A 46,283-nucleotide genomic window follows, 5' to 3' on the forward strand; every position below is an offset into this window, starting at 1 on the left:
CATCTTTAGATGCTGAACAAAAAGCTTACATGTCAAAGAAAAAAGCAGAAGATCCTAATCATTATTTCCGTATGATGAAAGAATTAACCCTTCTAGGCTTTTTTACCTCAGAAATTGGTGCTACCAAAGTTTTAAAATATACACCGGTACCGGGCCGATATAATGGATGTGTTCCGCAAAAGGCCTGGTAAACAACATTGATGAATATGTTTTTACAGATTTATGTTTTAATGTGCAAAATGACAATTTTCACCATCATTATTTTTATGAGTGACGTTTGTAATGCACAAGAAACTGAGCAAAAAAACAAATTTGTTTCGCATAAAGATATTCACTTTACTGTAAGGATTAATTTGAAATTTCCGGATAACAATTCCAATATTTTGGAAACGGTTGATTATGATAGCACCTACTATGATCAGGCTATTTTAAAACTTCCAAATAATTATTCGGAAAATGGAACACCTATAAGATTGGTTTATATGGCACATGGCGCAGGTGGTGGAGTTACTGACAGTTCTTGGTTTCTAAATAAATTTTCATTAAAAGATAGTCTGCTAGAGAACGGCTATGCTTATTTTGATGTAAATGGAGGCCCATCTGTTGAAAATATGGGAGGGAGTTGGTCAGTGCAGTCAGCTTACAAAGCGTATGAATATATCAGGCAGCATTACAATGTGTATGATAAGATATTCGTATGTGGATTTTCTATGGGCGGCAGTTCTTCCACCAATTTTGTCTACAAACATAGTAATGTAGTATTGGCACATGCAATGTATAGCCCGGTACTTGATTTATATGGCCAAGCATGGAAAAATCCTTGGTACAAAACTACAAGGCAATCAATTGCTACTACATACAATTTTATAGACAAAACAGGAAAAACCTGGGAGGCTGATAAACTTGTTGGTTGGAATCCATTATTTATCAATAATTATAAGACTTTAAGAAATACTTTTAAAGTTTATCCTGTTCCGGTAAAAATATGGCATGGACTATATGATTCGGTTGTTAAGTTTAAAGGATCAAAAAAATTTCATGAATATATACAAAATACCGGCGGCTATAGTGAATTGCGGGAAATAGACAGCAAAGACCACGGATTGAGTGGGGGGAATGCATTTATGAATAGAGAACTGCTACTTTTTTTCAAAAGATTTGACAAATAACTTAAATTTTATGTGCGTTTAGGTAGTAATTACCCCCAATGGCAGATATATTTAGTTTCTTAGGTGTTGTTTCAAGAAATTTTAACCAGAAATACTTTAAATATAGACACAATGGTTTATTCGTTAACAGAAAGGGTAGTCGATATTGAGCAAAACATTTGTTTTCAAATAGTTGAAATTGTTATCTAAACTACTATAAATCCAAATTGGCATGAAAAATAAAGACTATATCCCAGAACGAGCCATGAACCTCAAAGCAGATCGACGCGAATTTCTCCGGCAAACTGGTCTGCTCGGATTAGGTATGGCGGCCTGGGGTAGCCCGGCAAACGGAAGTTCATCAGTAGATCGTAATCTTGAGCCAGCGTTTCCAAAACAAGCGGCTCCTAGCCAATATGCTCAGCAAATAATTAAACCAGTTGAGCATTGGAACGTATTTGATGCAACGTGTGTAATTGGACGCCACCTCAAATTGCAAGAGAATGGTCTATATTCTGCAGAAGATCTTCTTGCAGAAATGGACCACTATGGCATTGCCGAAGCATTAGTACTTGATAGTTTAAGTAGAGAAAATCATCCAGAAGACGGCAATGCACGCATTCTGGAGGTAACAGACAAGCGCCTGCACCGTGCCTGGGCAGCACTTCCAACAGGAGTCCAAGGTAGGCCAACTCAATCACAACAAACACTTGTTGCCGAAATGCGCCGCCATCACGTCAGTGCCTTATTTTTGCTTCCGAATCAATATTTTTTCAAGCTTTCGGATTGGTGTATAGATGAACTAATCGAGCCAATGGCTGCAGAAGGTGTGCCAGTATTTATCAATCCTATCGAAGTGAGTGGTCGTAGTGGTGGGCAATCAGATGCCACTGATTGGGATGCCATTGTAGCGCTTTGCCGACGCTGGCCGAAACTATCTGTTGTTGTTAGCGAATCTCGTATCCGAAGATCTCAGCGCCAGGTTTACAAAGCACTGGATGCCTGCCCCAATCTACACATCGAACTGAGCGCATACTGGCTGCATCGTGGGATAGAGTACATCACAGAACGGTGGGGTGCAGAACGTTTGATTTTCGGTTCAGGCTGGCCCACATACGGACAGCACATGACCTTGGCTACTCTGACTACTGCTGAAATTAGTGAGACCGATAAACGCTTGATTGCGGGGGATAATCTTCGTCATTTACTTAAGTGGTGCAAGCTAGAGCACCCAGCTGTTACATTGTCTCAGCCTGAAGATGAATTTGTCAAATTTGGAAGAACCGGCCTTCGTCCTAATGAAATGACGTTTTACGATGCTCATGGACATCTTGGAGAACATAATGCCCATTACCATGTTCCTAATTCTACGGAGAATGGAATTATAGCAGACATGAACAGATTGGGGGTGGTAAAAACCTGTGTTATGAGTTTCGCAGGTGTTTACAGTGATGAAGTTTACGGCAATGATATTGTTGCTAGTGCTACAAAGCATAATCCGGAAAGATTTGTAGGGTTTACTATGCTCAACCCACTCCGGGGTCGGGATGAAATGGTTCGCGAGTTGGAACGTGGTGCTGCCATGGGTATGCGAGGTGTGAAGTTGATAGCTACCTACCAGGGCTATCCCCGGGAAGGAGCACTCATTGATGTGGCATGTGAATGGGCAAACCAGCATAAGCAAATTATTATTAACCACGATTGGGGAACGGCTGAGCAAATGAAACGCTTACTAACAAAGTATCCGAATGCATGCTTCATTACAGCCCATACAACAACTGCTTATGCTGACATCATGAAGCAACATGCCAATTTATTTGTTTGTTCAGTTCCCTTACTAGTACCCAGAGCCTGTGAGGAAGTTGTGCAAGCCATAGGCGCCGACCGACTATTGTTTGGTACAGATTTAATGGACTTACCAATTGCCTGGAATCTTGGGCCAATCATCTTTGCCCGAATTAGTCCGGACGAGAAGCGTTTGATTCTAGGGGGCAATTTGCAACGGATCCTTAAGAGCTATAGCTTACCACAAGTATCTTCCAAATGACAATTTCTTATTGTTACTGGAACAAAATATACTAAACTGCCTATAAAATCATTGTCAATGCATAAAAAATAAAACAAGTGAGAATAAGATATATATAGGATGATACAAAAAATATTGGAACAGGAAATGAGAGGCATCCCTCAAAAATTTTATCAGGCAGGAGTAAAAGTATCTTTTGGTTCAATTAAAGTTGAAGGAGAAGAAATAAATTCAAACCATCACATAGCTACTCCTCTGCCTTATATTTATTCTAGTAATGCTGGGAATAATATGCCTAGTATATTCCATTTGTTTAATACAAATCGATGCGCTTTATTTTTGAAATTTGTCCATTTATTTAACTTATTGATTTTTATTCAGCCTTTATTTGCACAAAATATTTCCGAAAGTAAATCAACTTTTACTAATTCTTATGGGATTGTTTCGGAAACGAAGATGATTAAAGATAAAATTTCTGAAATGTATACTATTGAAAGCTATGAATCGATTGATGATTGTTTTCAAAAAGTAGAAAGGAAGATTAAAAATGATATTGAAATTCCTGATTCACATGCAACCAGTAAGGGTTGTATTATAGGAAATTCTACTATAGCTCCATATTTAGGTCAAAATGGAATAGACTTTTATTTGTTATCCATCCGTGATATTCAAAATGGAAACTCATGCGTAAACTTGGCAGTTCCAGGCCACACAATTAATCAGCAATTGTTATTATGGGAAAGTGATAAAAACAAGAAACTATATGATTGGATAATAATTGAAATTGGGCTGAATGATTTGGATCCCAAAGAGACAGCAAACATAGCATTGGAGCGCTATCAAAATATGGTCAACACGATTGCTTCACAAAAGAAAAGTTCTGCCCAAATTATATTGTCAGCGATGACACCTGCTCGTCAAAGATTGATAAATCTTTATGGCTCAAAAGATGGGATGATAAGTTATCAAAAATGGTTAGATATGAACTCTGCCATAATGGGCAATGGCGATAAAAGGATTACAGGATGCGATTATCGAATTGGAACACATTCAGAATTATTAAATGATGGGAACGGAAATTTATCATTAATATATGATATGGGAGATCAAGTGCATGAAAATAATTCTGGACGAAAGATAATTGCTGCAGTTTGGAAAACTATGCTTTATACGATTGGGTATTTAAGTGATTACGGTTAACTATAAATTGACCAAAAAAAATCTAACTACTTAAAAAGTATCTCGCGGGCCAAGACAAAATGTTCACTCCAATATGATGGGATGTTAATTAACAGATTAAAATATATTCAATAAATTCACATATAATCTATTTTAAAAAAAAATGATTTATTCTTTTAAACATAAAGTTAGAATTCTAAATGGATTAATAATTCTATTAATTGGCGTTATAGGATGTAATTCAAAGCCTGGAACCAATCAATTGACTTCAGCAGTAGAAGCAAAAGACGCCCTAGCTACTTTCAAAGTAGCTGATGGTTTCAAAATTGAAATGATTGCTTCAGAACCATTAATTACAGATCCAGTTGATATGGAGATTGATGAATTTGGTCGACTTTATGTTGTTGAAATGCATGGGTATCCTTTAGATACAAAAACTGGCAGTGGCAATATAATTTTACTATCCGATGAAGATGGAGATGGAAACATGGATAAAAGAACGGTATTTGCTGATGGACTAACTTTGCCAACAAGTGTAATGCGCTGGAAAAAGGGGATTATTGTAACCGATGCGCCACATGTTTTATACTTTGAAGACACGGATAATGATGGCAAGTCTAACTTGAGAGACACCTTACTTTCAGGTTTTGCTTTATCAAATCCGCAACATAATGTTAACACTCCTATTTATGGACTAGATAATTGGATTTACATAGCTCATGAGGGCTCTGTTACCACTCGTGAATATATAGAAGAATTTGGAGATGAAGGTTCAGAAATTACATTTCCTGGAGCTCCAAATAGTCCAAAATTACCCATCAATGCTAATGGACGCTCAATTAGATTTCATCCTGAACAGTTAAAACTGGAGATGAGTTCAAGTCGTACGCAATTTGGGCATACTTTTGATGAGTGGGGAAATCTTTTTGGCTGCAATAATTCCAATCAGGGCTACCATGAAGTAATTCCAAATCGATATTATGAACGAAATCCAGATTTGCTTTCTTCAGAATCTACTCAAAATATGTCGGATCATTTAAATGCGCCTGAGGTTTTTCCAACAACCAATCATCCTGATCGACAGATACTAACCAATGTAGGAGTTATGACTTCTGCGTGTGGAATTACGAGTTATTTAGGAGATTCTTTCCCAGATCCTTTTAATAAAAATGTAACATTCATTTCAGAACCGGTTAGCAATCTTGTTCACGTAGATATTTTAAAAGAAAATGGAGCAAGTTTTACTTCTAGTAGGATTCTCGAAAATGAAGAATTTCTTACTTCAACTGATGCATGGTCACGTCCTGTAAATACCTATGTTGGTCCTGATGGTTCAATTTATGTTTTAGACTATTACAGAAGAGTAATAGAATCACCAGAATGGATGTCTGAAGAGGCAATAAAAGCTGGGAATCTTTATGATGGTCATGATAAGGGACGTATTTATCGTATTTCACCTAAAGACGCAAAAAAAGCAGCATGGACTAAGGGCCTAAAACTTGGCAATGAAACCTCCGTAGGTTTGGTAAAGCAATTGGAAAATAAAAACTATTGGTGGAGAATAAATGCACAGCGGCTATTGGTAGACCGCGTTGATAAATCGGCTGTCGCTCCCTTAACTGAATTAGTAAAAAAATCAAAATCTCCATTAGGCCGTCTTCATGCATTATGGACATTAGAAGGTTTAGGAGAGCTTTCCTCCCAGCTAATACAAATTGCACTAAAAGATGAAATTGCAGGAGTACGCACAAACGCTATCAAACTTGCTGAATTACATTTATCAAAATCGCCAGAATTAGGTAAAGCTTTAATATCTCTACAAAATGATGCTGATGCCAAGGTAAGATTTCAATTATTATTAACACTTGGATTTTTAAACAGTACAGATGCTGCAACTGTTAGAAATAAACTTTTATTTAAAGATGTAAAAGATAAATGGGTTCAAATTGCTGCTTTATCAGCTCCCCCATCCCAAATAGCACCCTTATTGAAAGTTGTTTTAAGCAATTATCTTCCTGATGTTCCTGAATATGCTTCCTTGGTTCAAAAATTAACACGAATGGTTGGTACTAGTGGGAATAAAGTGGACATTGATAAACTCATCAAACAATCAACTTCATTAGTTACAAATAAACAGAATGCATGGCAAGGACCTATGCTAGATGGGCTTGCACTTGGCCTTGAATCCAGAAAGTCGAAATTGCCAGAGTCTATTTCTTCATTTGATGGAGATCAAAGTTTATTGGTAAGTACATTTTTTGACCATCCAACCATAGAAGTTAGGCAAGCTGCACTTGAAATGCTAAGGGTAATTGGTTTAAAAGATGAGTCACTCAAAAATAAATCAATTCAAAGAGTATTAAAAATTGCTACCAATCGTAGTTTATCAGATAAAAGCAGAACTGAATCTATAAATTTCATTGCTTTAACTGATCCAAGCCCACATTCAACGGTATTGAAACAGTTAATAGTTCCACAAGAGCAGCCAACTATACAATTAGCAGCATTAAAAATTTTAAACAAAATTCCAAATACTACAGTTAGTGAGTATGTTATCAAACAATGGCCAGTACTAACACCTGAAATAAGGGAGGCAGCAATTGCCACATTTCTAGGTAAAGATAAGCAGGATCGAATTGAGCTACTATTGACAGCTATTGAAACAAATAAAATTCAGACTAGTAGTGTAAGTTTTGGAAGAAGTGTTGGGCTTATGCAAAATACGGATGAAAATCTTCGCAATAGAGCCCGAAAGCTATTTACTAAAGATGATGAAGAAGGTAAAAAAGTAAATAAAGAGTATAAAAAAGCCTTGGAACTTCAAGGAGATGCTACAAATGGCAAAGCTGTCTTTCTTCAGAACTGCGCTATTTGCCATCAAGTAAGGGGGGAAATAGGTGTAGAATTCGGTCCTGACATGGGCACTATTCATAATTGGATACGCGAAGACATTATGGCTAACATTCTTGATCCAAATCTATCAATTTCGAGCGGTTATGATTTATGGGAAGTAGAATTGAAAAATGGCGAACTCGCTCAGGGTATCATATCAAGTGAAACTTCTACTGCATTGACTCTAAGAAATAATGGGAAACTTGATAAAACTATTAATCGCCAGGATATAAAGTCAATAAAAAGTCTCAATACATCAGCAATGCCATCTGGTTTTGAAAAGAAGATCAACAAGCAGGAAATGGCTGACCTTTTGGCTTTTTTACGCAAAAATTAAGATCAAAAAAAAGATTGTTAAACTATTAAAAACAAAAGACATGCAGATAAGTCAGAAATCAATAACCACTATTTTATTGACCCTACTGGTTGTTAATAGTATTTTTTATTCAGAAGGTGTAGTTGCACAATCAAACAATGCATCTAAAACGAAAATGGCAAAAGGCACTATGCTGGTTGGTGTTTCTACAATTGACATTACACCAGAAGGACCAATTCTATTAGCAGGTTATGGTGGCCGAAAGTCAGAATCTGAAGGTGTTCTTCAACCACTTAAAGCCAAAGCTCTTGCTTTTGGAAGTGATAGTGAAGGTCCATCTATCCTAATTACGGTAGACCTAATAGGTATACAATACTATATGACCAAAGAAGTTGCAAGGCGCCTTTCCGATAAAATAGGGGTTGATCCTTCACGCTTAGTTATTAGTGCTTCTCATACTCATACAGGTCCAGAAATCGGGAATTTGTTAAATCACTTCGCCCGACAATTACCTCCTGAAGAGATAGGAAGGATTAACAAATTTTTAGAAATTCTAACTGAAAAACTAGAAAAAGTAAGCATTGAGGCACTTAATGCACGTAAACCAGCTAAAGTAGCTTGGGGGCAAGGAAAAGTAGGATTCGCTATGAACCGCCGCAAGGTTGTAAACGGTAAATCAGTGGGAATGACACCCGTAAAAGAAGGTCCTGTTGACCACGATCTCCCACTTTTACGTATAACTGACCTCGATGGAAAACTTAGAGCAGTGATGGTTTCATATGCTTGTCATGGTACTACACTCGGTCCTGATATTAATAAAATTCACGGCGATTGGATTGGAGAAGCCCAAAAATTTATTGAGGCAAAAAATCCTGGTGCCATAGCCATGGTATCTCTAGGTTGCGGAGCCGATGCTAATCCTGAACCGCGGGTTACCAATCTCCAACTTGATTATGCTGCTCAACACGGCAGAGAAGTTGCTGACGAAGTGCAGAAACTTTTGGCATCTAACCTTAAACCACTAAGCTCTGCTCCTATGGGCCACTCTAAGGTAATCCAGCTTCCTTTTGAACATATTCCAACTGTTCAGGAATTTGTAGGACAAGCCAATGAAAAAGGAGCAAAAGCCTATTTTGCAAAACTTGCTCTTGATAAAATAGCCCGCGGAGAATCTATTCCAAAAAGTCTTAACTATCCTATTACTACATGGACATTTGGCAATGATTTGGCGATGGTTTTTCTAGCCGGTGAAGTGGTAGTAGATTACTCCCTGAGACTAAAAAAAGAATTAGCCCCAGGACGTTTATGGGTTAGTGCTTATTCAAATGATGTCCCATGTTATATTGCATCAAAAAGAGTCATCAAAGAGGGTGGCTATGAAGTTGAGTCTTCAATGTACTCTTACAATCAGCCAGGGCGTTTCCAAGAGAGCATTGAGGATCTGATTGTCACAACCGTTCATGATTTGTTACCATTAACCTTTAAGTTGAAAGCAAAAAAATGAAATACAAAAGAATATAAAGTTATGAAACAAGCTATGCTTCAGATAAAAAAGGAAACTCATGAGCTTCTCAAAAATTATTGCCAAGAACATGGTTATAAAATGGGGAGTTTAGTTGAAAACTTAATTAAGAAACACGTTGGTATAACTAAGCATAAAGCGGGTGTTAAAAGCTAATAAGATTAGCTATTTATACTAAATAATTCAGAAATTCTAATTTTTTTTTTACTAAAATAAATTTTCATGATTAGCAACAGATTCAATTTTATTGTCCCGATTTTAGTCCTGGTAGCTGTGCAATTAACTTATGCACAACAAAATACTGGAATAAATACAATTCAGTCAAAAGGATTCAAGGCCTCTGTAGTCAAAATAGATATAACACCTAATGAGCCGAAAATGTTATTGGGCTATGCTGCGAGGCAATCAACCGGGATCAATGACCGTATTTACCATCGGATCGTGGCAATGGATGATGGTGTAAAGCAATTTTTTTTGGTGTCAACAGATATTTGTGTCATGTCTCCTTCTGAATATGACCATGTTGCAGCTATTCTTCAGAAAGATCTGGGTATTGATCCCGAAAATTTTTGGTGGACATTAACGCACACTCACTCCGCTCCTGAGGTTGGAGTTCCAGGCTTGCCCGAAGTATTTATGGGAGATCGTTATAAGCATGATGTAGATACAGCATACACCTTGCTAGTGGAACGCTCCCTGATAAAAGGAATAACAGAAGCCAGAAATAAACTGGTCAAAGCTAAACTGGGTGTTGGCTGGGGTTTTTCGCAAGCAAATATTAACCGGCGGGCGATAGATGTAGATGGTAAGGCATCCCTTGGATTAAATCCGGAAGGCGCTGTTGACCGTAAAATTGGTTTAATACGTCTCGATAAAGAAGATGGAAGTCCGCTTGCACTGATTGCCAATTATGCAATCCATGGAACAGTGCTTGGCGCTGGTCAAACTGAGATCAGTGGAGATGCTCCCGGAATCGTATCTGAATATGTAGAACAAAAACTAGGTGTCCCACTTCTTTTTATCAATGGTGCAGCAGGTAATCTGGCTCCTATTTACAGTGTCTATCCAAATCCTAAAGCAGGACATCTGAGTCAGTTCAAAGTACTCTTAGGAGACAAGATTATATCAGCTAATAAAGAAATTGTATCCAGTCGGTCTGATATTAAGTTATTTACAGGATCTCTGATCATAGAAACCCCGAGGAAGCCCAAATTAAGCTGGCCTAAGGATTTGTCTAGATATACCCAGACCTTAGCTAATGGAGACCATATGGTGCTTCTACCTGCAAGGTTCCTGAAGATCAATGAAGATGTTGCAATATGGAGTTTGCCGGTTGAATTATTTTGTGAGATATCAAACGAGATTCGGGATCGCTCTCCTTTTCCCTTTACATTTTTCTTTGGTTATACGAATGGCTGGCTCGGATATCTGCCCACAGAAAAAGAATGGAAGCATGGAGGATATGAAATCGAAACCGTTTCACCCTATACACCTGTCGTAGAAAAACATTTAAAAGAAGCTGTCCTAGGATATCTGGAGGGAGAAATGAAGAGTACACCAGCATCCCAGCCACAATCTCTAAATAAACCAACAAAGATAAAACCAGAAACTAATGGCATGCTCAGATTGACAGCCAGAAATGGAAATGGAATTGGACCGAAAATTAAATATATGCCTGAATGGTGGGCTTTTGGATGGTTTACGAATTTAGACCGGGTTGAGTGGGATGTTGAGGTTGAGCTTGAAGGTGAATACAATGCCGAGCTGGTATGGTCAGTTTCTGATGAAACAGCCGGCAATGAGTTTCTACTCGAAGCTGGCAAACAAAAACTGATCGGAACTATTGACCGCAGCGGTTCCTGGGAAATTTTCAAATCAAAAAATATAGGAACAATCAAACTTAAACCGGGCAGGCAGAAAATTGTTTTCAAATCAAACAAGCCTTCTGTAGATGCAGGAATGTTAGACCTTCGGGAAATTAAACTAAGTCTGGTTCAAAGCAAATAAACACACATCTTCAAAATCAATATAAAATGATAACCATAAAAAATAATCTCTGGTATTTAGTATTTCTCTTTGTTTCATTAATAGGATGCGCTGAAAGCTCCAAAAAAACTCAAGACCAAAATACTGAATGGAATATAGGAGTAGCCTTATATTCTTTCAACCGCTTTTCATTTGCTGATGCTATAGATAAGGCAGACAGTGCAGGAGTAAATTATGTGGAAGGTTTTGCTTTCCATAATCTAGGTGAGGAATTCAATGACAAAACTATGGCTACAATCAAGCCTGAAGACATCATCAAAATGAAGAAAATGCTTAGTGGCAAAAATCTTAAAATGCAATCCATGTATGTTAGTGGCGCTAAAAACGAAGCTGATTGGAAGTATTATTTTGAGCTGGCTAAGGAAATGAATATGCAACACCTGGTATGTGAGCCTGAAAAGGAATCATGGGATATGCTCGACAGCCTTGCAGGTTTATACAAAATAAAAATTGCCATACACGAACATGCAAAAGGTAAAAGCTTATACTGGCATCCAGATTCAGTACTTGCAGCAATGAAAAACCATCCCAATTTTGGCGTATGTGCTGATTTGGGACATTGGGAAAGAAGCGGTTTGAATCCTGCAGAATGTCTAAAAAAACTGGAGGGAAATATTCTTGGAGTCCATCTTAAAGACATTCATCAATCTGATAACCCGGAAGCAAATGATGTAATTATTGGAAAAGGTGTAATTAATTTCCCTGCTGTTATAGATGAATTAAAACGTCAGCGTTTTAAGGGTGTGATTCAAGTTGAATGTGAGCATAAAATGGAAAATAACCTAGCTGAAGTGATCGCAGGAAAGAAATATTTCGAAGGGTTATATAATAAAGTCAATTAGATTATTAAAAATCAAAACTATTAAAAGAAATCAATCTAAACCGAACATGAAATCATTCCCCGAACTCTTAAAAAGAAATGCATTTTATCAAAGAAATAATTCATTTCTAATCATATTATTTATTCTTTTCCCTTGTAAAATACTGTTGGCGCAACCAAGCGAATCAACATTCGCCTGGCCTAAAGGGAAACAAATTGCTTTAAGTTTAAGTTTTGATGATGGACGCTTGAGTCAGGTTGATGCAGGAACACCATTTTTAGACCAATATGGAGTAAAGGCTACCTTCTATGTTGGGCCTAACGCTGTAAAGGAGCGCCTTGACGCTTGGAAAAAAGCAGTAGCGAATGGACATGAGATAGGGAATCATTCTCTAAATCATCCTTGTACAGGTAATTTCCCTTGGTCAAGGCAAAAGGCTCTTGAGGATTATACCATAGATGAAATGCGGAAAGAATTAATATCTGCAAATAAAGGAATAAAGGAATTGTTAGGTATAGAAGCCAAGGTTTTTGCTTATCCATGCGGACAAACTTTCATTGGCAGAGCACAAAGTACCAAGAGCTATGTTCCTGTAGTGTCAGAATTATTTTTAACAGGAAGGGGTTGGCTTGATGAGGGACCAAATGACCCAACATTTTGCGATTTTGCTCAACTGACAGGAATGGAGATGGATGGAAAAGATTTTAACCAAATTTTAACACTTATAAACAACGCAAAAAAGAAAGGATCTTGGTTGGTGCTGGCAGGGCATGAAATTGGTGAAACTGGAGGCCAAACTACAAGCATAACAATGCTACGAAAGTTAATAGAGTATTCAAAAGATCCTACAAATGGTATTTGGATTGCTCCGGTAGGAACAATTGCAAACTATATTCAGGAGCAAAAAAAGTAACTGATTTTGAGACAATTTAAGTATTAAAATTACAGCGATAAAATTGGTAATTCAAATCTTGATGACATCGTAAATGCAACTTTAGACGCTATAAAAAAGGATGTAGAGTAAAATCCATAGGCAATAGGAAGTAAACTGCTCTTTGGCAACAAAAAAGGCTTTTTAAAAAATGAAATTACCTTAAGAATTAAAATAAAATTCAGCCCAATGATTAGTTTTTTTTGTAAAAAAGAGTACAATCGCGATAAACTGAATTTATTAGTTACAGAGTATAATTTTTATTTCCTACGAATCCGTTTGGCACTTTCATACCGGAAAACTAATTGTGAGATTTTTACCAGCCGGTCAAATTAGTACTAATGAATCTCCACAGATGACCAAAGACTCAGCAGCCTCTACGCGACAGGCATATCTACTTATTGCATTTATGTGGGTAGCGTATTTTCTCAACTATTCCGACCGGCAAGCAATTTTTTCCATGTTTCCCTCGTTGAAAATGGACCTTGAGATGTCAGACAAGCAGCTGGGTTTAACAGGTGCTATATTCTTGTGGGTATATGCATTTGGTTGTCCAATCGCCGGACAGTTTGCCGATCGTTTTTCTAAACGAAAACTTGTGTTACTCAGCTTAATTATATGGAGCATGGTTACCATCGCTACGGGTTTGGCGGGATCTGCCGTAATGATATTGAGCCTTCGTGCTTTGATGGGAATTTCGGAATCAATGTTTATGCCAACAGCAATTGCCCTTACTGCAAATGCCCATCCTCCATCACTTCGCTCCAGAGCTATCGCCACACTAACTACAGCTCAAATAGTTGGTACAATAGCGGGCAGTTGGTTTGGAGGCTGGATGGCTGATCGGGGTGAATGGCGTAATGCCTTTTTTGTTTTAGGTGCCGTTGGATTACTCTATGCACTACCCTATTACTTATTCCTTCGTAAAGTAAATGAGAACAGCACTTCGGAATCTAATATTATCAGTAAAAGAATTGCTTTTCCGGTACTAATTAAAGTGAGAACATTTTTACTTCTATGTACTGTGTTTCCAATCTTCGTCTTTGGATTATGGCTTCTTTATGGATGGCTTCCAACCTTTCTGCATGACAAGTTCTCACTAAACCAATCAGATGCCGCCTTAAATGCAACAATTTTTGTACAAGGTACAACACTAATTGGCCTGCTTGGAGGAGGTTTGATTGCTGATTCCTTGTATCATTATACCAAAGCATCCCGTCTATGGTTGATGACAACTAGTTTAATCCTCTGTGCACCATGCCTACATGCACTCGGCAATAGCGACACCTTAAATTCAACTCGCATCGCAGCAGCAGGGTTTGGACTGTTCAGTGGCCTTATGATTGGTAACATCTTTCCTGCAGCTTTTGAAGTAGTACCAGCAGATACGCGTGCTTCTGCTGTTGGTTTCTTAAACTTCTTCGGTGCAATTATGTCTGGCTTCGCTATACTATTTGGAGGTATTTGGAAACAATCTCTCGGTATAGACCATCTGCTTTCTTTAACTGCAATTGGGTATGTATTAGCTGGAATTGCACTGATTGTGGCTATCAAAAACCTATTTCCAAATGATTATAAAAATGCAAACTAAACAAACCAAAAATTTCTATAATCCATAATGATAAAAATCCTAATCGCTGAATGTAAACAGGAAGTTTCAACCTTCAATCCTCATCTAAGTGGCTACAATGATTTTGGAGTTCGTTATGGTGACGAATTGGTAAACTATCATCGCACCGTCAGAAATGAGATAGGTGGAGCACTGAGTATATTTGACGCTGAAGCGGAGGTTGAATTAGTACCTACATATAGCGCATTTTTCATCACATCTGGTGGAACTTTAGCTAAGGAGGCATGGGAAAAAATTGCAAAAGACTTTCTCGACGGCATTCAAAATGCCCCCCCTGTTGATGGAGTTTACTTTTGCATGCATGGAGCCATGGCAACTGAAAAAGAAACAGATCCTGAAGGTTGGTTGCTGAAAGAAACACGCAAAATCCTTGGAAAAAAAATTCCTATTGTTGTATCGCTTGATCTGCATGGAATACTTACTGATCAAATGATTGAACATAGTAATGCCATTGTTGCCTATCATACCTACCCTCATGTCGATTTTTTCGAAACTGGCCAGCGTGCCGCCCGCCTGTTACTACGAATCGTTTTAGATGAGGTTAAGCCGATCACAGCTAAGGTGGCTATCCCTGCACTAGTTCGTGGCGATGAACTCATCACCACAACCGGATTATTTGGTCAGAGCATGCGCATTGCACAGGACATTGAAAACAGCCCTCGAGGACTTTCATCAGGTATTTTCATTGGCAATCCATTTACCGATGTGCCTGCACTACAGACATACAGTTTCGTTGTAACCGACAATGATCCTGAGATGGCTGAACGCGAAGCCATCCGCATCGCAGAAAGTTTCTGGACAAACCATGAGAAAATGCAGGTGGCATTGGTTAATCTCGACGAAATGGCCATGATCGCCAAAACACATTCGCAAGGCACCGTCGCACTAATTGATGCAGCAGATGCCACTAGCTCTGGTGCATCTGGCGACAGCAATGCTATTCTACGCAAACTCATTGAAACTGGATATACCGGTAAAACTTTGGTACCCATTGTCGATGAACCAACCGTAAATAAAGCTTTTGCAGCAGGAATTGGTGCAACTATTCACACAACTATTGGAGGCTCACTTGATCCGCAGCGATTTAACCCAATTCAAATTAATGCAAAAGTATTATTACTCGCCGATCATCGTTTCCGCAGCGAATCATTTGGAGAAGAATGGTATTCCGGGCCTACAGCTGTTTTAGAAGTTAATAATTTCATAATTGTGGTCAGTAGCAGGGCAGTAAACCTTTACGACCGATCCTTTTTCTTTGCACATGGTCAGAATCCAAAACAGTTTGATGCAGTGGTTATCAAATCACCGCACTGCCAGCATCAAATGTATGCCGCATGGTGCGTAGAAATGGTAAATGTTGATGCACCGGGATCAAGCAGTGCCAACCTGCAATCTCTTGGTCATTTACACTGTCCTCGTCCAATTTTTCCATTAGATCTTAACATACAATTTATACCCAAAGCAATAATTTATAATTACCATAATTAGAACTATGAAAATTCGAGAAATCCGATGCGCAGGCCTGCGTGGAGCCACACCTGAAGGGGGCTGGAGTAACGAAATAAAACCCGAAGACTGTGTTCAGACACTTATTGCAGTACATACTGATGAAGGGGCAGTTGGACTCGGCAGTGTATTCACTAATGATGCCCTAGTACGTGCTTCACTGTCAGTACTTGAGCCATTATATCTTGGCGAAAATGCACTCGAGCCAGAGCGATTGAGTGAGAAATTACATCAAAATATGTTTTGGTTAGGTCGCGGCGGCTCAATCACACATACCATCAGTGGCATTGACATAGCATTATGGGATCTGCTTGGCAAGGCAACAAACCAGCCTGTAGGACGCTTGCTCGGTGGCCGTTATCGAGAGCGAGTTCAACCCTATGCATCATTGCTAATGGATAAACCCGAGAAGATGAAGGATAATCTACTCGCAATAAAATCAAAGGGGTTTCGTGCTTTTAAAATTGGTTGGGGGCCATTCGGAAGACACAATGCAGCAACTGATGAAGCCATCGTAAAAGCAGCTCGCGAGGCGATAGGACCAGCCTCTCGTTTAATGGTCGATGCTGGCGGAAGTGATGCATTTTGGCCGAATGGATACAAATGGGCTCTTAACACAGCGAAAATGCTCGCCGACTATGACGTACATTGGTTCGAAGAAGCGCTAAATCCAGATGCATTAGAAGATTATGTAAAACTTCGTGAACACTCACCAGTTGCTATATCCGGAGGTGAAGTACTTACACGTCGTCAATCATTTCAGCCCTGGATTAATGCTCATGCGTTCGACATCGTTCAACCGGATGTTACTAAAGTTGGCGGTATCAGCGAAGAACGACGAATCGCATATATGGCACAAGATAAAGGCATCCGTTTCATACCTCATGGATGGAACACTGCAGTAGGCCTAGCAGCAGACTTACATCTGGCATCTGCCTTCCCGGACACTGATCTAGTAGAGTACCTAATAGGCTCACCATTTATTGACGATATCAAGGTTGGTGGATGGAAGCTGGATGCTGATGGAATGCTTGCTATTCCTTCAACGCCCGGTCTTGGCATAGAACTCGACCCTGATATAGTAAAAAAATATACTGGTGGGGTGAACCTACTTAACCCTTAGTTAATAAGATAAAAAAAAATGATTTTTTATTCAATAAAAATTCAATAAAATAACACTAAAAAATCAGTTATGACCTTGCTAATAAGCTATAAATATATATTGAACAATAGATCTTTATGAAAAAAAGAGTAGCACTGATTACAGGGAGTACTAGCGGTATAGGTTTAGGTATAGCAAAAGCATTTGCAAAAAAAGGTTACAAGATTGTATTTAACGGTCTGGAAAAAGAAGGACCTGAAATTGCTGCTGAAGTAGCTAAAAAATATAACATAGAATATTTCTTCTCTAATGCAAATATGCTTAATCCAGAAGATTTGCGCAACCTTATTCAACAAGTTATTTCACATTTCGGAAGTATTGATGTACTTATAAATAACGCTGGTATTCAACACGTTTCTCCTATTGACAGTTTCCCGGAAGATAAATGGAATGAAATTATAAATATAAACTTGAATGCTGTATTCCATCTAACAAAAGCAGTATGGCCACACATGAAAACTAATCGATTTGGGAGGATCATTAATATTGCATCAGTACACGGCTTATTTGCTTCTGAATATAAAAGTGCATATGTAGCAGCCAAGCATGGTGTAATTGGTTTTACCAAAACTATTGCTCTAGAAGGAGCAAATTCGAATATATCCTGCAATGCGATTTGTCCAGGATATGTAAAAACGCCATTGGTAAAAATGCAGATATCAGACCAGGCAAAATCACATAAATTATCTGAAAAGGATGTTATCAACTTGATACTTTTGCAAAAACAGGCGGTAAAGGAATTTGTACCAATCGAGATAATTGCTGAAATGGCACTTTTTCTGGCTTCGGATAATGCTGCAACAATTACTGGCGTGGCATTACCCATTGATGGAGGATGGTCGGCTCAATAAATTTAAATGAAATTACATTATGGATATTATTTTCGTCATATTACCATTATTGTTATTAATGTATGCAGCATACAAGGGTTTTAGTGTTATCCTTTTTGCACCATTAACAGCATTGCTGGCTGTATTTTTAATAAATCCAGCCTGGGTTCCTGCTTTTTTCTCAGGCATTTTTATGGAGAAAATGGCAGGGTTTGTAAAGCTATATTTTCCAGTATTTTTATTGGGTGCTATTTTCGGAAAAGTGATTGAACTATCTGGTTTTGCAAAATCCATTGCCCATTTAGTTATCAAGGTTATTGGTGAAAGCAAGTCTATGCTTGCTATCGTATTAGTTGGAGCCTTATTAACTTATGGAGGGGTATCGCTTTTTGTAGTCGCTTTTGCATTGTACCCATTTGCATCTGAGCTTTTTAAGAAAACTAATATTCCAAAGCGTCTCATTCCTGGCACTATTGCTTTAGGTGCCTTTACGTTCACAATGGATGCATTGCCAGGTTCTCCACAGATCCAAAATATTATCCCAACAACATTTTTTAATACTAATACATGGGCAGCTCCCTGGCTTGGTTTAATCGGGGGAATTTTTGTGCTATCAGCAGGAATGATTTATCTGGAATGGCGTAGAAAAAGTGCAAAATTAGCAGGTGAAGGTTATGGAGATGGACACATCAATGAACCAGAAGAAATATCCAGTGATAAGCTACCAAATGCTTTAACTGCAGTGCTTCCATTAATCCTTGTGGGTGTTTGCAATAGAGTATTCACAGAAGTAATAATCAGAAATTACGGTAAAAGTTTTGATTTTTCAGCAATTGGAATCACTGGAGTATCGCCGATAGAAATACCCAAACTTGCCGCGATCTGGGCTGTAGAAGCTGCCTTATTGATTGGTGTACTTGCAGTTATAGTCCTTGCATACAGTAAAATCAAGGTAAATTTTAATGCACGTATTAATCTATCTATTGGAGGAGCCTTGCTCGCTACTCTAAATACTGCGTCTGAATATGGTTTTGGTGGTGTAATCGCAGCCTTGCCAGGGTTTAGATCTTTGAATGAAGGCTTGGCTTCTGCAATCCATGATCCGCTTGTTAATGAAGCAGTTACGATAACTACTTTAGCAGGAGTAACAGGATCTGCCTCAGGTGGAATGAGTATTGCTCTTGCTTCGATGAGCGAAACATATATTGCTGCAGCCTCTAACTTAGGTATCCCAATGGAAGTACTTCATCGGGTAGCTTCAATGGCAAGTGGCGGAATGGATACACTACCGCATAATGGTGCCGTAATCACATTACTCGCTATAACGGGGCTTAGCCATAGGCAGTCATACATAGATATTTTTTCAATGACAATCATTAAAACCCTTGCTGTTTTTTTAATTATAGCGGTGTATTATTTAACCGGGCTTGTCTAATTTTTACTAAAGCATAAATAAGGTTCAAAATCATGCTTTAACATTGTGTGATTAAGGATTTTTTAACAACTTTAAACACTGGGTTCTGATTATAGATTTTATTTAAATATAATGTTCGGAAAGCGGGCTATTCATTCAAATTGTTGCTATTGCGATTTCTTCAATCGACCGTAGATAGGGTAAAAAAGATATAACATGAAAAATAAATTACGCAGCCAACAGTGGTTTGGTAAAAAAGGCAAAGATGGCATTATTTACCGTGCATGGATGAAAAATCAGGGTATCCCTGCTGATGAATTTGAGGGTAAGCCAGTAATTGGCATTTGCAATACTTGGTCAGAATTAACTCCCTGCAATGCACATTTCCGTGAGCTGGCTGAATCAGTAAGACGGGGTATTCTGGAAGCCGGTGGTTTTCCGGTTGAATTTCCTGTTATGTCGTTAGGTGAAACCCTAATCAAACCTACTGCGATGTTATTCAGAAACCTGGTCAGCATGGACGTAGAAGAGTCGATTAGAGCAAATCCAATAGATGGAGTGGTATTAATGTGCGGTTGTGATAAAACTACTCCTGCGCTGGTTATGGGGGCTTGTAGTGTAGATATTCCCTCTATTGTTGTATCTGGCGGACCAATGCTTACCGGTAAATATCAGGGCAATGACATCGGAACAAGTGACGTTTGGCGATTTTCAACTGATCTGAGGGCAGGCTTAATGACTCAAGATGAATTGAATGAAGCCGAGGCCGGTTTATGCCGTAGTCAAGGGCATTGCGCTGTAATGGGCACTGCATCTTCTATGGCTTGTATGGTAGAATCGCTCGGACTCACCCTACCTGGGAATGCTGCAATTCCTGCCGCTGATTCAAACCGTAAGGTTCTGGCACAGCTATCAGGGCGAAGAATTGTAGACATGGTAAAAGAAGACCTTAAACCTTCAGATATTCTGACCAAAAAAGCATTTGAAAATGCGATCAAAGTAAATGCAGCAATCGGGGGATCCACCAATTTTGTGATCCACCTAACCGCCATTGCAGGAAGGATTGGAGTGCCACTCGAACTGCAAGAGTTCGACCCACTATCTGCTCCTATCCCACTTCTGGCAAATCTGCAGCCATCTGGGAAATTTTTCATGGAAGATCTATACTATGCCGGCGGACTACCAGCCCTTTTAAAGGAACTGGATACTTTCCTACACAAAGATTGTATTACCGTCAATGGCAAAAAAATATCCGAAAATTACAAAAATGCACGTTGCTTTAACCAGGATGTTATTGCAAGCCTTAATAAGCCATTTAACACTGCAACTGCCTTAGCAGTACTTCAGGGCAATATTTGCGAGAATGGCGCAGTTATAAAACCATCGGCTGCTAGCCCGCATTTATTTAAACACACCGGGAAAGCCGTCGTATTTGAAAACATTGAAGACTTCAAAGCCCGAATCGATGACCCTAACCTGCCGGTAGATGAAACCAGCGTTCTGGTATTGAAGAATGTAGGTCCGAAAGGATATCCAGGAATGCCTGAAGTTGGAAATATGACCTTACCCTTAAAATTAATTGAAAAAGGGGTTAAAGATATGATTAGAATATCTGATGGCCGGATGAGCGGAACAGGGTTCGGAACAGTGGTTTTACACGTATCGCCCGAAGCAACTCTTGGAGGAAACTTTAGTGTTCTAGAAACAGGTGACATAATTACACTTGATTTAGAGGCCAGAAGCCTGAACGTTGATCTCAGCGATGCAGAGTTAAATGCAAGAAAAGAGAAATGGATTAAACCTAAAAACTTGGTTGACCGAGGATATACCGGGCTTTATATCAATAATGTTGAGCAGGCTCATTTGGGCGCCGATTTCCACTTCCTAAAGGGAGGATCTGGCAGCGAGGTAACAAGAGATTCTCATTAAATTGAACATTATATTATGTCGAATAAACCTTTTGAAAATAAAGTAGCTATTGTTACCGGTGCGGGCCAAGGAATAGGATATGAAATATGCAGACAGTTGGCACTACAGGGGGCTAAGGTTATTCTTAATGATCTTGACTCCAGTTTAGCCGAGAATGCCGCAAAAAATATCAGGAAAGAAAATGGCATTTGCATCGCATGGTCTGGAGATTCCAGCAATCTGGAATTTATACAGAGCATGGTTGATCTGGCGGTAAAAGAATACAAACAACTGGATATAGTTATCGCCAATGCAGGTATTACCTTATTCGGTGATTTTTTAACCTATAGCCCTGAATCATTCAATTCTGTTTTGCAGGTTAACCTGTCAGGAACTTTCTTTCTAGCACAAGCAGCATCGAAACAAATGATCAAACAGGGTTCAGGAGGTTCACTTTTATTCACGTCATCAGTAACAGGCCATCAGGCCCACAAGAATCTGGCTGCCTACGCCATGACCAAGGCGGCAATAGAAATGCTTGCAAGAAACCTGGTCATTGAACTTTCTTCCTATAAAATAAATGTAAATACCATTGCACCAGGTGCAACAATGACCGAGAGAACGCTTGACGACCCTGAATATGAAGCAACCTGGTCAAGGCTCTCTCCTACCGGCCGGCCATCTACAGCAAAAGATATTGCAGATTCAGCACTGTTCCTTGTATCTGATCAAGCAAAACAAATTACAGGGCAATGTCTTGTAATTGATGGAGGATGGTCATGTATTAGTCCTTCTCCGTATTGATCTTACCAGAATAGCTCCCCTATTATTACTTACTAATCAGATGAAAGCAACCGTATTATATCCATCACAATGCCAACTTGGAGAAGGCCCGATCTGGCATGCTGTAAAGAATTGCTGCTATTGGGTTGACATTGAAAGTGGTATGCTATTTGAATATCATTGGATTAATAAATCGACTAGATCATGGACCTTTGATTTTAAGGTAACAATGGTTGCAATAGGTCAAAACAATTCACTTATTTTAGGCTTAAACGGTGGTATCGGACGCTTTGATCCGGAGTCTGCAAAACTGGATTATATCCTTGATATTGAGACTGAAAACAAAGATATACGTTGCAATGATGCTGCATGCGACAGCAAGGGAAGATTATGGATAGGTTCCATGCATAAGGCATTTGAACAGGGAGCAGGTTCTTTATATGTAATTGACAAAGATCTAAAAATCAATACCGTATTAACTGATCTTACTATTTCAAACGGAATATGCTGGTCAGCCGATAATTCAAGACTTTACTTTATTGATAGTCCGACACGGGTAATTCAATCATTTAGTTTCAATGAAGAAACTGGAGAAATACAATTTGAAAAAAATGCGATCGAAATTCCTCCAGAACTAGGAATACCTGATGGTATGACCATTGATCAGGAAGGAATGCTATGGATTGCACACTGGGGTGGATACGGTATTTATAAATGGAACCCAAACAATGGTTCGCTATTGGATAAAATTGAAATACCAGCTCCTTACGTTACTTCCTGTACATTTGCGGGTATAAATTTGGACCATTTGGTTATTACCACAGCTAAAGGCGACCTGAATCAAGAAGATCTTGTACGATATCCAGAAAGCGGGAATACCTTTTGGCTTAAAGTAGATGCAAAAGGATTTGAATCCAATCCCTGTATATTTTAATTATACCAGTAGATTGTATCTGAATCAAAGCTATATAAACAGTTAATAATGATTATCCTTTTAAGGGACACCTACTTGTAAACCCAATTACAAAGCAAAACTCAGAACATAATTTCTATATTTGCGCCAATTGAGCGGAAAGCGGAAAGCGGAAAGCGGAAAGCTGAAAGCGGAAAGCGGAAAGCGGAAAGCTTAAAGCTTAAAGCGGAAAGCGGAAAGCTTATAACCTATTACTTATAACTTATAACCTATAACTTACAACTTATAAATGGCATTACAATGCGGTATAGTTGGGTTACCAAATGTTGGAAAATCCACACTTTTTAATTGTTTATCAAATGCGAAAGCACAGGCTGCAAATTTTCCTTTTTGCACCATTGAACCTAATATTGGTGTTATTACAGTACCTGATGATCGTTTAACAAAACTAGCTGAACTTGTTAAGCCAGTCAAAGTACAGCCAAATACCATTGAAATAGTTGATATCGCCGGACTTGTAAAAGGTGCAAGTAAGGGCGAAGGATTAGGGAATCAATTTTTGGGTAATATCAAGGCCACCAACGCAATCATTCATGTGCTGCGTTGTTTTGACGATGATAATGTAATCCATGTAGATGGTTCTGTAGACCCAATACGTGATAAAGAGATCATTGACACTGAATTGCAGTTAAAGGATTTAGATGCGGTCACCAAAAGAATCCAAAAGGTTGAGAAAATGGCTAAAACCGGAAATGATAAAGATGCCAAGAAGACCTATGAGGTATGCAATATTGTTAAAAATCATCTTGAAACAGGCAAATCAGTACGTACAGCACCAATCAGCGAAGAAGACAAAGAATTTATTTCAGATTTATTTCTTTTGACTGAAAAGCCTGTTTTGTATGTATGTAATGTGGATGAGAAGTCTGTTGTGAATGGAAATAAATATGTTGAATTGGTTAGAGAAGCTGTAAAAGAAGAAAATGCAGGGGTTTTGATTATTTCAGCACAGATAGAGGCAGAAATTGCTTCTTTAGATAGTTTTGAAGAACGTCAAATGTTTCTTGAAGATTTGGGATTAACAGAATCTGGAGTTGCGCAATTGATTCGCGCAGCTTACAAACTATTGAAATTAGCAACCTATTTCACTGCCGGTGTTCAGGAAGTGAGAGCATGGACTATTACACAGGGATTTACTGCCCCTCAGGCAGCTGGTGTGATTCACACAGACTTTGAAAAAGGATTTATCCGTGCAGAAGTTATCAAATACCAAGACTTTGTGAGCCTTGGTTCTGAAGCTGCTTGTAAGGAAGCTGGAAAGCTTGGTGTAGAAGGAAAAACCTATATCGTACAAGATGGCGACATTATGCACTTCAGATTTAATGTTTAAACCTTGCCACTGATAGTGGATTAAGTATATTTGAAGGATTATTTTTTCGTTAACAGATAGTACCCATAGTTCAATGGATAGAATTGCAGATTCCGGTTCTGCTGATGTGGGTTCGAATCCCTCTGGGTACACAAAAAAGCCCTTCTAAATAATTAGAAGGGCTTTCTTAATTGAATTTCAATGCAAGAGTCAAATTAATGCTAATTTCAGACTAAACTAAATTCCTACCCGCATTTACAATTCCATATACCGTGCGTATGATCAGCTTATCATAAATTTCTGATTGGTCATTAACTATATTTTTAGCTTTCATATTATTAAGTTGCTGCAAAGCATAATGCTGGATTATGACTAGGGGCAAAACAATTTTTTCTCTTAAAGCGATAGATTTACGTTCTACAGGATACTTTTCCATCAAAGTCTGAGTATCAGAAACCTCCAAAAGTAGATCTCTGGTAAGTTCAAACTCCTCTTTGATCATTCTCCAGAATTGCCCAAAAATATCATCATTCTCAAGATATGCGGTAACCCTGAAATCTGATTTAGACATAGACATCATGCAATTATCAATCATCGTTTTAAACTGCCCTGAATCAATGTATAGTTGTTTAATATCGTTAAATGAACCCGCATTCTTTGCCTTCTTCAAGGCAGAACCCACTCCATAATAACCAGGAATATTTTGTTTTAATTGGCTCCATGCTGTCACGAAACTAATTGCACGAAGATCTTCAAGTCTTAATTCAGCATCAACATTCCTTTTTACTGGCCTACTGCTGATATTAATCTGAGAAAGAAGCTTCAGCGGACTGTGTTTTTCAAGGTACTTTAAAAATAATGGATGTGCTGTTAAGGCAGCAAATACCTGATAACTTTCGCCGGCAAGATTGGCTATCAAATTGGTTTGAGCATGATTAAGTGTATTGATATTGTTCTGATCAAATGAGGATACAATTCCAGCATTAATCAATTGTTCCATATTATAATGAGCACTATCAAAAGAACCATACTGGCTACTGATAGTTTGACCCTGAATGGTCAGTTGGATATGATCATTTGCCACATCTTTGCCCATTGAGGCATAAAATAAATGAGTTTTGCCCCCACCTCTTGCTGGTGGGCCACCCCTGCCGTCAAAAAAGACTAAATCAACATCGTTATTTCGGGCAGTAGAAGTTAGGGCAACTTTTGCCTTTAGAATAGACCAGTTTGCCATTAAATAACCCCCATCTTTAGTACTATCCGAGAAACCAAGCATGATGGTTTGCTTATTATAACGTCGCTTTAAATGCTTTTTATAGAATGGATGTGCATATAGTGTTTCCATTATCTGAGTAGCATTAGATAAGTCTTCAATGGTTTCAAATAGCGGTACGAAATCAATAGTTAACTTTTCCTTTTCCCATCCGCTCAAAAGGAATAACTCCATTAATTGAAGAATGTCTGAGGCTTGCTGGCAATTACTTATGATAAATCGATGGCATGCTTTTTCTCCACCTGCATACTGTAATTGATGAATCAAACGGATAGTATCGAGTGTATCCTTGGTCAGTTTATCAGCTTTGGCTGGACATTGAAAATCAGATTCCTTAAAAGTAAGACCTGCGATTCGTTCATCTTCATTCAGCGCTGAAAGTTTATCGTGTTTAGAAGTTTCGAAGCCATTCTCCGTCAATGCAAATTGATAAACTGCACGCAAAATTCGGCTATCCTGACGAACATCTAGAGAGGCAAAATAACAACCAAATAGCTTTACTTTACGGATTAGATCTTCAACTTTATCTGAAAACAATCCATCATGAGCCTCAACCAACACTTTTTTAATGGCCTCTAAATTACTTATGATATCATCTTGCTGATTTTTAGGTTCATCAACTACATTAAAACTGTTTTCATAAAACAGGTTTTGTAAAGTGGACATATACTTTTCAACTCCCCGAAAGGTTACACGTCTTTTCAAATTCCTGAAATCACGATAATAGCAACGAAATAAGACCGTGCGAAGCAATGCAGAAACTGTTTTTGTGCTTTCGGTGGTCACATTTGGATTGCCATCACGATCTCCACCTGGCCAAAATCCTAATTCAATAAATTGGGAATGATCAGTTAAATCAAACTCATTCTCGATCTGCGATTGGATGCTTGAAGTAGTTTGATAAAATACATTTTCAAGAAACCAGGCCAGACTGATTGCCTCATCCACAGGACTTGGCTTATTTTTATTAAAGAAGGGTGTTTTTCCGAGCTGCTTCAGCAACAGGTTTATTGAATTGATATCATTTTGCTTTAAAGCCTCAATCAAATCTGTAATTATAGCTAAAACCGGACCCGGGTAAAACTGCGTTGGATGAGCTGTCAGAACTAATCTTAAGGAGAAATCCTTTAATTTTTCTTTGATCTTTTTATCGATCAAGGGATTTGCTGCAGCCTGCTGGAAGAGCGAGTTTAATGAACCTGTATCTTCCCAGCGACCTGTTTTGTTAAATGAAGCATCTTCAACTGCATCAAATAAAACTACCTGACGCTCAATATACTGGATAAAACGAAATAATAAGTCGAAACGATCGGCCGCCTGAATATACTGCTCATATTGTCCAAAAAAGCTTTCTATAATATCTGTTGGACTTAGCTGAGACTTTACACCATCCTCGCAATGTGAAGTAAAAAATGGCAATAGGGTACCGGTATGCTTGATCTGATAAAATGGTAATGTCAGAAATAGGCTATTATATAGTTCAAATCTATTTACAACTTCATTAGTAAAAATCGATTCTTTTTCGCTGAGTTTCATTTAAATTCAATTGCTAGGCATACCATATAGCCACTATACAAAAGTGCGAAATTTATAACAAAAATCAATTTTTAGTTGATAAATTTAAACAAAAAGAGGAATTTGTTATATAATTGACAATACAAGTAGCCAATAATTCACCTCAAAAAGATCATTTAACGCATAAAAAACAAGGTATAGTAAATTAAAAAAATAAATAATCAATTGTTAATCAATACTTTACAATCTTAATGAAAGTAATTACGATGAATAAAATAAACAACCTGTTATTTTGATTTTTAAAAATGTAAGCCTTCAATAAAAGCAATTTGTATTTCTAAAAATTATAAATTTTGGTTACTGAATTATCAATTATTTTAATTCTCTAATCTTCATGCTTCTAAAAAAAACCTCATCTCCATGATCCTGAAGCATAATTTTTCCTGCCGAAGTAAGTCCGAATCCTTGTACGCTTTTAAATTTGCTTTGAGCAATAAATGCGTTGAATTCATCAGATCCACGGTTAAACTCAAGAACTTTATAACCGTTCAACCAATGTTCCACTTTATTATCAGGCAATACTCTGATCATTCCCTGATTCCATTCACCCATTTTTTTAATTGAAGCCGGAACTTTTTGAGCTGGCATCAAGTCATACAAAGAAGCTAATGTTCGGTTGCCTTTAATTCCTAACTTGGCATCTGGATGTTTTTCATCATCAAGAATCTGATATTCCAATCCAAGTGCAGAACCATTGAACGTATTCACAAAGTACTTTAGTCCACTGTTTGCTCCTTCAGTTAATTTGAAATCAAACTTCAATTCAAATGCAGCAAATTGCTTAGTTGTAACAATGTCACCCCCAGTTGCTGGCTGACCTACCTGATCTTTAAGTACAGATAAAACACCATCCTGAATATTCCATCCATTTTCAGGAAAGATTTTATTGTTGGAAGCTGTCCAGCCTTTTGCTGATTTTCCATCCCATAATAACCGATAGCCCAAACTTTTTTCCTGTCGTGAAAGATTGTTAGGGACTGTATTAACAACAAAAATACGATCTGGTGCAGAAGGCTTTAATTTACCTGTTTGAATTCTAATATTCTTCCACCTAACCTGCCTACCAGCTGGTTCAGATGCAGGAATTGCATGAACTTGCATGGCGATAAACCCTTTACTGGTTTCAGCATCTATTAAATGTGCTACAGGAATTCCGTTTACCCAGGTTCTGATGCTATGACCAATACATTCAATGCGGTACTTATTCCAAACATTATTTTTAAAAGCAGTTTTTGCCGCAGGATTTAATTCCAAATTATATAACCAGCCTCTTCTGCCTTCATCATAAATTCCACCACTCCATGCACGGGCAGCAGGGTCAATTTCTACCTGATAGCCATGAACTCTTCCATTCTGGTATTCCTTTTTACTTAGACTTCTGATTTGTATACCCGAATTCATAGAAGGATGAACTAAAAGTTCAACCTCCAGAATAAAATCTCCATATTCTTTTTCGGTTGTTAGAAATGAATTAGGAGTGTTTGATACTGTGGTTCCAACTAATTCTCCATCCTTGATTTCGTAAGTGGCCTTTCCTCCCAATAACTTCCAACCAATCAAGTCTTTACCATTAAACAAGTTCTCCCATTGACCTTCGCCAGGCTGAGCGTAAAGATTCATTGAACATAAAAAGGTCAGAAGAAAAATAAATTTAGATTTCATATATATAGTTTTAATAAATGTACAAATTACTGCTCATTTCATTCTATGCTCGATTTAAAAAAAATTAAAAAAGGTAAAATAGGCAGCCAAGGAAATTATTTCTAATAAAATACTAAATTCAACGCGCTTAATCCAATTATTTTTTATCCGCCACGCTCGCACAGACCCTTAATACCCGTTGTTCCGCCTTGACTGGTGCGGCAATTACAGTTCTAGCCTTCGCAGAACCTTTCATAGCAGCAGGCGCAGCGGTAGCGTTTTGGTTCTTTTTTGCTACAGAAAAAGAACTAAGCCCCCGCGGCTATGAGCGGAATGAAATTATAGGTGCTTATTACCACCATGCAATAAAAAATTTATTTTTGCCTGTTGCAAAGCGTCATTACGAGAGTCTCTTTTTTTCAGTGCTGGCTATAAAATCAATAAAAATGAGAATACTTATTTTCGCTTATGTGCTTTTAATTCTAACTGCTTGCGGGGTATCTAAAAACCAAAATCGTGGTAAAAATAGAGTTCCAGGCAGAGTTTTAAAAATCATGAGCTATAATATCCATATCGGAAATCCTCCGTCAAAACCAGGAATTATAGACATGAAAGCACTAATTAATGCTATAAAAATCGAAAATCCAGATCTTGTAGCCTTGCAGGAGGTAGATGTTAATACGATGCGCTCAGGAAAGATTAATCAGGCTGAGAACATTGCAAAAAGCCTGAGAATGAATTTTTATTTTGCAAAGGCCATAGACCATGACGGAGGAGATTATGGAGTTTGTATACTTTCCAAATACCCTATTTCAGATGTAAAAACATATCATTTAACTACTATAAAAGATACTGGCGGAGAGCCTAGAGTTCTTGCAACTGCAAAAATTCATCTTAAAAATGGGAAATTCATCAGGTTTGGAGCCACGCACCTTGATCATTTAAATAATTCGGTAAATAGGGAGGTACAAATGGAAGAAATTAATCGGATAGCATTGAATGAAACCTTACCATTTATCATTGCAGGCGATTTGAATGCGGTAGAGGAATCATCGGCTATACAAAAAATGGACAAAGTATTTACCCGCACTTGTCAAAAATGTGATCCAACATTCCCTGTAGTAAAACCCAATAGGACAATTGATTTTATCGCCTACCGAATAGGCAATCCATTTAGCATCCTTGAACATAAAGTTATTCAAGAACATTATGCATCAGACCATTTACCTGTTATAGCAATGTTACGATATAATTGGTAGCTGAAAAAGAATCTACCATCAATTTAGTATAGCTTTAACAATCTAAATAATAATCATACATATCATTTAAACCATTTGCGACCAAAAACTATTTTTAAAAGCTTAATATCTATTTATGTAGCTTGTTTTGCATCTCTTAACCTGGTTGCACAATCTCCATTCACGGGGGTTGAAAATCTATTTTCAGAACCCAAATCCTATACGCTATTTAATACTAAAACTACTCTCAAAATTGACGGAGAATTAGATGAAAAAGCATGGCTTGATAGTCGATGGTCTGACTTTTTTATAGACATTGAGGGAGATCTAAAACCTGTTCCCACATTTAAAACCAGGGTTAAGATGCTTTGGGATGAAAAATATCTATACATAGCTGCACAAATGCAGGAGCCACATGTTTGGGCTAATAATAAACCAGAAAAGGATATTATATTCAGAGATAATGTTTTTAAGATCTTTATCGATCCCGATAATAATATGAATGATGATTTTGAGATTCAGATTAACCCTCAAAATAACATGCTCTTTTTGATCATGAATAAGCCTTACAGGGATGCAGGTGTTCCGGTTAGCGGATGGATACCTATAGGAATCCAGTCGGCCGTTAAAATTAGTGGGACAATTAATAATGCAGATGATAGTGATAATGGATGGACTGCAGAGATTGCCTTACCACTTTCAGCATTTAATTTTAATCCAAAAGATGCGAAACAAAATAAGAATCTCAGAATCAATTTTTTGAGAACTAATTTCGATTTTATAGTTAACAATGGAGTGTATTCCAAAGCATTAGATAGTACTGGGAAGGCTTTCCCCCCTCATTATTCATGCTGGACCCCACAGGGTATAATCAATATGCATTATCCGGAAAGATGGGGATATACGCAATTCGCTGAAAACACGCCTAATAATAATGAGCAAGCATTTATTCTTCCCTATTCAGAAAAACAACGTAAATACTTATGGCTGGCCTATTACAGGCAAAAAGAATACTTTAAAATAAATAAACGATACGCTTCAAGTTTGAATGAACTCAAAGTTCCTGAAAACGATATTCAGCTTAACGGTAAAAAGAATATGCTCAATCTTGAAGCTACTAGCAAGCAGTTCCTCATTAGTATCAAAGAGGAAGGAAGTAATACAATAATCACTCTTGATCAGGATGGATTGATCAGTAATCTAATTTTACCTTAATCACATGAAATTTAAAATCTATATAGCTGTACTATTTGTGATCAGCAGTTTTGCAAACCCAATTTTTGCTCAAAAAACTGAAGTACTCATTCTTCCAACAATTCATGGCGGACATAAAAAGAATGTGAATTACAATTTTGAACATGTCAGACGAATCATTCAGAATTTTAAACCCGATATCATTGCTTTAGAAATCAGGCCAGAAGACATGAACAGAGACACTAATTATTTAAATCCATTGTATAATCCGGAAATGATCCTATTCAAAAATGAATTCCCAAAAGCTATAAAGGCTGGTATTGACTTCATGGGATCAGATTTTGAAGGAAAACCTCTTCCGCCAGATTTTATGAAGGAACCAATTGGCGAGTTTGGAAAATTCAGAGCAATGAATCAAAAAATAATGAGCGATAGTGCCATTGTGAAAGCTAGAATTACCAAAGACCTTCCAGCAATTATCACTAAACGAGGAGAAATGATGGGGACATTGGGTGCAAACCAATTAATGGATGGAAAGTATGATGCTTTAACTGAGGAGTTTACAAAGGGGCAAACTGAAGTGCTAAAAAATACTCCATATCAGTATTACGATGATTTTCAGGTTAGCCGTGATCAGCGTATTGCAGATAACATCAAACAATTGGCGCTAAATAATAGAGGAAAACGAATTATTGTTCTAACCGGAGCAAATCATCATAATAGAGCAGTAAATGAATTAAAAAAAGTCAGGTCGGTAAATCTTATCACACAAGTTCAAGACCATTAATTTTATCATGTTCTATATTGGCTTTTAATTTTAATAAACAATCATTTGAATGAATAATTTCAGAAGTATTATTATCGGACTATATTTTATAGTATCAAGCAATCAAGTGTATTCTCAATCTGAATTAAGTGTGGGCAACGAGGTTGTTCTCAATAATTTTATTGTGAAAGAGAATTTGCTGAAGAATAATAAGATTGCCATTATTGCTACCGACTCATTGGATAAACCTTTGGAAAACCTGAGTGGTACCTTTCAATTTAGCATCAATGGATTTGGTCAGGAATTAAAATTTAATAATGGTGTGGCTGTAGCAGCACAACCTATTGATAAATCTACATTTCTTTATTTACGTCATGAGAACGAATCAGGTACTCATGGTAAATTATATTACGTGATCCGTAAAGGTGATTCTATCAATCCTATAACTATAAACTGGTGGGTATTAGTGATTGTGCCCTTAATTCTGATCATACTAGCTGCCCTATTCCGAAAATTCATTATTATCGCCATAATCCTATTGGTATTATTATTCTATTACAATTCAACCAACGGACTTAAACTACCTACATTTTTTGAAACGGTATTTGATGGCCTAAAGAACCTGATCTAGGAATACTCTTTAAAATGGCATGCCAATACCAAAGTTATATTGCACAAAGCGATAAATATCTGGTCGGTGGGTTTCTGCATAATCGAGCTTAAATTGCTTTTTATTAAACAGATGCTTAATTACGTATTGATCTGAACCGGTGAATTGTGGATCTTTAACCTTGATACCAGCATCGAGTCTGAACACGAAGTAGTTAAGATCAAAACGTAAACCGGCGCCAACTCCAAGTGCAAGCTGACCCAGAAATTGATTGAATTTAAATTCACCACCCGGATTTTCAACTGTTTGTTTTTGCCTCCAAACGTTTCCTATATCAGCAAAAGTTGCTCCCTTGACTTTTGCATTCAAAATATTGTCTGCTATCTTAAAACGATACTCCAAATTGCCCTCCATTTTGATCTCTCCTAACTGATCGAGGTTACGCAGATTAGCCCTTAATGTATCTGCCTTGCCATCACTCCCCAGAACAGCTCTATTGTAAATGCCGGGTCCTAAAGTACGTGCCTGCCATGCTCGTACTCCACTTGATCCGCCTGCAAAGAAATTCTTTTCAAAAGTTAATTGATCGCTGTTACCATAAGCAATACCAACACCCGGGTTAATACGAGCCACCAATTGCTTTTCGCCACCAAATGACCAGTAATATCTAAGGTCAATTTCTGTCTTTAAATATTGCTGATATGGCAATCCCAATATCGTTCTGAAACCATCATTATCGACATTGAAGTTCACTATCTTATTCAATAATCCAAGCGAATTGCCAGCTGCGTCGATTGATCCTTTGAAATACAAAAAATTACTATACGTATTTAACTTAATAGCATTAGAGGTAAACGCATACTGACTTCCCAAATTGAAAAAACGCCTATCGTTGGTCCTAACATATAATTCAAAGCCTCGCTGAATTAAACTATCCCTGAAAACAGGATCTAGTTTTCCCTTCCTGAATTCAATATTTATTGGCGTGAAAGAGTGCAGCTTAGTTTTAGTTTCAACCCAATCATAAATTATAGAATTAATAAACACCCTACTTGAAAAGGCCTGCCTTTGATCAAAAAGCTGGAAACTACTTGAAATTGTGGTACGGGGTATTCCGTTTCTTCCCATTAAGGGGATATTAAATGGAACCAATAATTTCGGTATTACCAGATTTGCTCCTAACTGAAGATCGCGGCTAAATACCCGGTCAAAAACATTGCCGCTTCCATCTGCATTGAAAAATATTCCATATTTTGCCTTAATTTCAAGATGCTCGGCGCCCCCAAATAGATTTCGGTTGGTATAGGTATTTCCAATATTGAATCCATTACGCCCTGAATTGAACGTGTATTCACCTTCAACCCTGTTACTCATCTTTTTAAGTGGTGTAATCGAATAATTTGGTACTAATTTAAAGGTACTGTCGCTTGACTTCTGATACTCGATCTTCAAATTTCTGAAAACATTAAAATCATACAAACGATCATAGGTAACTTCTTCATTATCAATATTATATAGATTATTTTTCTTTAAATAAATATAACGACTAATTGGCTTAGCCTTAAATTTTCTGGAATAATCAACAAAATGAAATTGTGAATCAATTGTAACGGTGTCTAGGTTTAGTCCGGTATTTAGCCCATTGCTAGTAGAAATAGTAAGGACACTAGTATCAATTGTATACGTTTGATGTGCAGATTTATTTGCAGGATTTGCAAGGAATAATCTAAGATTAGCTTCGCTGTTAAGCAGATTACTATCTACATCAAACCTCACAAACTGCCTCACATAATCATAATAACCATGCTGCTTCATTAGTTTGTAGATCTGTTCTCGCTCATAGGCAAGTGTATCTGAGTCGAAGCGCTTACCTTCCTGTAAACGGGTAAACTTAGCACGGTTGGCTAGATAAAGAGCAGAAACTGTGGTATCTTCAATTTCGAAACTTATTTTCTTAATCTTGAATTCAGAACCAATATCAGCCGTGAAGACAATTTCGGCATTTTGCTTCTTTATTTTAAGGTCGCTTGTTACCTTAGCATTAAAATAACCTTTTGAGGCAAGAAATTTCTCGATTTGAACACGCGATATCTCCAATAATGAACTATCAAGTACATGGGGAGCCTCTCCAATTGCTTTGATCCTATCGGTACGATATTTTCCATTACGAGTATTAAAAATATTATACAAAGCCAGATTCTGTCTTGAATTGGGACGAATATCACTCTGAACAAAAGTTAAGGCAGTTTCTAAAAATTGCTTATCTACCCCCTCCAGCTTAACTTTCTTAACCAATGCCTGATCTTGGGGCAGATACCTGGATGCATTACATCCGGCAAATATTAAGAACAAAAGCAGTATACTTGCAGGTAAACAACTACGGCAGAGAAGGTATGATTTCAAAGTCTCAAATAAGTTTTATAAAATCTTTACATCAAAAAAAGTTCAGAAAAGAACATGGTCTTTTCATTGTTGAAGGATTAAAATCAATCAGCGAATTCATTAATTCAGAATTTGAAATTGATTCTATCTATCATCTTACAGGTGTTGTGCCAAAGTTGGGCAAATTATCACAAAATATAAAGCTACATCAAATAAGCTCTGATAATTTATCAAAGATAAGCGCTTTAAGTACTCCTCAACAATTGCTGGCAATAATTAAAACACCAAGTACTGAAGAATTAAAATTAGATTCACTAGAAGGCAATTTCTCAATAGCACTAGATGGCATCCAGGATCCCGGTAATTTGGGTACAATCATACGTACAGCAGATTGGTTCGGAATCAAGTACATTATCTGTTCGCAGGATACTGTTGAAGCGTTCAACCCAAAAGTAGTACAGGCAAGCATGGGTTCACTGGCTAGGGTTAAGATTATATATTCAGACTTAAAAGATATTTTTTCAAGAACAAAGCTTCCAGTTTATGGCGCTTTATTAGATGGCCAATCAATTTACAAAACTACTTTCGGTCAAGAAGGTATCTTATTATTAGGCAATGAAGGGAAAGGAATTAATGCTGATCTGATGAAAATGATTGGCTTTCCGGTCACTATTCCACGCCTGGGAGGTGCAGAATCTTTGAATGTTGCAATTTCTGCATCCATATTCTGTTCTGAAATAAGAAGAAATTGTTAAAAATTGTTGGGTAGCAATTATAATTTGCTACTTTTGCATTCCTTTACAAAAGGTCGGGTGGCCGAGTGGCTAGGCAGAGGTCTGCAAAACCTTTTACAGCGGTTCGAATCCGCTCCTGACCTCAAAAAGAAAATTAAATTTAAAACCATGGGTGTTACACGTTTAAAAAGAAAAGACAGAAAAAATAAAACCACTTCACGTTTAGAGGTTCAATTTTTAAAACTAGGCCGGGATATCGAAATCGGTAGTCGTTCTGCAGAATCTGCAAAAAGTCAAGTTAGCAAAAACAATGCTGTTTTGGCTGCAATTGAGGCCGCTGCAAAGAAATAATTTATCTTAGATTTAAGATTCAATCCTGATCAGACATGATCAGGATTTTTTTGTTTTATGCCGAATAGATTAATAATTGAATCAGCTTCAAATTTGTGGATTGATCAACAGATCTCTGAATGCGTCATTTTAATTTAAAAAAAAGATGCTTTGCATGTTCGAGATGACGATAATTCTTATAGCATTTGATCTATAACAAGCCTTTCAGTATCCTCTTAACCAATCCCGGTCCTTCATAAATAAAACCAGTATAGAGCTGGATAAGAGATGCTCCTGCTTTGATCTTTTCAATGGCATCTTCAGGTGAATGAATTCCACCCACTCCTATAATCACAAAAGACTTATTTGAATGTTCAGAAAGATAACGAATAACCTCGGTTGATCGCGCAGTTAACGGTTTTCCGCTTAATCCTCCACTTTCTTTTTTCAAATTCTCTGACGACAGTAAATCATCGCGAGAGATCGTGGTATTGGTAGCAATAACCCCGGCAATCTTTGTTTCCATCACAATCTCAATAATATCATCCAGTTGAGAATTAGTCAAATCTGGCGCTATTTTAAGCAAAATAGGCCGCGATACTTGATTTTTATTATTTCGTTGTTGAAGTATATTAAGGATATGCTTAAGCGGTTCTTTTTCCTGTAATTCACGTAAGCCAGGAGTATTGGGAGAACTCACATTCACTACAAAGTAATCAACCACATCAAATAAACGGTCAAAGCATTTGATATAGTCACTAACTGCATCTTCATTGGGCGTAAGTTTATTCTTACCTATATTTCCACCAATGATTAATCCTTTCCTATCTACCTGCTTTAAACGTGCTGCAACAACATCAACCCCCTGATTGTTAAAACCCATTCGGTTTATTAATGCATCATCTTGAGGCAAACGAAACATCCGTGGCTTTTCATTACCAGGTTGTGGCAAGGGAGTAACCGTTCCTATTTCAATAAAACCAAATCCGAATTGAGCTAACTCTTCAATCATTGAAGCATTCTTATCAAAACCTGCAGCTAAACCCAGCGGATTCTTAAACTTTAATCCGAATACTTCTCTGGCAAGTTGTTGATCTTCTAATTGATAGAGGTTTTTCAAAAATGATTTTACACCCCAGATCCGATTTACTCTTCTTAATGCGCCGGTAACGACATAATGAATAATTTCAGGGTCAAATTGGAATAACAGGGGTTTAATCAGTTTGTACATAAAGCGAAGTTACAGGTTTGATTTATATTTTTATTTCAGAAGCTATATAATAACATTCAAATTTTTAAAAATTGTTTAATTCCTAAGCCATAATGCCCAATAAATTGAGCAAAAACCTTAACATAAGTAATTTACAAGATTTGCAAATAGAATTTTAATATTTACATTTGCTTAACATTATCTTAATCTAATAATGAATGGCCTTAACTGAGCAAATGGAAAGTCAGGGTGCCTGGCTATTTAAGTACCGCAGCATTTTACCACTGATCATTTTCGCGATCGGAATCGTCTTATTTTTAAAAAATGAGTCAAATCCTGAAAACTGGATTCTAGTGAGCAATATTCAAGAAAGTTTATATGAATTATCCTGTCTGCTAGTTGCTTTCCTTGGATTCTTTATCCGTATATATACCGTTGGGTATAGTAGGCCAAATACCTCAGGTAGAAATACTGATCTTCAGGTAGCTGATGTTTTAAACACAACGGGTATTTATTCAATCATGCGAAACCCGCTTTATGTAGGTAATTTTTTCATGTGGCTTGGAATTGCAATGCTCACTGGTAATTTCTGGTTTATAATTGCCTTTACCCTCTTCTATTTTTTATATTATGAACGAATTATTTTCACTGAAGAGCAGTTCTTAAAAAATAAGTTTGGACAGACCTATTTAGAATGGGCAAAAAAAACACCGGTCATCGTTCCAAAGTTTAGCTCTTTCAAAAAAGCGGATTATAATTTCAACTGGAAAAAAGTACTTCGCCAAGAAAAAAATGGACTTGCGGCACTTCTTATCCTATTCTGCCTTTTTGATATTGGCGGAGAAATGGTCAAAGAGCAAAGAAACTTTAATGAAACCTTATATTTTGCTGGAGCAGCTTCAATTATTTTCTATTTCATATTAAAATTCATTAAGTATAACACAAAGCTACTTCAAGACCCTGAATAAGAATTAAGCTATGCAATCTGAATAATTCAATACGATTGCAATCAAACTATACGCCAATATTCCAAGTCTAAGGAAAATCACTAATTGGCGCGCTTTTAGAAAAAAATAATCTATAAAATCCGTACTTTTGCGGCAAATGATCGCAATAAATAATCTAATATTCGAGATCGGTGCAAGGGCATTATACGACGAAGCAAACTGGCACATCAAACCGGGCGAAAAAATCGGTCTGATTGGTGCAAATGGAACTGGTAAAACTACACTGTTAAAAATAATTGTTGGAGACTATGCCGCTACAAGTGGAACTATCTCCATGGCAAAAGATATTAAGATCGGTTATCTGAATCAAGATCTTCTTTCTTATCAGAGTGATAAAAGCATTTTGCATGTTGCTATGGAGGCTTTTGAGCGCCAAAACCAACTTCATACAGAAATAGAATCCATTCTTAAGAAACTGGAAACAGATTATACCGATGACCTACTTAATAAGTTAAGTGATAAACAGAATGAATTTGAAGCACTTGACGGATACAGCATTGAATACCGCGCACATGAAATCATGGCCGGTCTGGGTTTCAGCGATGTAGATACGCAACGTAATCTTTCAGAATTTTCAGGGGGATGGCGCATGCGTGTCATGCTTGCAAGAATACTACTGCAGAGCCCTGACATCCTATTACTAGATGAGCCAACCAACCACTTGGATCTTCCATCCATCAAATGGCTTGAAACCTATTTACAGGCTTTTGAAGGTGCCATTGTGATTGTTTCACACGATAGGTATTTTTTGGATAGAGTTGTAAAAAAGATTGTTGAGTCAAGAAAAGGTAAACTGATTCCTTATGCAGGAAATTATAGCTTTTATATAGAAGAAAAAGGACTAAGAGAAGAAATTCAAAGCGGACAGTTTAAAAATCAACAGGCTAAAATCAAACAAGAAGAGCGTCTAATTGAGCGTTTTAGAGCTAAAGCCAGCAAAGCTAAAATGGCTCAGTCGCGAATCAAGGCCCTTGAAAAAATGGAGCGTGTAGATGATGTGGATGATGATAACCCATCGGTTAACTTCAGCTTTAAATTTAGCAAGCAATCTGGAAGGCATGTGATACGTATTGAAGATTTGAACAAGTCTTATCCGGGGGTGCCAATTGTTAAAAATGCTACAGCTACCATTGAAAAGGGAGATAAAATAGCTCTTATCGGTGCAAATGGTCGTGGTAAATCAACGGTACTTAAGATCATTGCTGGTGCTGATAAAAATAATTTTACCGGCATGTGTGAAACCGGCCATAATGTAACACAAACATTTTTTGCACAGCATCAGCTAGAAGCTCTCCATTTAGAGAACACGCTAATTCAGGAATTGCAGGCATTTGCTCCCAAACATACCGAAACAGAATTGCGTTCTATATTAGGATGTTTTCTATTCACCGGAGACGATGTTTTCAAAAAGATCAAGGTTCTTTCTGGAGGAGAAAAATCAAGGGTTGCACTTGCCAAGGCCTTAACTGCTGATGCAAACTTCCTGATCCTCGATGAGCCTACCAATCACTTGGACATTGCCTCTGTAAATATTCTAATATCAGCTTTAAATCAATATGAAGGAACATTTATTGTAGTATCTCACGATAGGTATTTACTTGACAATGTGGCTAATAAAATCTGGTTCATTGAAGACCAAGAGATCAAAGAGTACCCTGGAACTTATGCAGAATACGAAGAATGGAACTCCAAAAGAGTTTATGTTCCTAAAAATATAGTAGAAGCACCTAAGAAAGAGGAAAAGAAAGAAGAGAAACCAAAGGTTCAAACTGACGATAAAAGTAAAGAGATCAAGAAACTAAATCTAGAACTTCAAAAGCTTGAAGTTGAGATTGCAGAAATGGAAAATTCTGTAAAAGAAGCCGAATTGGAACTTAGCAAAGAAGAAGTTTATAGTGATCCTGAGAAACTATCTGAAGCAAACAGACGTTATCAGCAGTTAAGTCCGCGTTTATTAAAAGCCCAGGCTGAATGGGAACGCATGGCAGAAGAGATCATGGAACTCGAGGGGAACTAAAATTTCCGTTTTTATATAGTCCAATTAAGTGCATAAAATGATCGTATGAAGAAAATATCAGTTCTTATTATACTTTTATTGGCCTTCATGATTGGATATGGGCAAAAAAAAGTGCGTATTCGCGCTCCTGAAGCTCCATTCAATACTATCCGTTATGAGAACTATACTTACATTCCGGAGATCAAAACTGTTGAATTTTATAATCGCACTAAGGAGCAATCTATTCCGGTTTATATTCTAGGCAGCACAGAAAACCTATTACTAGGCTTTGATGATCTGCGTGCTGGTAGCAGGAATATCACCTATTCTATTGAACATTGCGATTCTGAATGGAAAAGTAGCAGGTTATCCCCTATTGATTATCTAGAAGGATTTTCTGAAGACCGGATTATTGATTACCGTAATTCATTCAATACCCTGCAAAGGTTCACTCATTATGAACTAAGCATCCCTAATTTAACCATAAAGCCTAAAATTTCAGGCAATTATCTTTTAAAGATTTATGAAGATAATGACCAGCGAAAAATACTGATCACCAAACGGTTTTTTGTTGTTGATGCTCAAACAAGCATTGCAGCTGAAATTACCCGATCAAATAATGTAGCTGATCGCGATCAGATGCAAAAAATAAATTTCCTAATCAATCACGGGAAATTAATGATCAATAACCCTTACATAGAAGCCAAAGTTCGGGTATTGCAAAATGGCAGGCATGATAATTCACAAAGCCTGAATCGCCCAACCTTTATCAGACCAAATCAATTGGTGTATAATGATATGAGATTGATGGATTTTAGGGCAGGAAATGAATTTAGGCGTTTTGATATTCGAAGCCTACGTTTCAGGACAGAACGAGTTGGGAAAATTATACAGGACACACTCAATACTGTTTACTTGCTAACCGATGTTACAGAAAACAGACCGGGCTATACCTTTATAAATGATGAAAACGGGGCATTTTATGTACGAAACCTCGACGGACGAGATAACCGCACCGATGCCGATTACGCTATCGTTCATTTAAGCCTGTTGGCGAAAAAACCAGCAACTAACGGAAATCTATATGTTGTAGGCCAATTCAATGATTACCGACTTATCGATAAGCTAGATTATGATGAGAGCAGAAACCGCTTCAACGGTTCAATATTCATCAAACAGGGACTGATAGACTATCATTATGTTTGGGTAAATGAAGATGGTAAAACTAGGGATGACGTGCTATATGACGGCTCCCATTTCGAAACAGAAAATTATTACCAAATTTTCTTTTATTACCGAAAACCAGGTTCGAGGTGGGATGAGCTGATTGGCTTTACCCAGATCCGGAACTAGTCTAGACTGTCTAATTTACCTCTCCAAATGCAGTACATATTCGTCAGTCGCTTTCCGCATCAATCGTAAGTCTTAAACCTTATCTTTGCTTCATGAGTACAATCTTAAAAAGCCCGCAAGGTTCATTTACGATCATGAATGAACTGGTACTTCCAAACGATACCAATACCCTAAATAACCTGATGGGTGGTCGTCTACTTCATTGGATGGATATAGCCGCAGCAATCTCAGCACAAAAGCATTGCAACAATATTGTAGTTACCGCATCAGTAGATAACGTATCTTTCAAGCATGCCATCAAACTGGGCGATGTGATCACGATCGAAGCCAAGGTTACACGTGCATTTAGCACCTCAATGGAGGTAAGATTAGATGTTTGGGCTGAAAATATCCCTTCTGGAACAAGAGTGCGTTCTAACGAAGCTTTTTACACCTTCGTAGCAATCGATGCTAATGGAAAAACAATTCCAGTTCCAGAATTAACGCCTGAAAGCGAACTAGAAAAAAAACTATTTGATGGGGCCCTGCGACGCCGACAGTTACGGCTTGTTCTTGCAGGAAAAATGAAAGCAAATGATGCAACAGAGCTGAAGGCGCTTTTTTTGAATCAAAGTGGGTTGTAAGTTGTAGGTTGTAGGTTGTAGGTAATAGGTAATAGGTTGTAAGTATTAAGTTGTAGGTAATAGGTTGAAAGGGAAAAGCAGAAAGCGAAAAGGTAAAAGTAGAGAAGAGCAATCTTTTGAAATGATTAGTCTAAGGCAATTCTAACCAACTAACACCTAACCACCTAACCAACTAACCACCTAACCAACAGGCAACTGATAACAGGCAACTGATAACAGACAACTGATAACAGATAACTGATAACAGAAGAAAGGTAAAAGCAGAGAAGAGCAATTATTTGAAATGATTAGTCCAATTCAAATCGAACCAACTAATAACTAACCAACTAACTACTTTTTGAGTATAGAGTATTGAGTATAGAGTATTGAGATAATTTAACTTCATGTCATAACAGCACTTCATACCTCAGATAACTGACAACAGATAACTGATAACTGACAACAGACAACCGATAACAGACAACAGACAACCCAATAATTAGCTTCCCAATTCCACTATCCTATCAAACTCTTCTACTTTCATTCCCATTACAGAAAGTCGGCCCTGCTTTACCAGACCGATATTTTGGAGGCGTGAATCGGCTTTAATCTGCTCTAAAGTAACTGGATGTTTAAGGGTTTCAACAGGTACCAAATCAACTACTACCCAATTTTTATCTTCTGTTGTAGGATCTTGATAAGACTCTTTCACCACTTTGGCTATCCCTACAACTGATTTACCTTCATTACTATGATAAAAGAGAACCAGATCTCCTTCTTTCATCTCTCTCAGATTATTTCTTGCCTGATAATTTCGCACACCATCCCAAAAGGTACGTCCATCCTGATTGAATGTATCCCAACTGTATTTAAAAGGTTCTGACTTGACTAACCAATAGTTCATAAACTAAGTGTATTAAATTGGTATAAAGGCTGTTTTGTTTGAATTAATCATCAATTGGTGACAGCTTTTGATGACAAAGATAATTTAAACACCACAGAATATGAAGAAACAATTTCACACAAAATTAATCCATATCAGGAACGATTACGATTATACTCTCTACTGTAAATCGTCAGCATAAAGTGGACTGAATAGAAAAAGAAAAAATATTCTTTGTATGGATTAAAAAATTTGAACGACGGTGGCGTAATAAGTGCTACCATCATAAATAAGGGTAATAAAATCAGTTTTATTGGCAGTGGCAGTTATGGTTGGAGCCGTTCAGCCAGCCCAAAGCCAGGATGTTGTTGGAAAAACCTCCGTTCTTGATCCTGTAGCATCCTGTTTGAGTTTAATCATGTAGGTGCTTTTAGAAGGATTAGTTAGAGAGATGGTAGACATATTAGCTCCTAAAGACACCCCAAACAAATTACCAGTATTTAGGTCAATGGTAGTGGTCGCAGCCGCTGAAATGGTTGTTGGTATATTTAGCACATATTGTTTAGCAGTTATAGTTTCCATAACATTCAATTAGGCGACTTTTGTTTTTAATTTGTTAAATAACTAAAAAGACCTAACAGCACGAACTCTATAGGTAGAGTACTTATATCTACCGTCGTAGCCGGTGAATTGAAAGCCTACATAGTATGCATTTGAAGCATTGTACTCCGAACTGCTCCAATAATCTGCAGCTGCAAAACCGCCAATAGCACTTTTATTTAAACGCATTATTCGTAACTCTTCTAAACTTGGCAAATACCAATCAGAATAACCCCCTTGTACTAAATTAGCACAAAGACTAGCGGCACTTCCTGATGAACACCCTGCCATATTTATCTCAATTGTGTTTTGATTTCCTGTTCCTATAGCTTCACCATCTGCTCCAGAAACTGTTGATCCGTAACATCCCCATTGTGCACCTGATGATACATCAGCAACTGTTGCGATTAAGCCATGGGTTTGTCCGGAAACATAACCAGGATCACCTGAGGCAAAAATATAAGCTATTTTTCCTCCCTGATAAGCATCTCCAATAGCCAGTTTTACTTTTCCTACCAAAAATCCCTGTGGGACGATTTGTGCTTGGGCAAAAGATGAAATGAAGAGGAAAAGAAAAAATAGTCTTTGCATGGATTAAAAATTTTGCACAGCGGTTGCGTAATAAGTGCTCCCATCAAAAATAATGGTAATAAAATCGGTTTTGTTGGCGGTGGTTGTTATTGTTGGAATTGTTCCGCCTGCCCAAAGCCAAGAAGTTGTTGGAAAAACCACCGTTCTTGATCCTGTATTATCTTGTTTGAGTTTGATTAGGTAGGTACCTTTAGAAGGATTAGTTAGAGTGAGGGTGGATATATTGGCTCCTAAAGCCACCTCAAACAAATTACCTGTACTTAGGTCAATGGTAGTGGTCGCAGCCGCTGAAATGGTTGTTGGCGAAGTAACAACATATTGTTTAGCAGTAATTGGTCCCGAAAAAGTAGGTGAATTTGATAAAACTACACTTCCCGTTCCGGTAGAACTTGTCACACCTGTACCACCGTTGGCAACTGCAACAATACCTGATATACTACTTGCATTCACTGTGGATGAAGCGCTTGTCCATGTTGGAATTCCGTTTGCGTTTGCAGTTAATACCTGACCCGCAGTTCCATCGATATTAGGATAAGTAACTCCACCTGCTGTTATGGTGCCGCTGGTTTTTACATTAGTTACACTTGTATTACCCAATTGAATGGTATTAGAACCATTTCCAATTGCATTGTATCCAATTACAATTTGATTAGTTTCATTATTAGCTTTAGGCTTTGTCCAAGCTCCAATTAAAATTGAATTATCCATTTTAGAATTCATATGAGGTCCATTTGCGCCCTCTCCTGGATCCATTGTGCCAGAAAGACCCTCGGCAAAATACCTGCCAGCAAAGCCCCCTAAAACAGTATTATAACTACCCGTTATATTTGCATCAAGTGCTCCAGCTCCAATGGCAACATTTATATCACCCGATGTGCTGCCTCCTAGAGCTTGGGCACCTACTGCTACATTAAAACTTGCAGTAGTATTACTGTACAAAGCGGTATATCCCAATGCGGTATTTCTACCTCCGCCAATATTCTGTCTCATTGCTTGATATCCAGAAGCTGTATTACCATTCGCTTGGTTTAAATACAAAGCCTCATATCCTACTGATGTATTATCACTTCCTGCAGTGTTAGATAATGATGAATTTGAACCTATTGCTGTATTGTTTCTTCCACTAGCATTTGCTACTGAACTTAAATACCCAACAGCCGTATTATCATAAGCACCATTGGTTGACTGTAATGCTTGACTACCAAATGCGGTGTTTCTTTCACCATTTTGATTTTCTCTAAGTGCATATGCTCCAAAAGCCGTATTGGCTGCACCTGTTGTATTACTTTTTAAAGACTCAAAACCAGCCGCTGAATTAGCTGTTCCTGTTGTATTGAGACCTAAAGAAGAATTGCCTATTGCAGTGTTAGTAGCTATACCACTACCACCCTTCCCAATGGTTAAGTCATTCACCTTTAAATCAAAGCTGCCCAAATTTACCTCAGTCGTTGCTCCTGTATAGGGTATACCTCCACCAGAAGGTGTAATCCAGGTTGGTACTCCTGCTCCGTTTGAACTTAATACTTGTCCAGTGCTACCTGCACCAGTATAGGCATGAGCAGTACCTGTGCCATATCCAATTCCCCCAGCTGTGGCTGAAGCTGCTGAATTAGTACCGCCATTGGCAATAGCAACCAAACCCCTTACATTTTCTGCATTACCGGTTACACTCCCTGCTATGGGATTAGTCACTATTAAATTAGCTAAGGTACCTACGCTCGTTAAACCAGAAGCCGTAACGGTTGATTTCAAGGTAGTGCCTGCTAATGTTTCTGCAGATGCTGCTGTGGCAATCGTTATATCTGAACTTCCGTCAAATGCTATTCCGTTGATATTTTTTGAAGCGGCTAATTTAGTGGCGGTGCCTGCATTACCGGTTACACTCCCCGCTATGGGATT

The 46,283-nt window shown here is 37.7% G+C and carries 36 protein-coding genes and 2 tRNA genes; 30 read left to right on the top strand and 8 right to left on the bottom strand.

The features are described 5' to 3' along the window. The 19 genes from ACIQZ6_RS05995 to ACIQZ6_RS06085 form a co-directional block, all read left to right on the top strand. On the top strand, positions 1 to 191 hold a 191-nt coding region (locus ACIQZ6_RS05995; RefSeq protein WP_395809168.1), incomplete at its 5' end, for a gluconate 2-dehydrogenase subunit 3 family protein. Between the two features lie 48 nt (positions 192 to 239). Next, on the top strand, positions 240 to 1,169 hold the full coding sequence (locus ACIQZ6_RS06000; RefSeq protein WP_395809170.1) for an alpha/beta hydrolase family protein: 930 nt from the start codon (positions 240 to 242) through the stop codon (positions 1,167 to 1,169). 517 nt (positions 1,170 to 1,686) lie between these two features. Further along, positions 1,687 to 3,195 carry an amidohydrolase family protein gene (locus tag ACIQZ6_RS06005; RefSeq protein ID WP_395809236.1) on the top strand — a complete coding sequence of 503 codons (1,509 nt, stop codon included), beginning with the start codon at positions 1,687 to 1,689 and terminating at the stop codon, positions 3,193 to 3,195. Between the two features lie 126 nt (positions 3,196 to 3,321). Further along, on the top strand, positions 3,322 to 4,374 hold the full coding sequence (locus tag ACIQZ6_RS06010; RefSeq protein WP_395809172.1) for an SGNH/GDSL hydrolase family protein: 1,053 nt from the start codon (positions 3,322 to 3,324) through the stop codon (positions 4,372 to 4,374). A gap of 142 nt (positions 4,375 to 4,516) precedes the next feature. After that, positions 4,517 to 7,582, top strand: a complete 3,066-nt coding sequence (locus ACIQZ6_RS06015; protein ID WP_395809174.1) for a PVC-type heme-binding CxxCH protein — start codon at positions 4,517 to 4,519, stop codon at positions 7,580 to 7,582. Positions 7,583 to 7,622: 40 nt separating this feature from the next. Further along, positions 7,623 to 9,065 carry a neutral/alkaline non-lysosomal ceramidase N-terminal domain-containing protein gene (locus ACIQZ6_RS06020; protein ID WP_395809176.1) on the top strand — a complete coding sequence of 481 codons (1,443 nt, stop codon included), beginning with the start codon at positions 7,623 to 7,625 and terminating at the stop codon, positions 9,063 to 9,065. Between the two features lie 240 nt (positions 9,066 to 9,305). Next, a complete protein-coding gene (locus ACIQZ6_RS06025) occupies positions 9,306 to 11,090 on the top strand; it encodes a neutral/alkaline non-lysosomal ceramidase N-terminal domain-containing protein (protein ID WP_395809178.1) in 1,785 nt (594 codons plus the stop codon). 26 nt (positions 11,091 to 11,116) lie between these two features. After that, the gene (locus ACIQZ6_RS06030) at positions 11,117 to 11,971 is read left to right on the top strand and encodes a sugar phosphate isomerase/epimerase family protein (RefSeq protein ID WP_395809180.1); all 855 of its coding nucleotides are present in this window, start codon (positions 11,117 to 11,119) and stop codon (positions 11,969 to 11,971) included. Positions 11,972 to 12,017: 46 nt separating this feature from the next. Then, positions 12,018 to 12,863, top strand: coding sequence for a polysaccharide deacetylase family protein (locus ACIQZ6_RS06035; protein WP_395809182.1), 846 nt, complete (start codon positions 12,018 to 12,020; stop codon positions 12,861 to 12,863). Positions 12,864 to 13,188: 325 nt separating this feature from the next. Continuing rightward, entirely contained in the window at positions 13,189 to 14,472 is a 1,284-nt protein-coding gene (locus tag ACIQZ6_RS06040) for an MFS transporter (protein WP_395809183.1), read from the top strand. Positions 14,473 to 14,499: 27 nt separating this feature from the next. Further along, positions 14,500 to 15,999 (top strand): M81 family metallopeptidase, encoded by a 1,500-nt coding sequence (locus ACIQZ6_RS06045; RefSeq protein ID WP_395809185.1) that lies wholly within the window; start codon positions 14,500 to 14,502, stop codon positions 15,997 to 15,999. A gap of 4 nt (positions 16,000 to 16,003) precedes the next feature. Next, on the top strand, positions 16,004 to 17,140 hold the full coding sequence (locus ACIQZ6_RS06050) for a mandelate racemase/muconate lactonizing enzyme family protein (RefSeq protein WP_395809187.1): 1,137 nt from the start codon (positions 16,004 to 16,006) through the stop codon (positions 17,138 to 17,140). A gap of 116 nt (positions 17,141 to 17,256) precedes the next feature. Next, positions 17,257 to 18,030, top strand: coding sequence for a 3-hydroxybutyrate dehydrogenase (locus ACIQZ6_RS06055; RefSeq protein ID WP_395809189.1), 774 nt, complete (start codon positions 17,257 to 17,259; stop codon positions 18,028 to 18,030). Between the two features lie 19 nt (positions 18,031 to 18,049). Then, positions 18,050 to 19,444 (top strand): GntP family permease, encoded by a 1,395-nt coding sequence (locus ACIQZ6_RS06060; protein ID WP_395809191.1) that lies wholly within the window; start codon positions 18,050 to 18,052, stop codon positions 19,442 to 19,444. Positions 19,445 to 19,639: 195 nt separating this feature from the next. Further along, positions 19,640 to 21,352 carry an IlvD/Edd family dehydratase gene (locus tag ACIQZ6_RS06065; protein ID WP_395809193.1) on the top strand — a complete coding sequence of 571 codons (1,713 nt, stop codon included), beginning with the start codon at positions 19,640 to 19,642 and terminating at the stop codon, positions 21,350 to 21,352. Positions 21,353 to 21,367: 15 nt separating this feature from the next. Beyond that, positions 21,368 to 22,135, top strand: coding sequence for an SDR family NAD(P)-dependent oxidoreductase (locus tag ACIQZ6_RS06070; RefSeq protein WP_395809195.1), 768 nt, complete (start codon positions 21,368 to 21,370; stop codon positions 22,133 to 22,135). Between the two features lie 40 nt (positions 22,136 to 22,175). Continuing rightward, positions 22,176 to 23,048 carry an SMP-30/gluconolactonase/LRE family protein gene (locus ACIQZ6_RS06075; RefSeq protein ID WP_395809197.1) on the top strand — a complete coding sequence of 291 codons (873 nt, stop codon included), beginning with the start codon at positions 22,176 to 22,178 and terminating at the stop codon, positions 23,046 to 23,048. 268 nt (positions 23,049 to 23,316) lie between these two features. Then, on the top strand, positions 23,317 to 24,417 hold the full coding sequence (ychF, locus tag ACIQZ6_RS06080; RefSeq protein WP_395809199.1) for a redox-regulated ATPase YchF: 1,101 nt from the start codon (positions 23,317 to 23,319) through the stop codon (positions 24,415 to 24,417). Between the two features lie 59 nt (positions 24,418 to 24,476). Beyond that, positions 24,477 to 24,548 (top strand) — tRNA-Arg (locus ACIQZ6_RS06085). Between the two features lie 80 nt (positions 24,549 to 24,628). Here ACIQZ6_RS06085 and ACIQZ6_RS06090 read toward each other — a convergent pair. Continuing rightward, the gene (locus tag ACIQZ6_RS06090) at positions 24,629 to 27,208 is read right to left on the bottom strand and encodes a phosphoenolpyruvate carboxylase (protein WP_395809201.1); all 2,580 of its coding nucleotides are present in this window, start codon (positions 27,206 to 27,208) and stop codon (positions 24,629 to 24,631) included. A gap of 351 nt (positions 27,209 to 27,559) precedes the next feature. Beyond that, positions 27,560 to 28,909, bottom strand: coding sequence for a DUF1080 domain-containing protein (locus tag ACIQZ6_RS06095; protein WP_395809203.1), 1,350 nt, complete (start codon positions 28,907 to 28,909; stop codon positions 27,560 to 27,562). A gap of 188 nt (positions 28,910 to 29,097) precedes the next feature. On the opposite strand from ACIQZ6_RS06095, the gene ACIQZ6_RS06100 reads away from it, so the two are divergent. The 4 genes from ACIQZ6_RS06100 to ACIQZ6_RS06115 all read left to right on the top strand — a co-directional run bounded on the left by ACIQZ6_RS06100 (position 29,098) and on the right by ACIQZ6_RS06115 (position 32,717). After that, the gene (locus tag ACIQZ6_RS06100) at positions 29,098 to 30,147 is read left to right on the top strand and encodes an endonuclease/exonuclease/phosphatase family protein (protein WP_395809205.1); all 1,050 of its coding nucleotides are present in this window, start codon (positions 29,098 to 29,100) and stop codon (positions 30,145 to 30,147) included. Between the two features lie 75 nt (positions 30,148 to 30,222). Continuing rightward, on the top strand, positions 30,223 to 31,341 hold the full coding sequence (locus tag ACIQZ6_RS06105) for a carbohydrate-binding family 9-like protein (protein ID WP_395809207.1): 1,119 nt from the start codon (positions 30,223 to 30,225) through the stop codon (positions 31,339 to 31,341). A 4-nt stretch (positions 31,342 to 31,345) separates the two neighbouring features. Then, positions 31,346 to 32,107 carry a hypothetical protein gene (locus ACIQZ6_RS06110; RefSeq protein ID WP_395809209.1) on the top strand — a complete coding sequence of 254 codons (762 nt, stop codon included), beginning with the start codon at positions 31,346 to 31,348 and terminating at the stop codon, positions 32,105 to 32,107. 49 nt (positions 32,108 to 32,156) lie between these two features. After that, a complete protein-coding gene (locus ACIQZ6_RS06115) occupies positions 32,157 to 32,717 on the top strand; it encodes a hypothetical protein (protein WP_395809211.1) in 561 nt (186 codons plus the stop codon). A 9-nt stretch (positions 32,718 to 32,726) separates the two neighbouring features. On the opposite strand, the gene ACIQZ6_RS06120 is transcribed toward ACIQZ6_RS06115, so the two are convergent. Further along, entirely contained in the window at positions 32,727 to 34,991 is a 2,265-nt protein-coding gene (locus tag ACIQZ6_RS06120) for a BamA/TamA family outer membrane protein (protein ID WP_395809213.1), read from the bottom strand. Here ACIQZ6_RS06120 and ACIQZ6_RS06125 point away from each other — a divergent pair. The 3 genes from ACIQZ6_RS06125 (at position 34,991) to ACIQZ6_RS06135 (ending at position 36,163) form a co-directional block, all read left to right on the top strand. Continuing rightward, on the top strand, positions 34,991 to 35,833 hold the full coding sequence (locus ACIQZ6_RS06125) for a TrmH family RNA methyltransferase (RefSeq protein WP_395809215.1): 843 nt from the start codon (positions 34,991 to 34,993) through the stop codon (positions 35,831 to 35,833). The two genes, ACIQZ6_RS06120 and ACIQZ6_RS06125, sit on opposite strands and share 1 nt — an antisense overlap. Positions 35,834 to 35,884: 51 nt before the next feature. Continuing rightward, positions 35,885 to 35,955: transfer RNA gene (locus tag ACIQZ6_RS06130), tRNA-Cys, on the top strand. A gap of 25 nt (positions 35,956 to 35,980) precedes the next feature. Further along, entirely contained in the window at positions 35,981 to 36,163 is a 183-nt protein-coding gene (locus ACIQZ6_RS06135; protein ID WP_395809217.1) for a spore protein, read from the top strand. Between the two features lie 190 nt (positions 36,164 to 36,353). Here ACIQZ6_RS06135 and ACIQZ6_RS06140 read toward each other — a convergent pair whose 3' ends face one another. Next, entirely contained in the window at positions 36,354 to 37,373 is a 1,020-nt protein-coding gene (locus tag ACIQZ6_RS06140) for a quinone-dependent dihydroorotate dehydrogenase (RefSeq protein ID WP_395809219.1), read from the bottom strand. A 197-nt stretch (positions 37,374 to 37,570) separates the two neighbouring features. Here ACIQZ6_RS06140 and ACIQZ6_RS06145 point away from each other — a divergent pair, with 197 nt between their 5' ends. The 4 genes from ACIQZ6_RS06145 to ACIQZ6_RS06160 all read left to right on the top strand — a co-directional run bounded on the left by ACIQZ6_RS06145 (position 37,571) and on the right by ACIQZ6_RS06160 (position 42,331). After that, positions 37,571 to 38,320: a methyltransferase family protein gene (locus ACIQZ6_RS06145; RefSeq protein ID WP_395809221.1), complete on the top strand. Its 750-nt coding sequence runs from the start codon at positions 37,571 to 37,573 to the stop codon at positions 38,318 to 38,320. Positions 38,321 to 38,456: 136 nt separating this feature from the next. Continuing rightward, on the top strand, positions 38,457 to 40,376 hold the full coding sequence (locus ACIQZ6_RS06150) for an ABC-F family ATP-binding cassette domain-containing protein (protein ID WP_395809222.1): 1,920 nt from the start codon (positions 38,457 to 38,459) through the stop codon (positions 40,374 to 40,376). A gap of 45 nt (positions 40,377 to 40,421) precedes the next feature. Then, positions 40,422 to 41,708, top strand: coding sequence for a DUF5103 domain-containing protein (locus ACIQZ6_RS06155; protein WP_395809224.1), 1,287 nt, complete (start codon positions 40,422 to 40,424; stop codon positions 41,706 to 41,708). Positions 41,709 to 41,800: 92 nt separating this feature from the next. Beyond that, on the top strand, positions 41,801 to 42,331 hold the full coding sequence (locus ACIQZ6_RS06160; protein ID WP_395809226.1) for an acyl-CoA thioesterase: 531 nt from the start codon (positions 41,801 to 41,803) through the stop codon (positions 42,329 to 42,331). A 478-nt stretch (positions 42,332 to 42,809) separates the two neighbouring features. Here the strand turns inward: ACIQZ6_RS06160 and ACIQZ6_RS06165 are convergent, their stop codons facing one another. From ACIQZ6_RS06165 to ACIQZ6_RS06180, 4 genes are all read right to left on the bottom strand, one after another. Beyond that, entirely contained in the window at positions 42,810 to 43,214 is a 405-nt protein-coding gene (locus ACIQZ6_RS06165) for an EVE domain-containing protein (RefSeq protein WP_395809228.1), read from the bottom strand. A gap of 321 nt (positions 43,215 to 43,535) precedes the next feature. Then, positions 43,536 to 43,775: a hypothetical protein gene (locus ACIQZ6_RS06170; RefSeq protein ID WP_395809230.1), complete on the bottom strand. Its 240-nt coding sequence runs from the start codon at positions 43,773 to 43,775 to the stop codon at positions 43,536 to 43,538. 42 nt (positions 43,776 to 43,817) lie between these two features. Beyond that, the gene (locus ACIQZ6_RS06175) at positions 43,818 to 44,384 is read right to left on the bottom strand and encodes a DUF1566 domain-containing protein (protein ID WP_395809232.1); all 567 of its coding nucleotides are present in this window, start codon (positions 44,382 to 44,384) and stop codon (positions 43,818 to 43,820) included. Between the two features lie 3 nt (positions 44,385 to 44,387). Then, on the bottom strand, positions 44,388 to 46,283 hold a 1,896-nt coding region (locus tag ACIQZ6_RS06180), incomplete at its 5' end, for a beta strand repeat-containing protein (protein ID WP_395809234.1).

The sequence above is a fragment of the Daejeonella sp. genome, assembly GCF_044348475.1.
In the GTDB taxonomy this organism is placed as follows: Bacteria; Bacteroidota; Bacteroidia; order Sphingobacteriales; family Sphingobacteriaceae; genus Daejeonella.

What these genes read in the sequence shown, in the direction of transcription:
- ychF (WP_395809199.1), top strand. Translation starts at nt 23,317, where the DNA reads ATGGCATTACAATGCGGTATAGTTGGGTTACCAAATGTTGGAAAATCC.
- ACIQZ6_RS06010 (WP_395809172.1), top strand. Translation starts at nt 3,322, where the DNA reads ATGAGAGGCATCCCTCAAAAATTTTATCAGGCAGGAGTAAAAGTATCT.
- ACIQZ6_RS06145 (WP_395809221.1), top strand. Translation starts at nt 37,571, where the DNA reads ATGGCCTTAACTGAGCAAATGGAAAGTCAGGGTGCCTGGCTATTTAAG.
- ACIQZ6_RS06090 (WP_395809201.1), bottom strand. Translation starts at nt 27,208, where the DNA reads ATGAAACTCAGCGAAAAAGAATCGATTTTTACTAATGAAGTTGTAAAT.
- ACIQZ6_RS06015 (WP_395809174.1), top strand. Translation starts at nt 4,517, where the DNA reads ATGATTTATTCTTTTAAACATAAAGTTAGAATTCTAAATGGATTAATA.
- ACIQZ6_RS06135 (WP_395809217.1), top strand. Translation starts at nt 35,981, where the DNA reads ATGGGTGTTACACGTTTAAAAAGAAAAGACAGAAAAAATAAAACCACT.
- ACIQZ6_RS06050 (WP_395809187.1), top strand. Translation starts at nt 16,004, where the DNA reads ATGAAAATTCGAGAAATCCGATGCGCAGGCCTGCGTGGAGCCACACCT.
- ACIQZ6_RS06170 (WP_395809230.1), bottom strand. Translation starts at nt 43,775, where the DNA reads ATGGAAACTATAACTGCTAAACAATATGTGCTAAATATACCAACAACC.
- ACIQZ6_RS06065 (WP_395809193.1), top strand. Translation starts at nt 19,640, where the DNA reads ATGAAAAATAAATTACGCAGCCAACAGTGGTTTGGTAAAAAAGGCAAA.
- ACIQZ6_RS06020 (WP_395809176.1), top strand. Translation starts at nt 7,623, where the DNA reads ATGCAGATAAGTCAGAAATCAATAACCACTATTTTATTGACCCTACTG.
- ACIQZ6_RS06000 (WP_395809170.1), top strand. Translation starts at nt 240, where the DNA reads ATGACAATTTTCACCATCATTATTTTTATGAGTGACGTTTGTAATGCA.
- ACIQZ6_RS06070 (WP_395809195.1), top strand. Translation starts at nt 21,368, where the DNA reads ATGTCGAATAAACCTTTTGAAAATAAAGTAGCTATTGTTACCGGTGCG.
- ACIQZ6_RS06125 (WP_395809215.1), top strand. Translation starts at nt 34,991, where the DNA reads ATGCCTGATCTTGGGGCAGATACCTGGATGCATTACATCCGGCAAATA.
- ACIQZ6_RS06165 (WP_395809228.1), bottom strand. Translation starts at nt 43,214, where the DNA reads ATGAACTATTGGTTAGTCAAGTCAGAACCTTTTAAATACAGTTGGGAT.
- ACIQZ6_RS06160 (WP_395809226.1), top strand. Translation starts at nt 41,801, where the DNA reads ATGAGTACAATCTTAAAAAGCCCGCAAGGTTCATTTACGATCATGAAT.
- ACIQZ6_RS06140 (WP_395809219.1), bottom strand. Translation starts at nt 37,373, where the DNA reads ATGTACAAACTGATTAAACCCCTGTTATTCCAATTTGACCCTGAAATT.
- ACIQZ6_RS06045 (WP_395809185.1), top strand. Translation starts at nt 14,500, where the DNA reads ATGATAAAAATCCTAATCGCTGAATGTAAACAGGAAGTTTCAACCTTC.
- ACIQZ6_RS06095 (WP_395809203.1), bottom strand. Translation starts at nt 28,909, where the DNA reads ATGAAATCTAAATTTATTTTTCTTCTGACCTTTTTATGTTCAATGAAT.
- ACIQZ6_RS06150 (WP_395809222.1), top strand. Translation starts at nt 38,457, where the DNA reads ATGATCGCAATAAATAATCTAATATTCGAGATCGGTGCAAGGGCATTA.
- ACIQZ6_RS06155 (WP_395809224.1), top strand. Translation starts at nt 40,422, where the DNA reads ATGAAGAAAATATCAGTTCTTATTATACTTTTATTGGCCTTCATGATT.
- ACIQZ6_RS06110 (WP_395809209.1), top strand. Translation starts at nt 31,346, where the DNA reads ATGAAATTTAAAATCTATATAGCTGTACTATTTGTGATCAGCAGTTTT.
- ACIQZ6_RS06075 (WP_395809197.1), top strand. Translation starts at nt 22,176, where the DNA reads ATGAAAGCAACCGTATTATATCCATCACAATGCCAACTTGGAGAAGGC.
- ACIQZ6_RS06055 (WP_395809189.1), top strand. Translation starts at nt 17,257, where the DNA reads ATGAAAAAAAGAGTAGCACTGATTACAGGGAGTACTAGCGGTATAGGT.
- ACIQZ6_RS06035 (WP_395809182.1), top strand. Translation starts at nt 12,018, where the DNA reads ATGAAATCATTCCCCGAACTCTTAAAAAGAAATGCATTTTATCAAAGA.
- ACIQZ6_RS06030 (WP_395809180.1), top strand. Translation starts at nt 11,117, where the DNA reads ATGATAACCATAAAAAATAATCTCTGGTATTTAGTATTTCTCTTTGTT.
- ACIQZ6_RS06115 (WP_395809211.1), top strand. Translation starts at nt 32,157, where the DNA reads ATGAATAATTTCAGAAGTATTATTATCGGACTATATTTTATAGTATCA.
- ACIQZ6_RS06005 (WP_395809236.1), top strand. Translation starts at nt 1,687, where the DNA reads ATGGACCACTATGGCATTGCCGAAGCATTAGTACTTGATAGTTTAAGT.
- ACIQZ6_RS06175 (WP_395809232.1), bottom strand. Translation starts at nt 44,384, where the DNA reads ATGCAAAGACTATTTTTTCTTTTCCTCTTCATTTCATCTTTTGCCCAA.
- ACIQZ6_RS06060 (WP_395809191.1), top strand. Translation starts at nt 18,050, where the DNA reads ATGGATATTATTTTCGTCATATTACCATTATTGTTATTAATGTATGCA.
- ACIQZ6_RS06025 (WP_395809178.1), top strand. Translation starts at nt 9,306, where the DNA reads ATGATTAGCAACAGATTCAATTTTATTGTCCCGATTTTAGTCCTGGTA.